The 57,671-nt window shown below is 40.0% G+C and carries 56 protein-coding genes (2 of these 56 running past the window's edge); 32 read left to right on the top strand and 24 right to left on the bottom strand.

Features of this window, described 5'->3' with window-relative positions; translation table 11 throughout:
* Both O0931_RS15565 and O0931_RS15560 read right to left on the bottom strand, forming a co-directional pair.
* Positions 1-218 carry the 5' portion of a QcrA and Rieske domain-containing protein gene (locus O0931_RS15565; RefSeq protein WP_056095200.1) on the bottom strand. It extends 229 nt beyond the left edge of the window, so 218 of the gene's 447 nt are visible here — the first part of the coding sequence; its start codon is at positions 216-218; its stop codon lies beyond the left edge, outside the window.
* A gap of 2 nt (positions 219-220) precedes the next feature.
* Positions 221-1,423 (bottom strand): di-heme oxidoredictase family protein, encoded by a 1,203-nt coding sequence (locus O0931_RS15560; protein ID WP_056095197.1) that lies wholly within the window; start codon positions 1,421-1,423, stop codon positions 221-223.
* Between the two features lie 1,036 nt (positions 1,424-2,459).
* Between O0931_RS15560 and O0931_RS15555 the strand changes: the two genes are divergently transcribed.
* Entirely contained in the window at positions 2,460-2,870 is a 411-nt protein-coding gene (locus tag O0931_RS15555) for a response regulator (RefSeq protein ID WP_056095195.1), read from the top strand.
* Between the two features lie 438 nt (positions 2,871-3,308).
* Positions 3,309-6,287: a type ISP restriction/modification enzyme gene (locus O0931_RS15550; RefSeq protein WP_056095192.1), complete on the top strand. Its 2,979-nt coding sequence runs from the start codon at positions 3,309-3,311 to the stop codon at positions 6,285-6,287.
* Between the two features lie 57 nt (positions 6,288-6,344).
* Here O0931_RS15550 and O0931_RS15545 read toward each other — a convergent pair whose 3' ends face one another.
* The 5 genes from O0931_RS15545 to O0931_RS15525 all read right to left on the bottom strand — a co-directional run bounded on the left by O0931_RS15545 (position 6,345) and on the right by O0931_RS15525 (position 11,323).
* Positions 6,345-8,771, bottom strand: a complete 2,427-nt coding sequence (locus tag O0931_RS15545) for an AAA family ATPase (protein ID WP_056095188.1) — start codon at positions 8,769-8,771, stop codon at positions 6,345-6,347.
* Entirely contained in the window at positions 8,755-8,943 is a 189-nt protein-coding gene (locus O0931_RS15540; RefSeq protein WP_056095184.1) for a hypothetical protein, read from the bottom strand. Before O0931_RS15540 ends, O0931_RS15545 begins: the two co-directional genes overlap by 17 nt.
* A 5-nt stretch (positions 8,944-8,948) precedes the next feature.
* Positions 8,949-9,413, bottom strand: coding sequence for a hypothetical protein (locus O0931_RS15535; protein WP_056095182.1), 465 nt, complete (start codon positions 9,411-9,413; stop codon positions 8,949-8,951).
* A 65-nt stretch (positions 9,414-9,478) separates the two neighbouring features.
* Entirely contained in the window at positions 9,479-10,198 is a 720-nt protein-coding gene (locus tag O0931_RS15530; protein ID WP_056095179.1) for an FRG domain-containing protein, read from the bottom strand.
* A gap of 33 nt (positions 10,199-10,231) precedes the next feature.
* Positions 10,232-11,323, bottom strand: coding sequence for a hypothetical protein (locus O0931_RS15525; protein ID WP_056095176.1), 1,092 nt, complete (start codon positions 11,321-11,323; stop codon positions 10,232-10,234).
* Between the two features lie 532 nt (positions 11,324-11,855).
* Here O0931_RS15525 and O0931_RS15520 point away from each other — a divergent pair.
* A complete protein-coding gene (locus O0931_RS15520) occupies positions 11,856-12,662 on the top strand; it encodes a phospholipase D-like domain-containing protein (protein WP_056095173.1) in 807 nt (268 codons plus the stop codon).
* Positions 12,663-13,019: 357 nt separating this feature from the next.
* Here the strand turns inward: O0931_RS15520 and O0931_RS15515 are convergent, their stop codons facing one another.
* Entirely contained in the window at positions 13,020-13,190 is a 171-nt protein-coding gene (locus tag O0931_RS15515; RefSeq protein WP_157263924.1) for a hypothetical protein, read from the bottom strand.
* A 410-nt stretch (positions 13,191-13,600) separates the two neighbouring features.
* Between O0931_RS15515 and O0931_RS15510 the strand changes: the two genes are divergently transcribed.
* Complete coding sequence (locus tag O0931_RS15510) at positions 13,601-15,661, top strand: DUF262 domain-containing protein (RefSeq protein WP_056095166.1); 2,061 nt, start codon at positions 13,601-13,603, stop codon at positions 15,659-15,661.
* 125 nt (positions 15,662-15,786) lie between these two features.
* Here the strand turns inward: O0931_RS15510 and O0931_RS15505 are convergent, their stop codons facing one another.
* The 7 genes from O0931_RS15505 to O0931_RS15475 all read right to left on the bottom strand — a co-directional run bounded on the left by O0931_RS15505 (position 15,787) and on the right by O0931_RS15475 (position 26,996).
* The gene (locus O0931_RS15505; RefSeq protein ID WP_056095163.1) at positions 15,787-17,472 is read right to left on the bottom strand and encodes a hypothetical protein; all 1,686 of its coding nucleotides are present in this window, start codon (positions 17,470-17,472) and stop codon (positions 15,787-15,789) included.
* A 345-nt stretch (positions 17,473-17,817) separates the two neighbouring features.
* Positions 17,818-19,818, bottom strand: coding sequence for an AAA family ATPase (locus tag O0931_RS15500; RefSeq protein WP_056095160.1), 2,001 nt, complete (start codon positions 19,816-19,818; stop codon positions 17,818-17,820).
* Positions 19,796-20,401, bottom strand: coding sequence for a hypothetical protein (locus O0931_RS15495; RefSeq protein ID WP_056095155.1), 606 nt, complete (start codon positions 20,399-20,401; stop codon positions 19,796-19,798). Before O0931_RS15495 ends, O0931_RS15500 begins: the two co-directional genes overlap by 23 nt.
* Positions 20,388-21,353, bottom strand: coding sequence for a PDDEXK family nuclease (locus O0931_RS15490; RefSeq protein ID WP_115404617.1), 966 nt, complete (start codon positions 21,351-21,353; stop codon positions 20,388-20,390). Before O0931_RS15490 ends, O0931_RS15495 begins: the two co-directional genes overlap by 14 nt.
* 148 nt (positions 21,354-21,501) lie before the next feature.
* Positions 21,502-24,732 (bottom strand): error-prone DNA polymerase, encoded by a 3,231-nt coding sequence (locus O0931_RS15485; protein ID WP_056095149.1) that lies wholly within the window; start codon positions 24,730-24,732, stop codon positions 21,502-21,504.
* Between the two features lie 12 nt (positions 24,733-24,744).
* Positions 24,745-26,253, bottom strand: a complete 1,509-nt coding sequence (locus O0931_RS15480; protein ID WP_056095147.1) for a Y-family DNA polymerase — start codon at positions 26,251-26,253, stop codon at positions 24,745-24,747.
* A gap of 5 nt (positions 26,254-26,258) precedes the next feature.
* Positions 26,259-26,996: an ImuA family protein gene (locus O0931_RS15475; protein ID WP_056095144.1), complete on the bottom strand. Its 738-nt coding sequence runs from the start codon at positions 26,994-26,996 to the stop codon at positions 26,259-26,261.
* 252 nt (positions 26,997-27,248) lie between these two features.
* On the opposite strand from O0931_RS15475, the gene O0931_RS15470 reads away from it, so the two are divergent.
* The 8 genes from O0931_RS15470 to xth all read left to right on the top strand — a co-directional run bounded on the left by O0931_RS15470 (position 27,249) and on the right by xth (position 31,422).
* Entirely contained in the window at positions 27,249-27,881 is a 633-nt protein-coding gene (locus O0931_RS15470) for a hypothetical protein (RefSeq protein ID WP_056095141.1), read from the top strand.
* 37 nt (positions 27,882-27,918) lie between these two features.
* On the top strand, positions 27,919-28,155 hold the full coding sequence (locus O0931_RS15465) for a hypothetical protein (protein WP_147273668.1): 237 nt from the start codon (positions 27,919-27,921) through the stop codon (positions 28,153-28,155).
* A gap of 2 nt (positions 28,156-28,157) precedes the next feature.
* A complete protein-coding gene (locus O0931_RS15460; RefSeq protein ID WP_269416451.1) occupies positions 28,158-28,979 on the top strand; it encodes an SOS response-associated peptidase in 822 nt (273 codons plus the stop codon).
* A gap of 98 nt (positions 28,980-29,077) precedes the next feature.
* Entirely contained in the window at positions 29,078-29,269 is a 192-nt protein-coding gene (locus O0931_RS15455; RefSeq protein WP_056095135.1) for a DUF3606 domain-containing protein, read from the top strand.
* Positions 29,256-29,564, top strand: a complete 309-nt coding sequence (locus O0931_RS15450; RefSeq protein WP_056095133.1) for a hypothetical protein — start codon at positions 29,256-29,258, stop codon at positions 29,562-29,564. The genes O0931_RS15455 and O0931_RS15450 overlap by 14 nt, the downstream gene beginning before the upstream one ends.
* Before the next feature lie 13 nt (positions 29,565-29,577).
* On the top strand, positions 29,578-29,871 hold the full coding sequence (locus O0931_RS15445; RefSeq protein ID WP_056095131.1) for a DUF3606 domain-containing protein: 294 nt from the start codon (positions 29,578-29,580) through the stop codon (positions 29,869-29,871).
* A gap of 4 nt (positions 29,872-29,875) precedes the next feature.
* Entirely contained in the window at positions 29,876-30,649 is a 774-nt protein-coding gene (locus O0931_RS15440; protein WP_056095127.1) for a DNA-formamidopyrimidine glycosylase family protein, read from the top strand.
* Positions 30,646-31,422 (top strand): exodeoxyribonuclease III, encoded by a 777-nt coding sequence (gene xth / locus O0931_RS15435; RefSeq protein ID WP_056095123.1) that lies wholly within the window; start codon positions 30,646-30,648, stop codon positions 31,420-31,422. Before O0931_RS15440 ends, xth begins: the two co-directional genes overlap by 4 nt.
* Positions 31,423-31,439: 17 nt before the next feature.
* Here xth and O0931_RS15430 read toward each other — a convergent pair whose 3' ends face one another.
* The 3 genes from O0931_RS15430 to O0931_RS15420 all read right to left on the bottom strand — a co-directional run bounded on the left by O0931_RS15430 (position 31,440) and on the right by O0931_RS15420 (position 33,951).
* Positions 31,440-32,528 (bottom strand): sensor histidine kinase, encoded by a 1,089-nt coding sequence (locus O0931_RS15430; protein ID WP_056095120.1) that lies wholly within the window; start codon positions 32,526-32,528, stop codon positions 31,440-31,442.
* A 253-nt stretch (positions 32,529-32,781) separates the two neighbouring features.
* On the bottom strand, positions 32,782-33,519 hold the full coding sequence (locus O0931_RS15425) for a LytR/AlgR family response regulator transcription factor (RefSeq protein ID WP_056095117.1): 738 nt from the start codon (positions 33,517-33,519) through the stop codon (positions 32,782-32,784).
* A 57-nt stretch (positions 33,520-33,576) separates the two neighbouring features.
* On the bottom strand, positions 33,577-33,951 hold the full coding sequence (locus tag O0931_RS15420) for a helix-turn-helix domain-containing protein (protein ID WP_115404615.1): 375 nt from the start codon (positions 33,949-33,951) through the stop codon (positions 33,577-33,579).
* 643 nt (positions 33,952-34,594) lie between these two features.
* On the opposite strand from O0931_RS15420, the gene O0931_RS15415 reads away from it, so the two are divergent.
* Genes O0931_RS15415 through O0931_RS15405 form a run of 3 tightly spaced genes read left to right on the top strand, consistent with a single transcriptional unit; the run spans position 34,595 to position 39,966 of the window.
* Positions 34,595-35,341: a TlpA family protein disulfide reductase gene (locus O0931_RS15415; RefSeq protein ID WP_056095111.1), complete on the top strand. Its 747-nt coding sequence runs from the start codon at positions 34,595-34,597 to the stop codon at positions 35,339-35,341.
* A 58-nt stretch (positions 35,342-35,399) separates the two neighbouring features.
* Positions 35,400-38,573: a SusC/RagA family TonB-linked outer membrane protein gene (locus O0931_RS15410; RefSeq protein ID WP_056095109.1), complete on the top strand. Its 3,174-nt coding sequence runs from the start codon at positions 35,400-35,402 to the stop codon at positions 38,571-38,573.
* 4 nt (positions 38,574-38,577) lie between these two features.
* The gene (locus O0931_RS15405) at positions 38,578-39,966 is read left to right on the top strand and encodes a RagB/SusD family nutrient uptake outer membrane protein (protein WP_115404613.1); all 1,389 of its coding nucleotides are present in this window, start codon (positions 38,578-38,580) and stop codon (positions 39,964-39,966) included.
* Between the two features lie 44 nt (positions 39,967-40,010).
* On the opposite strand, the gene O0931_RS15400 is transcribed toward O0931_RS15405, so the two are convergent.
* The 5 genes from O0931_RS15400 to O0931_RS15380 all read right to left on the bottom strand — a co-directional run bounded on the left by O0931_RS15400 (position 40,011) and on the right by O0931_RS15380 (position 43,442).
* Complete coding sequence (locus tag O0931_RS15400; protein WP_056095103.1) at positions 40,011-40,388, bottom strand: hypothetical protein; 378 nt, start codon at positions 40,386-40,388, stop codon at positions 40,011-40,013.
* A 102-nt stretch (positions 40,389-40,490) separates the two neighbouring features.
* A complete protein-coding gene (locus tag O0931_RS15395; protein ID WP_056095101.1) occupies positions 40,491-40,967 on the bottom strand; it encodes a MauE/DoxX family redox-associated membrane protein in 477 nt (158 codons plus the stop codon).
* A gap of 158 nt (positions 40,968-41,125) precedes the next feature.
* Positions 41,126-41,692, bottom strand: a complete 567-nt coding sequence (locus O0931_RS15390) for a Crp/Fnr family transcriptional regulator (protein ID WP_056095098.1) — start codon at positions 41,690-41,692, stop codon at positions 41,126-41,128.
* A 33-nt stretch (positions 41,693-41,725) separates the two neighbouring features.
* The gene (locus tag O0931_RS15385) at positions 41,726-42,193 is read right to left on the bottom strand and encodes a cyclic nucleotide-binding domain-containing protein (protein WP_056095096.1); all 468 of its coding nucleotides are present in this window, start codon (positions 42,191-42,193) and stop codon (positions 41,726-41,728) included.
* A gap of 109 nt (positions 42,194-42,302) precedes the next feature.
* Positions 42,303-43,442 (bottom strand): hypothetical protein, encoded by a 1,140-nt coding sequence (locus O0931_RS15380; protein ID WP_056095094.1) that lies wholly within the window; start codon positions 43,440-43,442, stop codon positions 42,303-42,305.
* A gap of 295 nt (positions 43,443-43,737) precedes the next feature.
* On the opposite strand from O0931_RS15380, the gene O0931_RS15375 reads away from it, so the two are divergent.
* A complete protein-coding gene (locus O0931_RS15375; RefSeq protein ID WP_056095091.1) occupies positions 43,738-44,580 on the top strand; it encodes an RteC domain-containing protein in 843 nt (280 codons plus the stop codon).
* A gap of 567 nt (positions 44,581-45,147) precedes the next feature.
* Positions 45,148-46,119 carry a toprim domain-containing protein gene (locus O0931_RS15370; protein WP_082489583.1) on the top strand — a complete coding sequence of 324 codons (972 nt, stop codon included), beginning with the start codon at positions 45,148-45,150 and terminating at the stop codon, positions 46,117-46,119.
* Between the two features lie 129 nt (positions 46,120-46,248).
* On the opposite strand, the gene O0931_RS20180 is transcribed toward O0931_RS15370, so the two are convergent.
* Positions 46,249-46,455: a DUF6965 family protein gene (locus O0931_RS20180; RefSeq protein ID WP_056095085.1), complete on the bottom strand. Its 207-nt coding sequence runs from the start codon at positions 46,453-46,455 to the stop codon at positions 46,249-46,251.
* A gap of 258 nt (positions 46,456-46,713) precedes the next feature.
* Between O0931_RS20180 and O0931_RS15365 the strand changes: the two genes are divergently transcribed.
* The 15 genes from O0931_RS15365 to O0931_RS15295 all read left to right on the top strand — a co-directional run.
* Complete coding sequence (locus O0931_RS15365; protein WP_056095082.1) at positions 46,714-47,121, top strand: plasmid mobilization protein; 408 nt, start codon at positions 46,714-46,716, stop codon at positions 47,119-47,121.
* 3 nt (positions 47,122-47,124) lie between these two features.
* Complete coding sequence (locus O0931_RS15360) at positions 47,125-48,315, top strand: relaxase/mobilization nuclease domain-containing protein (RefSeq protein ID WP_056095080.1); 1,191 nt, start codon at positions 47,125-47,127, stop codon at positions 48,313-48,315.
* A 12-nt stretch (positions 48,316-48,327) separates the two neighbouring features.
* The gene (locus O0931_RS15355) at positions 48,328-48,963 is read left to right on the top strand and encodes a ParA family protein (RefSeq protein WP_115404612.1); all 636 of its coding nucleotides are present in this window, start codon (positions 48,328-48,330) and stop codon (positions 48,961-48,963) included.
* On the top strand, positions 48,960-49,340 hold the full coding sequence (locus tag O0931_RS15350) for a hypothetical protein (protein WP_056095077.1): 381 nt from the start codon (positions 48,960-48,962) through the stop codon (positions 49,338-49,340). Before O0931_RS15355 ends, O0931_RS15350 begins: the two co-directional genes overlap by 4 nt.
* Positions 49,327-49,659, top strand: coding sequence for a hypothetical protein (locus O0931_RS15345; RefSeq protein ID WP_269416450.1), 333 nt, complete (start codon positions 49,327-49,329; stop codon positions 49,657-49,659). The genes O0931_RS15350 and O0931_RS15345 overlap by 14 nt, the downstream gene beginning before the upstream one ends.
* A gap of 5 nt (positions 49,660-49,664) precedes the next feature.
* Positions 49,665-49,976, top strand: coding sequence for a DUF4134 family protein (locus tag O0931_RS15340; protein ID WP_056095073.1), 312 nt, complete (start codon positions 49,665-49,667; stop codon positions 49,974-49,976).
* 33 nt (positions 49,977-50,009) lie between these two features.
* On the top strand, positions 50,010-50,321 hold the full coding sequence (locus O0931_RS15335) for a DUF4134 domain-containing protein (protein ID WP_056095071.1): 312 nt from the start codon (positions 50,010-50,012) through the stop codon (positions 50,319-50,321).
* Positions 50,322-50,599: 278 nt separating this feature from the next.
* Positions 50,600-53,038, top strand: a complete 2,439-nt coding sequence (locus O0931_RS15330; protein WP_056095063.1) for a TraG family conjugative transposon ATPase — start codon at positions 50,600-50,602, stop codon at positions 53,036-53,038.
* A gap of 11 nt (positions 53,039-53,049) precedes the next feature.
* Positions 53,050-53,712: a hypothetical protein gene (locus tag O0931_RS15325; protein WP_056095060.1), complete on the top strand. Its 663-nt coding sequence runs from the start codon at positions 53,050-53,052 to the stop codon at positions 53,710-53,712.
* Complete coding sequence (locus O0931_RS15320) at positions 53,709-54,365, top strand: hypothetical protein (RefSeq protein ID WP_056095057.1); 657 nt, start codon at positions 53,709-53,711, stop codon at positions 54,363-54,365. Before O0931_RS15325 ends, O0931_RS15320 begins: the two co-directional genes overlap by 4 nt.
* A gap of 4 nt (positions 54,366-54,369) precedes the next feature.
* Entirely contained in the window at positions 54,370-55,035 is a 666-nt protein-coding gene (locus O0931_RS15315) for a hypothetical protein (protein ID WP_056095054.1), read from the top strand.
* Entirely contained in the window at positions 55,032-55,805 is a 774-nt protein-coding gene (locus tag O0931_RS15310) for a hypothetical protein (RefSeq protein WP_056095051.1), read from the top strand. Before O0931_RS15315 ends, O0931_RS15310 begins: the two co-directional genes overlap by 4 nt.
* A 3-nt stretch (positions 55,806-55,808) precedes the next feature.
* Positions 55,809-56,936: a TraJ family protein gene (locus O0931_RS15305; protein ID WP_056095048.1), complete on the top strand. Its 1,128-nt coding sequence runs from the start codon at positions 55,809-55,811 to the stop codon at positions 56,934-56,936.
* Positions 56,937-56,940: 4 nt separating this feature from the next.
* Complete coding sequence (gene traK / locus O0931_RS15300) at positions 56,941-57,564, top strand: conjugative transposon protein TraK (RefSeq protein WP_056095045.1); 624 nt, start codon at positions 56,941-56,943, stop codon at positions 57,562-57,564.
* Positions 57,561-57,671, top strand: partial view of a hypothetical protein gene (locus O0931_RS15295; RefSeq protein ID WP_269416449.1) — the 5' end (the start) only. It continues 276 nt past the right edge of the window; the window shows 111 of its 387 coding nt (coding positions 1-111); the start codon lies at positions 57,561-57,563; its stop codon lies off the right edge, out of view. Before traK ends, O0931_RS15295 begins: the two co-directional genes overlap by 4 nt.

The raw sequence follows: 57,671 nt of genomic DNA, 5'->3' as shown, positions 1-57,671 counted from the left end.
GGATATCGGAGCAGGTCATTGCTGACTACAATGTATCTTTTGAACTGGACATTTTTTTCCTGTCTGATTTCAAAGTCCTTCATTTCTACGACCAGGTTATCCCCTGCAATCTCGCCCGTCGCCGGCACCAGGCTGCTGCATCCACTGATCAACGTGGTGATCCCAAGGCCTCCAAGGCAGGCCATTCCACAGCCTTTTATAAAATCTTTTCTTTTCATTTCTATAGTGATTCTAAAAATCTCAGCATGGCATTTCTTTCTGCCCCAGACAGCTGGTTGAACCTGTTGCGGCTTGCAGATGCCTCTCCTCCATGAAGGGTTACCGCCTCTTCGATGCTTTTTGCCCTTCCGTCATGCAGCAGATGATAAGATCCACCCTGTGAATTCATCGAAAGTCCCAGTCCCCATAGGGGCGGGGTCCTCCATTCGAAGGTCTTAGCCGATCCTTCCGTATAACCATCGTCCAGCCCAGGTCCCATATCGTGAAGCAGCAGGTCGGTATAGGGATGGAATTCTTTGTTGGATAGAGCAACCACTGGGGAAAAAACTGTTTTTAGGGTAGGCTTGTGACAGCCTGAACAGTTGATCTTTTCGAACAGTTTCCTGCCGGTTTCAACTTCGGCATTTCCGGCATCGCGCTGTATGGGCGCTTTTAGCGTCTGTAGATAAAACACCACGTTATTCACTGTAAGTGTGGAAATTTCAGGATCAATCACCATCCGCGTATAGGCATCCACAGGATCAAAGCTTGAAGTTATCCCGATATCCTGGTTGTAGGCATTAACAGTCTGGTGGAGCAGGTTATATGCTGCCGCCTTTTTTCCAAAACGATGGATATATTTTCCCTTCAGTGCAATAGCGTTGTTAAAGGCCTGAACATATGACGGAAGCACTGCGTAATTTGGGACACCAGAAATGCCGTCATTATCCAGATCCTGGGGGTCAGCCATAGCTAGTATATCTGCATCAGCTACCAGTTCGAGAAAGCCAAGGCCGGTATTGGCAGGCGGTGTAAATTTTGAAAAGCTGGCGTCTGCTGGGATTTGCTCAGGTTTGTACCCGGGAATAGCCCTGTTCTGCAGTTGTGGGCCTCCCTGGTCCAAAAATTTATTGCCTGTCTCATCGGTCTGCCCGAAACGGACCAGCGTAGTAAAGGGATGGCCTTTGCCGTCTCCAGCATGGCAGCTTCCGCAGCTGGTTGCAACAAAGCCAGGACCAAGGCCATTCGCAGGAGTAAATATCTCATTGTTAAAGGCCGCATCTCCCAAAGCGAAACGTCTGAGCTGGTCATAGCTGAGTCCTTCCACCGGGCCATCAAGAATTTCATCCTCTTTTGGAGAAGAAGGGATTATCTTCTCACAGGACACCATTATAGCAACTAGGCTCATAAGTGAAAGCAGGACAATGGGTAATCTTTTCTGCATGTTATCTGATTTTTTGTAAATCTAATAATAAAAACAGAAAAGACTAAAAATAAATTTAGGTTTATCTAAAATATATTTTAGGGCTGCCGTTTTTTTTTGTTTCGTTCTGTAACTGTCCCACGCTTAAGTGTTTAAGCGATGATCATTTCAACCGAACCGGATTAAAGAACATTATATTTTCGCAGTACTTTTACGCCTGGTGCAGAATGCTTCGAATCGTTTCGTTTTGGAAATTAGAAACCGATTTCCATCTGACCGTGTTGGGTGAAAGCGCTATACGAGAAAGGCATTTCTAAAAGATAAAATAGTATTTGTAATTGAAAGCGAAAACGAGGGCTTTTTATTTAATCTGGGAGAAAGGTAACTGGTGCAAAACGGAAAAAAGTTCCAGTCATTTTCTTGTGAACAATTCACGATAGCCGCCATACCGTGGGATTAGCATTTTTCAGAAAAATAGTAATTGAACTAAATGAAACTAGCGTTCACTAAGGCAAGATGTGCAATGAGTTTAGAAATAGACACGGGGACTGAACGGTGTCCATATCCCCGATATCTAAATTAACGCTCTCAAGGCTAAGATAGCATTCCATTATATGGAATCAAAATCCTCATCACCAATGTTATCTCACTTTTTAATTGGTCGACTTCGAAACCTTATCAAAAAGGTGAGACTTACAAACTTTAGAAGCAGGCTTCTTAAAAGTTTCCTTAACTAAAGACTTCTGGTTGAAGATTGGCGTGTAACATCAATATTTTCTTGGCAGGTGGGGGTATTGGAATAGCTATTTTTATCAGAAGTGGTAATAATTTATCCTGATTTTAGTAAAAAGGTTAGACGCAGAGACCGCAGGCGATAATTGTATTTCCTTAACTGCAGAGAACACCAATACTTTTGACGAAAATATTCTGAGAGAAGCTTTGCGCTAGCCAAAATATATTCTTGAGCCAATAAAAGCTTTCTTTTCAACCCTATAATTTTATTTTTGTATATTGAGAAAAGCTTTCCGAGGAAATATAGTGGTAGGAAAATAATGTTATGAGTGCAAATAAAATAACTCTCGCCTATGCGGAAGATGAGCGCTGGTTTCGGGAACCAATGGTAGAAATGTTGGTCGAAAGTGGCTTTGATGTCATTGGCGCTTTTAGTGATGGCAGAGAGCTTCTTACTTTCTCAGAAAATTGCTCGACTTTGCCTGATTTGTTTTTAACGGACCTGCGCATGCCCAAATTGAATGGTCTTGAGTTGACAAAAGAAATTTTGAAGAAATGGCCCCACGCGAAAGTGATTGTCCTAACTTCAGAGATAGAAAACTTTTACATAGAGGAGGCAAAGAAAGCTGGCGCTGTATGCTTTTTACATAAAATTATCGACTACAAGAATATCAAACACGCCCTCTTGGAGGTTCACCAAACTGGAGCGACGACCTTCGGGAAACTGAATTTGTAATACCTGGCCCGATTTCCTGTAAGCAGAGGGTTTTAAGGATGAAGGCTTTCTAAATAAGTTATGCACTCTAATTCGGTTAATTTGCGGTGACATTTGCACAGAAATTGCACAAGTTGTTTTTCGGTTCCCAATGTGCACAACTAATATTTGATACCGTTGCACGAATTTTACTTAGTTTTAAGCGTTTTAATTACAAGGGGTTCGAGAGAAATTCCTATTTTCACGAAAGGGTCTATTAAAAACGGTTTATGTTGATGATGTTATAGGGATATTGAAATATTCTATCATCAGCTTTGAAGCTATAACAAAATAGCGCATTACAATTTAAGTTTAATTTAATACAAAGTGAAACTTAGGGCTGGCAAATGAATTAATATACATACATAAATTGCAAATGCTAGCGACAACAAGTATCTTTCACTCATATTTATAATCTCAATGAGCCTGTTCGCTATTCACAATTATCAAAAAGAAGTAGAAGATATCATTCACTTTGGTGGGACAAAAAAAGAGACTGCTATAAGGAGTGCTTTCCATAATCTATTAAATGAATACGCACAAGGAAAGGGTCTAAAGGTAGTAACGGAAGTGAGTATTCAGGCGAATAATAGCAATAAAAAGGTTACGCCAGATGGTACTTTAAAAGACTCGTTGCGACAAGACTGGGGGTATTGGGAAAGTAAAGATGAAAGTGACGATATAAACGAAGAAGTACAGAAAAAGTTCAGTAAAGGATACCCTACTCAAAATATACTTTTCGAAGATAGCAAGACGGCAATTCTTTTTCATAACGGGCTAGAAACAAGTCGCGTATCAATGAAAGATGCAAATGCTCTTCACAACCTTTTAACTGATTTTATAAATTATGAAAGGCCAGAGGTTAAGCATTTTCGTCAAGCAATTGAACTTTTTAAATTGGATATTCCTAAAGTTACCGCGACAATTAGAGAAATTATTGAGAAAGCAGAAAAATCTAATAAAGAGTTTAAAAAATACAGCAAAAAATTCTTAAAAATATGTCACGATAGTATAAATCCCAATGTGACGTCCGACGATGTGCGAGAGATGATTATCCAGCATATTTTAACTGAGGATGTCTTTAATACAATATTTGATGAGAATCAATTTCATCGAGAAAATAATATTGCCCGTGAATTAGAAAAGGTAATTCATACCTTTTTTATCGGTACCGTCAGAAAAACGGCACTATCAAGCGTTCAACATTATTATCAAGCGATTAATGCTGCCGCGGCTGGAATCGCTGATCATCATGAGAAGCAAAAATTTTTAAAGGTAATTTACGAAACCTTTTATAAAAGCTATAATCCAAAAGCTGCTGATCGCTTAGGGGTAGTATATACTCCAAACGAAATCGTTAATTTTATGATTAAGGGTTCAGATTTTTTATTACATCAGCATTTTAATAAATTTTTATCCGACCAAGGTGTTGAAATTCTGGACCCCGCTACTGGAACAGGAACATTTATTACCGATATAATAGATTATATTCCTAAAGATAAATTAGAGTTTAAATATAAAAATGAGCTACACGCAAATGAAGTCGCAATATTGCCTTATTACATTAGTAATTTAAATATTGAGTTTACCTATAACCAAAAAATGGGTAAATATGAAGAATTTACTAATCTATGCTTTGTAGATACTCTTGATAATTTGGGATTTACTTTTATGGGGAAGCAAACAAATCTATTTGCTCCATTTTCCCAAGAAAATAGCCTTCGTATCATCAAACAAAATACTAGAAAGATTTCGGTGATAATTGGTAATCCTCCATATAATGCAAATCAAGTTAATGAGAATGAGAACAATAAGAATAGGGAATACCCAGAAATCGATAAAAGGATAAAAGATACTTTCATAAAATATAGTAAAGCTCAAAAAACAAAAGTTTATGATATGTATTCCCGCTTTTATAGATGGGCTTTCGATAGAATTCAAGATAAGGGAATTATTGCATTTGTTACAAATCGGAGTTTTATTGATAGTAAAACCTTTGATGGTTTTCGTAAAGTTATTCAAACAGAATTTGACCAGGCTTATATTATAGATACCATAAGTGATGTCAGAGCCAATCCTAAAATCGCTGGTACAACTCACAACGTTTTTGGAATTCAGACTGGTGTTGCAGTTATGTTTTTGATCAAAAAACAAAACCGAGTTAAGGGTGCACAATGCAGTATTTTTTATACCGCACTCGATGATAACTGGAAAAAAGAGCAAAAACTTCAATGGTTTACAGAAAATTCCATTTCCTCGGCCTCATTCACTCATATTCATCCAGATAAAAATAGCAACTGGCTGAACAACACAGATAATGACTTTGATAAATTGCTTCCGATGTACATTAAAGGTGGTAGTAAGTCGATTTTTAATTTGGCTTCCAATGGAATTTCTACTAATAGAGATGAGTGGGTTTATGATTTCAATGAGAAAAATCTAAAATCTAAAATCAAGTATTTTATTAAGATCTATAACAATTGTGTTAACGCAGGCAATTTTGAAAAATATGCAAAAGAAATCAAGTGGAGTCGTGATTTAAAAAATAAATTAACGCGAAAAATATTTGCTGTCGAGAAATCCGTTTCTTTTGTTAAATGTAACTATAGACCTTACACCAAAAAAATATTGGCTTTAAATTCGGTTTTGAATGATGTGATAAGCCATAATCAAAATTTCTTTAGTAGTAACAATAATATCGCAATTTGTATTAACGGGAACGGATCTGACTTTCGATTTCTTATAGTTGATACTTATCCCGATCTTCACTACACTGGAGATACAAAATGTTTTCCGCTTTATCGTTATGATGAAAAAGGCCGCATTGATAATATTTCAGATTGGGCATTAACTAAATTTATTACTCATTATAAGTTGAAATCTATTTCAAAAGAAGAAATCTTTGAATACATCTATGGGATACTTCACTTTCCTATTTATCTCTCTAAATATGAACTAAACCTTCAACGTGACTTTCCTAAGATTCCATTATATGAGGATTTTTATAAGTGGCAATCATGGGGTAAAACATTAATATCCATCCAATTAAATTATGAAAATGCCAAATTATATCCGCTAGCGGAGGTTCAAACTGGTAATAAAACTAATCCCAGAACAAAACTTAAGGCAGATAAGATATCGGGAATAATAACAATCGATGAGAACACCGAGCTCCGTGGTATACCCAATAGTGCTTGGGAATACAAAATTGGTAATCGTAGTGCGCTGGAATGGGTCTTAGATCAATACAAAACAAAGAGTCCTAAAGATGAAAGCCTTACAGCTAAATTTAATTTGTATGAGTTTTCCTCTTATAAAACTGAGGTAATAACTTTACTAAAAAAAGTTTGTTCAACAAGTGTCGATACAATGGATATTATATTTAAAATGAGCATTTAACCGTAGGATTGTCTTATCTAATTTTATATTATTGATTTAAATAATGATTTAATTGAATTAATTCTTCCAATCATATTTGGTGGTATCACAACCGCAGCGAATGTTTTTGGCAACTGTGTCGTAATTTCGTAGCGACACATCCGGTTTTTTACATTCTTTGTTTTGGCAATGAAAAAGCTTTTCAAAGGCGATGATGTCGGCCCAAAAAGCCTTTAGGTCCCCGAGTTTCGGATCGAAAGGATTATCGTGAGAAAGCAGATTACCGAACACAGAAGAACTGGACAACTTATCTATAATCGGAAGGTTAACTTTTAATTCCGCACTAGCTTTATTAATCTTTGATTTAAGCTCGTTGATCATTTCATCCGGCATCCGTTTTTCATTCACCTCGTTATACTTGAAACTCAGCTTTACTTCCAAGTTCAAACAGATCTTCTTCAGAATATGCTCTAAATATTTCCTTATAGGATTGCCTAATAATGTGACATTGCCATTAGCTAAGTTATATTCAATTATCTCTTTCAGATCATCTGGCGATTCACTCAAATGTGTTCCTTTGATCTCTGTCCATTTGATTTCGTTAATCAGCCAGCCTTTTTTCTTAGCAATCTGACGGACATATTGGAACCATTGTTCTTCATGGGTAAGCAGGACAATCTGATATTCCGAAAATTTATCGAATAAAAGGTCAGCAAATTTTTTCCGGTGATTGGTATCAAAGCTGGAAATTATATCATCCAGTATCAAAAACTTGTTTTCCTTGTTAAACGCGACTACCGAAGCCAAAAAGAATGAAATGCCAAAACAGTTCAGGTGAGATTCACTAAAATATTTTTGAGGTGGTGATACCCATTCACCCTTGTATTTATATTCAATGGTTATGCCGTTAAGCTCGTCATCCTCGCCAATGGTGACGATACGGATTTTCTCAAAAAGTTCACCAGGGTTCATGTACTGGTAATAATCATTGATGGTACCCGAAAAGGTATCAATAAAATTCTGTAGACCTTCTTTTTGTTTTTTTACAAACTCGTTAAAGATGATCTCAAGCGAGTTTTTTTGTTTTTCAAGTTTCTCCCGGTCTTCTTCGAAATTTTTGATTTTCATAAAAGCATCTTTGGCAGCTGATATATTAGCATATAGCACCGTCGTGTTATCACTTGCAATGGCTGTTTTTATCTTTGAGATCCGGGCAGCTATGTCGACGTTTTCAAGAAAATCCGCAGCGTGAAGTTTCAGGGAAGATGCATCACTTAACCTATTACCAGAGGTAACCTTTTCCAATGCAGCTTTCTGATACAGTCCAATCTTGACTTTCAATCCAGCAACAGCCTTACTGATTTTTGAATTGGCCAGATCTTTATACAACAGGTCGGTTGCCAAAGCATCGAGCCTTTTTATACGTTCCGCAGCAATGGCCACCATGCTTGTTTTTGAACTGTCGAAAACCGCTTTCTTTTTAGCGGCTTCTCCTATTTCCTGAAGACGCACATTTATTTCTGCCTGTAAGTCGGTCAGATTTTTTGGTTGTAAGCAAAGCGGACAGCTTTCGTCCTTATGGAATTTTTTGACGATGACATCATTCCCAACCTTTAAGAGTTCGGCAAGATAGGTCTGCATGATAGATCCTACATCATCGGCAATTTTATTAAATTCTACATGGTATTTAGTGTATTCCGTATCGATGAAATCAACTTCCTTTTCGAGGTCTGTTAGTGAGGCCTGACAAGTTTCCAGAAACCTCAGCTCGTTTACGAATTTGGAGGATGCAGGTGTTTTCAATTTAGCCAAGACATTATCTATATCGGCCATTGACCCAACGGTGAAGCCCAAACATAATGGAGCAATGGTTTCATTGATTTTCTCAAAAAGATTAGCCTCTTGGCTAAAAGCCGCCCCTATTTTCTCAATTAAGGTAGTTTTTTGAGTATTGATTTGGTTCTCAAAGTTTTGGTTTTTGATTTCAGCTTTGATAAAGTTGAAAGACTTCTTTAGTACTTCTTTTGCTTTTGTCACTTCGGAAAAACCGATAATATCCGACAGGTTTTTTAGCTTGTCGCTCTTTGTTTGGTCAACAAAATCGCGCAGGAACTGGTAGCGCAGTAACAAGTTTTCCTTTCGTGACCGTTCAAGGTATTCTGCAAAATCGGTTGTATCATTTGAAAATTCAGTAACTAATTTTCCTTTTTTATAATAGAGCTTTCTTTCGGCATTAATGACCGGTTTACTATAGTTGATCTTGATCGACGATTCTTTTTCCCCAGACAGGTAAGCGTTTCTAAGCGCATCTTTCAAATCTATTTCCTGGCTACCCAGGTGCGATACCGCATCAGTGTAATACCATTCCAGTGCATCCGATATACTGCTTTTACCAGTGCCATTATCCCCGTATAAAAGGATGGATTTTTCACCAAGATTTAAGGCGAACTGTTCCTGGACACCCCTTAACCCGGAAATATGAAGTTGCTTAATTTTGATTGGCATCTTGCTCTCTTAAAGTGTGTAATTCATTTTTCACGTTTGTGTCGGTAAGCTTGCCCTGGTCATATAGGGTTGCCAGGGACCGTGCAAGCACTTTGTCCACGTTTGGAATGTTCTCGATCTCTTTGAAAAAGTCGTCCAAAATTTCTTTGCCGGATTTTACGTCGTTACTCATAGCTGTTATTTAAAATAGTTCCAGTCGATCTTGAAATGGGTTGCGATATTGTTACTCATCACATCCAGACCTGTCTTATTATTGCAAATCGGATATATGCCAAAATGCTCCACAAAATTTAAAATGAAATAGCTTTCCAAATCCTCAACGCGAAAAGCCCAGATACTTTTAAGCATTTCGAAATTGATGTAGGTAAACCAAAGCGGTTCAACTTTTCTGTAACTCACCAAACCGACGTTTTTTGATTTACCGCCAAAGTGACCATTCAGCCTGCTTCCTATACTGTTGGTTTTCTTTTCGCTCATGCCAATGTAAAGCAGCCTGGAAGGATCAAAGGGATATTGAATCTGAATAGAAGAACTAAAAATAAAGTACAGGCCTGTAATGCCGTTCAATGAAAGGATATTACCCGCGTCAAAAGTTTTAGGGCTATCAAAATAAATATTGACGGTTGGGGTTGTCTCGCTCATTTTAGGGTAAAGGTCTAATAATATAAAAGGTCATCAGCGTTTCTAAAGGTACTAAAATTTTAAATCTAACACTGTTTGTAATGGTGTGCACCAAGTATCTCGTTAATCCTTATACCGTTGGCGTAACCGTCGAGGTCAGGGAACAGCATATCTTCCCTGATGCCCATTTTAAATAGTTGTCCTTGGATATGCGCTGCCGCAGATTGGTCAAATTCTATCCGTTCTATTTCATCTGGCAGGGTTTTGTCTTTCACAAAAGTCAGCTCTTCATTCGGGCTTGGCTGAATAGTAAATAAACCCGCCTGTCCTGTAATTCTTGTGGCAATGTGTGGTGGTTGGAAGACACCAACTGTTGGATATTGAAAAGGGTTTTCATGCCCTTTGGTATCAATGTAATTGCAAAAATGCAGTACGCTTACACAGCCACCATTCGGAGAACAGGGTTCAATAGCGTAATTGACTATCCTTGGCTTTGTTGCAAAATATAAGGCGACCAGAGGACTGGAAGTCCAATCCAAAAGGCGGGTAGGCAAGCCATGGTGTTGTGCAACCGCCAGCCAGTCCCAGTCATTTTTGAGCTGACTTACAACCGTTGAATGTGCCCTACGCTTAAACTGCTCAAAAAGTTCTATTTCGTCTCTGTCTGAATAATGCGGATTACGGCCGACAGATGGAATAAGTTTATGCTGCGCATTGCTTACCCCTCTAAAAACGTGGTGCCCACAAGAATAGGTGCCTGAAATTAAGCTTATATATTCTTCAAGGCTTTCGATTTTGCTTGTCATTGAGATTTGTATAAAGTGTTTTAGTGTGAATAGTTATTGTTCTCCTCTGGACCTTAATTCTTCAAGCCATTCGCTATCTAAATTAACAACTGTAAAAGGCAAGCCATAGCTGCTGGCTCGTTGCGAGAAAATAAAGATCCTGGAAAAAAACGCACCTTTCATTGTATATCCAGCATATTTATCATAGTTAAAATCACGCCATTGGTATAGCAAGCCTATCGGGACATTGAATTCAAGTTCGATTGGACGCGATACCTGACTGCGGTAATTGTTAATTGCCAATGTCCATTTGGTCACGTCATCAGCATAATAATGTAACCTCGCTTCCATATTACCCCCCTGGCCTTGCTCCCGAAAGAGATTGCCAACACCTCTTTCATTAGCAAACAAAAAAAGCAGGTCCCCGGTCTCCAATAGCCCAACAACGCAATTATTGATTACCTCCTCAAAATCCCTTAAAATCTGACCCGATATATTATCAGTAAGAAGATATTCAAACAAATCATCGTATAAACTGGAAGTTTTTGAATCGGGGGTTTTATCTTTCAGAAATTTATATAAAAGCCCCCTGGTTTCTACGGACATGTCGTGAAGGTAGGTGTCGTTTATCCTATGGAATAGGTCACAAGTGGAGTTTTTTAAAAACCAACGCATCGATAAAAGCGGAATTTTATTGTTTGCGGCAAATTCAAAAGCTGGCCGGCTAAACTCCTCCACTGAAGCAATGCCGACCTGGTAATGGTATCTTTTTCTGCTTGAAATGGCATAGGTGTCACGCCTGTTGTTTTTTCTTCGCTGAATCGTCTCATCGGTTACGATTTCAAATTCGTTTATGTCGTACCGAAGACCAAGGCCGTTTCTAACTACATCAAGCCCAATCCTCCTATCGTAACTCTTGCATTCAAACAAGAGCCTAGATGGGTAAGAAAATGGCATCTGTATGGGAGGTTCCATTAAAACGTCAGCGTCATGCGCCGCACCCTTGCCATTTATGAAAAACAGCCCTGATCCATCTTGCCGGTAGATGTAATGTCCATCTGGTATAACGGATGCAAAACCGCAGTTTATCATCAAATTTCTTACGATGTATTCTAGTAATGTTCCTTTTAATTGTCCCGCCGTCATACTAATACTTAAAAACAATGAATATACCCTTTTTTGGTTATTTATAGTCACAATAACACTTAGACAATGAATGAGATAATCGTATGAGCGTTATCACCGTTACCAGAGATTTCGGCAAGATTGATAAAGCGATTCCATAGTGAGTTGACCAGCCCAAGTAATGACCTTCACTTCTTAAATGCCTTAGCAATTGATATATTTAGGTGGTCAATTTTGAACGATACAAATTGACTCAAAAATCCTATAATGACCTTGGTCACCCCAAGCGAAATCTTTAATTAGATTAGTCTTTTATTTATTCCGCCAGATGCACGTAGTCTAATTCCGTATTGTTCTGTCGATTTATTGGAGCTATTTGTTTTTCTATATAAAAGTGGAAAAATGGCTAGATTTTTTTTAAATCGGGATATAATCTAACCACAAATATTGTAATTGGTTAAAATTAATAAGTTAGCATAAATACCCATAAGCTGGATGGAATAATAATGATAATAATTTCTAGATTAGCCGTAATCAATTGGACAACTCCACAATGAAATTATCACCCCTGACACTAGACAGACTTAAGACCTATATTTCTGGCGATAAAGAATCGTTCCCTAAATTGTCAGGGCCGGAAATACTCACGCTTTTCCATAGTGTTGGCTTTAAGGATGTTTATGAATGGGGGAACGGGGGGATGCCAAATGCTCTTTCCAGAAATGCGTATGTTGTAGAAAAGCTTAAAGAGATTAATGGCACTAAGGAAATGCAAGCCTTGCTCGAAACAGTTGTGTCTAAAGTCCATTTTCTTGAATCTGGTCTAGACCTTAATGCGGCAGTAAAGACAATAAATGTTGTTATCAAAGAAGATGGATATGAGTTTGTAGATGCTGGAAATGGTGGCTATAAGATAAGCGGTGCGCTTATACAAGATCCTATAAAAATTGAAGCATATTTTGAGGAAAACAGAGGAATTATTATAGATGAGATCAGGAAAGCCAAGTTTTTGATCTGGGTAGCCGTCGCGTGGCTAACAGATTTGGATTTATTAAGGGAATTACACGCAAAGAAAATTGCTGGTGTCAATATCCAGATTGTAGCAATGGACGATGATATTAATGCAAAGCTAAAGTCAAAAGTTCTACAGCACTTTGAAGCTTATTACAAATTACCTCAAGGCACATACAAAAACCTGATGCATCATAAATTCTGTATCATTGATTTGAAGACTGTTGTTCATGGCTCTTACAATTGGACTGTAAAGGCCCAGTATAACAAAGAAACGGTCACTGTGAACCATAGTCACGAATTTGCAGCAGGTTTTGCTGAGACTTTTATCAAACTTAAACTTGCTTGACACTATTTAAGGGTATTGCATTCTCAGTAATATTTATATTTGATGCCATCCAAATACGATTGCGCCAAATATTTATCTGCTTTAGACATCCCCGCTTTTTTATAAATTTTAGTATAAGACCGAAAAGATGGAACGGAAGTAATTATCAGCTGCCTCCATCATTAGATCTTGGACAGTTCTGCCTGAAGTGGGATGCCCATAGCATCGACTGGGAGGAATTGATTGAAAAGCAAGCGCGGCCTTCAAGATTATGTACAATATAAATTACAAGCTTTGGAAGGTAACCAATACCCCGAAGGCCAAATCTAGCATAGCAAAGTGACACGAATAAATTTTCGTCCATTAGATTGCATCCTGTTACCTGAATTTTTTATGGCGTTTCAATACCCTTCCCTTGCTGTCAAATTCTTCTGTTTCCTCCAAAGGCCTCTTCCTTAATATAAACTTATAGATAAGTGTGAGCGCAATACCGACATTTGCAGACCCGCCGATGACGGCAACTAATTTGATGATTTGGTTATAGTCCATAGCTATCGCAATTTTTTATTGCGCCCCCTTTTAGGGGCGTTGGACCGCCCTATTATACAAATAATCTTTGATATTCCAAAGGACAGGCAAATCTGGGCTTTGAAATCGCCATATCTGCATACACCAAACTTTTGAAGCGGTTGAGTTTCTGCTTCGCAAGTTTTGCACATCATGCCTTTTCTGATTAAAATTTCTATTCTGATATTCATAAAAAACAAATTGGGCCAGCGACTATTGCAGTGCCAATTGTTAAAGGTAAAACACCCATTCCAATCGATAAACGACAAGTGATTTTCGACTTTTCCTCTATGCAAAAATAGGTGTGATATCATCTGTACTTTAGCCGAAGCTTTGCCGTTTTACACCCTTCCAAAGCACCGAGAGAAAAAAACACCAAATGATTTACGGCCATGGAAACTAAAATATTCAATGGCTATCAGTCTCATTTTTTGTGCAAAAAACGCTTGTTTGCCATTGACTGCAAGACTAGAAAAGGTTACCTTGTGGCCTCTAAATTTCAATTTAAAAGCACGATGAAAGCTATTAACCTCTCAGATCTATTCGGTCAAAAAATTTATAGGATTCCCGACTACCAGCGCGGTTATGCCTGGGGACATAAACAGCTTCGGGAGCTTTGGGAGGATATACTGGAGATTTCTGAAATTAATGGATGCTTGCGACCGCATTATACTGGAACCATTTACGTAGAGGCTGCTCAACCAGAGGAAATCGAAAGATGGCTTACGGGCTTCACTTTCTATAACGTAGTAGATGGACAGCAACGGTTGACCACCATTAGCATTTTGCTTCAAGTACTTTTAAAATATGCAGGGGAAGGATATTGTAATGAAACAAGGGAAGACCTAGAAAAAGCATACATATTCAGATCAAACAGAAGTGGTGCCAGTAGGATTTACCGTTTCTGTTATTTCCAATCAGACAAGAACTATGCCTATCTTCTGAATAAAATATTCGAGCATTCCGGTACTGTGTTTGATGAAAGTCAATTTAACTTGTACAGCAAAAATCTATCCCAGGCCAAGGATTTTTTTGAGCAAAGAATCAAACCGCTTACCAGTCAAGATCGGGAAATTATCTTTTTGAAGGTAACTACAGCCTTAAAATTTGATTTTCGTGAAATTGAGCAGGATCTTGACGTTCAGGCCGTTTTCGAAACGATGAACAACAGGGGGAAGCCTTTATCCACGCTCGAAAAACTAAAGAACCGCCTAATGCACCTGACCGAAAAACTGGGATTGGCGGATGAAGACCGCAAGTCGCTAAGGAATGACGTGAACAGATCCTGGGGCATCATATACAACTGGCTGGCTAAAAATCCAGAACAGATTCTCGATGAGGACATCTTTCTATCTGCACATCTATCATTGGTCCGGACACCTAAGGATGCTGTTTTTTCTGAAAAACTTGCCGAGGAAAAAGTCTTTGAAATATTCTCCAACCGTGCCGAACAATATGACTCGGGAGAGGAAAATACCAAGGAAAGTCCAGTCAGTTATGAAAAAATTCAAGACTATATCTTGAAGCTTTCTGCATTTGCCCCAAAATGGTACGAAATCCATAACTCTAGTCATCCGATGATAAATAAGGTACTACTTTTAAATGGTGGAAAGGAAATGAAGATTTTTCTCACTCAACTAAAATCATTTGAATGGGAACCAGGGAAACTGGATCAGGCATTGGACAAGCTCGAGCGCATCATGTTCCGTAATCGGATTCAGGGGCTTGGGGTAATTGATGAGCGTTCCTTTGCTACCTGGGCAAGGGATATCTATAATGGCAACCTATCAGCAGTGCTTGTCATGGCCCGTTTGAATGAGCAATTGGACATTCCAGTTTTAACGGCGAATATGGTGAACTACTTTAATGGGTTATATGGCTACGAGCGCGGACCGAAGGGTTTCCACCGCTGGGGTGCACTTAAATATTTTCTGTTCGAATATGAGGAACACCTTAAATATCATTATAAAGAGACTAATGACAAGGTAGATCTTTCGGATTTTGATTCAACAACCATTGAACATATTATTCCCCAGGAATATGAAGCCAACTGGCAACAGCAGGTAAGTTCGGTTTTTGAAAACCTGACCGAAGAGCATGCCTATCATGGAACAAAGGTATTGCTGCATACCCTAGGTAATCTTACTATTCTTAAAAACGGGAAAAACTCATCTCTTGGTAACAGGAGCTGGTCAGATAAAAGGGAACGTTTCAAAACCGGATCATATAATGAAATCGATGTAGCCATAAGTGAAGGCTGGGATAGGGAAACTATTAGTAAAAGGGGAAAGGATATGTTAACATTTATGACCACAAAGATCAAGGGCCTTATCCTTCAAAGCTCCGATATCGAAAACATCCTATTCTCGAACCCTTCAATCTGCAGCGCAATCAGGGATGGCAAAAAGTATGAGCCGCCAGTTAGAAGAGAAGATGCCATCAACCAAGATTAAGCCTATGCCAAACCGCTTCATTAAGTTAATGGCGGCTATAAGCGTTATTTGCAAAGTATAGATTTGAGCATAACCATTGGCAGCTAACGTTTTTATACCGTTTGACCTCGAATGCCCAGTGCATTTTAAACACCCTGTGTCTCCAAATCAAAGCACTTTTCTATCTCGTCTACAGTCGCCTTATATGGGCTTGGGAAATTCTTTTTCATTTCCATGTAGCCAAACAGTGACCTTTTGGATAGAAGATAGGTTATTGGGCCTCCTTTCTCATCATAGAGTTTTTCAAGCCCCTTTCTGCTGCGATGATAACCGCTCAACCATTCGGCAAAAAGCGCAGGTTTACGCCTGAGCGGCCCAAAGTACTTGATCAGAAAATCAATATGGACGACTGTTAGCGGCTTGATGGTCTGGAAATTACCCTTCAGATTCTTGCTCTTTTGTTGAAAACCTTCATTAAGATAGTGATTCACCCCCGCGATATTCATATGGTGCTCTGAGCAGATGATTACAGGATATATGTTCATTTTTTCCGAACGCGTGATGCCAAGCTTGTTCCGAAGGTCGCTATTCGGTTCTGAAAGATGTCCAAGCTGTCTAATAATCTGACCTACCCCTTTATCCTTATTGCCATTTATCTTATCTGAAAGGAAACGCTTGTCCAAAAATTCTTTGGTAAATTCCTTATAGTCCAAATTTTCGAAGGTGTTGGGATGTAGATCGTTCATCTTCACCTCAAACACGAAAACATCACAGCTCGAAGCACGGACGATAAAATCTTGATACTTCTCAGTGGAGATAAGCTGTTGACTCCTTTTATGAAATATTTCACCGAGCAGACTACCGACAAGGTATTTTTCAAAGAATTCCAGCGCGATATAGGCTTTAAAATTTGCGTAGGTTTTAAACTTGCTCTTCAGTTTCTCAGAGCTATGGTGATACAAAGAGTACAGGAAACCATTTTCTAGTGCATACTGGAAAAAATTGTAGTCGAGGACGAGAATTTTTTTCGGACTTAGGAATAAAAATGGCTTGGTGACTACATCCATATTAAGTGAAACCTTTTCCTTACCAGCTAATTCCATAGGTTCTGCCCCAAATTCCCTCATCAATTTTTCCGGCCAAAAATGAGAAAGGTCTAACATGTGGTTGCCCCAGTTTTGAGGATGGATAGCCGAGCCAAGTACGGCAAGGAAAAACTTAGCAAAAGTCCCGGGGTTTTCAATCTTCATCTTCTCGCAATACATGTCCGCTTCTTCTTTAAGCAGTTCATCGCTATCAAGAAATTTGCTCATGAAGAGAAACTTGGTAAAGGTATCAATTTTCATCACCCCTTTTGCCCTCAGATACCCCTGCTGCATTGTTTCCATGGTGAATAAACCTTCAAGCGATTCAAAAACAATTCCCTTCGGCCTGCCATAATAAAGATCATTATAGATTAACATAGTCTTGAAAAGGTTTCGAGCAAACTCCAAAGGTTCGATAGGAGTCAGTGTCTCGATCATCTTAAAATTCTTGAGTAGGTCCATAATCAGCAAACCAATCGGACCTTCGGCAAACCATCTTTTTTCATCGGTAAATAGGGGGCGGAATTCCGTCACTCGCTCAAAACCAGGGACGTCGCAAAAGACTGCTTCTCTGAGTATCTCTGGATCGATCATCTGGTTGTCCATTTGCTGAAATAGCATGGCATTAATCTTCGAGAGCCTTATCAACAACGTATCCGTAGGATAGCCCGATACAAAAGTAAGTGTGTCTTTTGGGATTGGCTCAAGATACACCTCGGTGTAACCTGTTACATGGAGAAATTGCATACAGTTGGTTTTTTTACTGGTGTCTCAAATTTCCATTTTCGATGTGGATATTAAAAATCTCCGAAATTTGATAACGCTTCTTATAATTTGTGAAGAGGATGGAAACTTCGGTATCATTGATTCGAAATCAGCCACTAACCAGGCGATTCCGCAGCGAATTAAACATCCAAGAATTTGGGGCCTTAATCTCTCATCAATGAATATGTTTTGGTGGTCAATTTGAGCGGAACTTATTGACTCAAATTTTCGTAACAACCTAATCAGACTAAGCGAAATCATCAATTTGTCATCGTTGGTGAAATTAAGCTACTTAAAAGTTTACTTCCATAAAAATTCAAGGTATTTTTAAATCGGTTTTAATAGGTAATCTGTTTTAGAATGCATCTCGTACACTATGTATTCACTCAATTTCAGTTTATCTTCAGGTAATTCACTATATGTCGTTAAAATTATCTGACCAGAATTAACCGGCAGATCGGCCATAACTTTTATACAATCTATCAGGGAATCGTTATCTAAGTTTTGCTGTTTGGGCTCATCAAGTACTAATATGTCTGGAAAAATAATCTTCCCTTTAGTTTTCAATTCAATAGATGTTTGTAATAGTGCTAAGTAATAACTTAGGATGATTCTAATGTTATCACTTGAACTACTGATGTTATAAATGTCGTAATTGTCTAGATATGGTGTATAGTTATCCGATGCATCAAGTCTAATCGCAGCTATTAGTTCACGATTCTTCTTAAAAAGGCCTAAGCTTTTTACGTTTTCCTGCAGAAATGTTTTTATTGTATCGATGGTTTTCTGGTCATCCGCGGTTTGCTTATAAGCGTCCACTTCCGCTTTTAGTTTATCTAAAGCAGCCTGATCGGTTTTGATTTTCTGTCGCAATGATGTAAGTCCATTCCATCGCTCACTTACGCGTTTGAAACGTTCGAGGTCTTTATATAATGAATCGGCATTCAATATTCTTTGCCTTAAAATCGCAAAGTCACTACCAGCAAAAGTCGTAATTTGATGATCTAATTCTTTCTCCAAACCAGAAATTTCATCTTTTAGATTATTCCTTTGTTCAAAAACCTTGCGTCTATCCAACAATCGCTTTTCAATGACTTTTTTAAACGTAGCTTCCTCATCTTCCAAAAACTTCAGATTTTGATCAGGGGTTGACAATTTCTTTCTCAAATCACTATGACATAATTTGCATTCGTCATCCTCAGTAGACAACAATTTAGCTTCGCAAACCGGACATGTGGTTATATTTATTTCCGTTTCAGCCTCCTTAATCTTTTTAAGCTGTTTATTTTTATATTTATTCAGCTGTATCCGCTCCAAATATTTCTCATATTCATTTATTTCTAGACTTATTTTTTCTAGCCTCTCGTTAGCTTTCCTCAACTGATAGTTCGCAACCTTTATTTTCTCGCGAAGATTTATTTTGGAATCTTCAAAGTCTGTAACTGGATTTGCCGCACTTTCTACCAAATTTGCCTCGACTTTATAACGCTCGTCAAGGTAGTTAATGTAGTCGCTTATACTGGCTTTACCAATAGAGTCGGTATTGACTATAAGTACATCTTCCGACTTCTCACCATCAGATATAACAAACAGGTTTTCCTCTTTTCCAGATAACTCTTCAATTATTTTTTTAAGCTCTAAATCAAGTTCCTTCAAACGTATCTCACTGATGTGAATTTTAAAACGATCCATTCCAAAAAGAAATTCAAATGCTACCTTTTTGATGTCTTTGATATTATACCTTAAGACCTGACGGGCTTGAATCTGAGACCATCCCGCCCTTTGTTCAACAAAAAATAAAGGCAAGATATTCTCGAAATATAATTTGGATAGTTTACGATCATAGGTTGGTAATTCAACTTGGCGCAGACCCAAAAAACTAAAAAGAAATGTTTGAAAGCCGTTCTCAGAAAAAACACCTTCACCGACAACTATTAGCCTTTCCGATTCTGGGTTGGTATAGAATTGGTCAGCAGGACAAGATTTTATTGCAGCTATTGTATTATCTCCGCCAGCTATGTATCGAAAAATCGTTACTACATCCTCACCATTGGAGATTTCCAATAACAAATAAGATCTCGCAACCCTTTTATTATCTATTTCTTTATAGAATTCCGGTTTGAAAGGGTTTTGTATCGATTTAAAAACACCTAAACCTTTTTCGGCTCCCAACCCATAGACTATACCTGTTACAATACTTGTCTTCCCGACTGAGTTAGGTCCAAAAATAATATTTAGACCATCCCGAAAAGGAATTTCAGCACCATATTTTTTACCATCATCAGTTTGGATATGGTAGATTAGTTTATTTATTATCAAACGTGGCATTCTGTTTCCAATAGGAATTAGGTATTACTTCAGTTATTATTTTAATTAGTTTTTCTTCAACTATGCTTGTACCAAAAAGATCAAGAAAATTATGTTCACGAGGAAATGCATCCTTTATTTTTTCAAAATATGTTTTACCAGTATCGGTTAGAAATAATCTGATATTTTTTTGATCCTTATCAGATTTATAGGCCAAAAGATTTCTGGTATATAAATACATAAACATATCATTGAACCTGATGTCCCATGGCACACTTTTATATTGGACAATATTGAAGTCAATTTCCACTTGTTGTGTTGTCTCGAATTTCTTAATCTTATCAACAATATTTTTTTTGCCGTTGAAGTATTCCAAAATGAATTTAGACTGGAAGGCTTCATTTCTTAGAAGAAAATCAACACATGCAATAACGTTTTTACTTAATCCATTTTTCGTGTTAAGTATACCAAGAATTACCGCAATTCTTGCGGCCCGGAACTCCATACGGTCTTCTGGTTGGACAAAGAGCGGTCTATCCAGGTTGATGCTTGGTGTTAAGCCTTTCTCGGTAATATTTTGTATTAAGTGATTAATCAGTTCCATTTTTCCTCCAATCTAATGGGCATTGTGCTGCTAACTCAAATACAATTCCGCATAATAATTTTTCTTTATCTCCCTTTAGTTCATTTTCTCCATAAAAGGTTAATATTTCCTTTTCCGCTTCATTAAAAAAGTCACTGAAGAACTTTTGGGGAGTGTAGGAATCGTCCATCTTAAAGTTATGCGTAAGTCGCGATGCCTTTAGTCTCATATTTTCCTCCCAATTTAAAATATTGGTTCTAAGCTCCGAATGTACATCAACTAAACTTTCGAGATATACTTTATAGTCAGCTCTTGCTTTGTGATAGATAATCCGATACTGATCATCTGACTTGCATATTGCGTTTAATTTGATATCAAGTGATGTCACCATTTCTTCATCACCGTTAATGGGTGAAGTGGCATCAGGGATCTTTATTAGATTTGCATGTCTAAGCAGATCTTTTTTGCTAATCAACAAATTGACAAGTACTTTGAGCCGCTGAAGCTCCTTTTCCTCGTCCAAAACAAGTAAACAGGGCTCGTCGTATATTTTTTGATATAGTTTTTTATCCAATGCAAACATCTTTTCAACATCCTTATCGGGTGTCCAAAAGTCAACAGGGAATTTAAATGCTTTTGTTTGTTTTGCTTGTATGTTATGATCAATATTGCTTAGGTTTTTCAACGGAGAAAGTGCAATAAATGCTGTTGCATCGTGGTTTGAAGAGTCAAGCTGTACCTGTTTACTGAAAATCTCTGACCATTCCAGCTTGGCGGAAGCATAGTATTTACATTCGATAAAAAATTCTCGCTCCAATTCATTCTCATCTAAAAACAAAACACTGATATCAAAACCATTTTGAGTGCCGGCTGTCTGTTTTCTTACCTGAATGACTAAAAAGCCCATATCTTGAAACAACTTTTTGAAGAAAGGCGCCACAAGTTTTTCGAAATCTTCACCAGTAATTGGCATTTTTTTGAGTTAGTCGTTAATTAAGTTGCGTGTCCAAGCAAAAGTTCCTTTCCTTAGAATTCTCAATATTAACAAATTATCTCATTAAAACTTACAGATTGCATTTTAACCCTGCTTTTACCTACTGTTTTCTTTTGACAATAAACAATTATTTAAAATTCCTGCCCTCATGGAACACTTTTTTCGTGGCATCCTCGCGAACCTGAGCACGTTTATTCTGTGAAGGATAGGACGATTTTTTTTCATCTCCACCGGCTAAGGTCAACACTGGAAGCTCATCAACCTCCCGTTGCACCAACTTGCCGAGCATCTTTGTAAAATCAAAACATTTACTCACGATCACGTGCACCACCTGTCCCTCGCGCTGCAACCTGCCTTCCACCATGAGAAGCCTCGAATGCAGAATTTCTTTTCTATAGGTTTCAAAAAGCTTTTCAAAAACAACCAGATTGGAATAGCCTGTTTCATCTTCAATAGTAATAAAACATACCCCGCCTGCCGTTCCGGGACGCTGGCGTACCAATACCAGTCCTGCTACTTTCACCAGCTGACCATCTGTCGAACCATTATTAATGCGATGGCATGTTCTGATGTTGAGCATTTCGAGCTGAGTCCGCACAAAACTCACCGGATGTGCTTTTAGAGAAAGTCCTGTAGTGGCATAATCTTGAACGACATGCTCTCCCTTGCCCATTAACGGAAGTTCAACCTGTGTTTCCAATATGCTTTCAGACGGTTGCCCCTTGAATAGTTCCTCCGGCATATCTTTTAGGGCAGAAACTTCCCAAAGTGCTTTTCGCCTATCTATTCCCATCGAATGAAATGCATCTGCATCGGCCAATCGCTCCAAGGTGGCAATCGATATTCCCGAATCCCTGATTGCGGTAATACTTTGATAACCACTTCCGCGACCATTGACCAAAATGTCCATGTCATCTCCTCTAATGCCATTGATCTGCCTGAACCCTAACCGAAGCGTAAAATACTTACCTGATTTTTCCTCAAGTTTATTGTCCCAAAAGGAATGGTTGACGTCAACTTCGCGAACTTGAACCGAATGCTTCCGCGCATCAATAACAATTTGTGCCGGCTGGTAAAAGCCCATCGGCATACTATTTAGCAATGCGGCAGCGAAAACGTCAGGATAGTAGTGTTTAAGCCAACAGGATACATAAACGAGGAGGGCAAAACTGGCAGCATGGCTTTCGGGAAATCCATAGCTCCCAAACCCTTCCAGCTGCCTGAATATCCTTTTTGCAAATTCCTCTGTATATCCCTTGTTCATCATTCCGTCGATGAGTTTTTGCTCATACTGGTTCACCATTCCTTTAAACTTGAATGTTGCCATGCTGCGACGAAGGCCATCAGCTTCAGCAGGGGTAAAGCCTGCCGCTACTATAGCAATTTTCATCGCCTGTTCCTGAAACAGCGGAACGCCTAACGTGCGTCCAAGAATTTTTTTCAGTTCCGGCGAGGGGTAGACAACAGGTTCTTCGCCGCTGCGCCTGCGCAAATATGGATGAACCATATCTCCCTGAATGGGTCCCGGGCGAACGATCGCGACCTCTATCACCAGATCATAAAATTCTCTTGGCTTAAGCCTAGGGAGCATGGACATCTGCGCCCGGCTTTCGATCTGGAATACGCCCAGGGTATCGGCGAGGCAGATCATATCATAAACCTCTGGATCATCTTGGGGAATGTTGGCCAGTGTATATTGCACGCCGTAATGATCCCGGCAGAGATCAAAAGCCTTTCTGATGCAGGTAAGCATCCCAAGCGCCAGCACATCCACCTTTAAAAAACCCAGCGCATCGATATCATCTTTATTCCATTCGATATTGGTGCGGTCTTCCATCCGGGCATTTAGGATAGGGCAGAGGTCTGTAAGCTTCCCTTGCGTAACTACAAATCCTCCTGTATGCTGACCGAGCTGCCGCGGAAAGCCCATCATTTGGGAAGTAAGCTCAAGTGTTTTCTTAAGGTGCGGATCATTTGGATTTAGACCTTGCTCGGTAACGCGCTTGCCCTCGAACCATTCATCTGTAAACTCCCATATTGAAGTTGACAGGCGATTGATTGTATCAACAGATAGCCCCATTGCCTTGCCTACATCCCGGATGGCTCCTTTCTGGTGTTGCTGTGTGACGGTTGCAACGATTGCCGCACGGTCACGTCCATACTTGGTATAGATATACTGGATGATTTCTTCCCTGCGCTCATGCTCGAAGTCGACATCAATATCGGGAGGCTCGTTTCTGGCGGGTGAGATGAAGCGCTCAAATAGCAAATCAAACTTCATCGGATTAACAGAGGTAATACCCAGCACGAAGCAAATTGCAGAATTAGCTGCCGAGCCCCGACCCTGGCAGAGAATCCCGCGGGATCTGGCCTCACGAACAATATCCTCAACAAAAAGGAAGTAATTGGCATAATCCATCTGCCTCACAAAAGCCATCTCATGATGGATCATGTTAACAACCTTTTCCGGGATCTTCTCGCCATAAAATTCATGAGCACCTTTCCAGGTTAAAAATTCGAGCTCCTCCATCGGACTGCGTCCGCTTGGATTGATTTCTTCGGGGTAGACATATTTGAGCTCATCAAGAGAAAAATTGCAGGCTTCGGAAATGACCATCGTGTTTTGAATTGCGCTTGGATATTTTCTGAAAAGTCTGTCCATCTCAGCCACCTCTTTCATGTACCGCTCAGCATTTTGATGCAAACGAAACCCTGCTTCCTGAATGGTGCATTTCTCTCTTACACAGGTCAGTACATCCTGAAGTTCTCTTCGTGAAGGATTGTGATAATGGATGTCGCCTGTTGCAACGACCGGTATTTCGTAAAATTTGGAAAGCTGTGAAGTTCTAAATATCAGCTTATCGTCGTTTCCCAAATAAGATCTTGTTGCAGCAAGGTAAAGCTGACCACCTAGAGCGTCGCGATATTCTGCAACTGAGGCGATAAAGCTAGCCTCATATTCAAAGCGACGGTTCAAAGCGCCAGGCATTACAAGGGCAAAAAGAATCCCTTTGCTATGGGCGTAAACATCGGCACGGGAAATATGGCAGCTGCCCTTTTCTGCTCTCATATTGCCCAATGTCAATAGTGCGGACAACCTGCCATAAGCTTCCCTATCCGTCGGATAGGCGAGCAGGCTCCCTCCATCCAGCAGATCCAGCCTGCAGGCGGGAATTAGTTTTATGTTTTTCTCACGGCAGGCAGCATGCGCACGTACAATTCCGGCAAGGGTATTCCTGTCGGTTATGGCTATTTTTTTATAACCGAAGATTTCGGCCTGTTCAACCAGTTCGTGCGCATGCGAAGCGCCACGCAAAAAGCTGAAGTTTGAGGTAATCTGTAATTCACTGTAAGCCATAACCCATCTCCTTTAAGCAAAAAATCCATGAATAAACCACTTGTGTTGTTGTTCCCCACCATAGTGTCCGGAACGGAAAAGCCAGTAGCGGCATCCTTCTTCATCTTCCACCTGATAATAATCCCTATGCTCTCCCTTATCCATCCACCATTCGCGCTCAATCCGCTCGGGACCGTCTGCCTTTGAAACCAGGTGGCGGACGCCTTTATAAATAAAAAACTTTGGCGGATGATCCGGAATAAGCGCCATTACCTCAATAGGGGCGGGAACCTTAAGCATTTCGGTCGGCCGGGGCTTATCCGTTCGCCATGGATTTGAGGCCTTTTCTGTTACCGAAGCTGCCTTTGATATTGCACGTTCCGGCCAGTATCTGGTTGCAGGCAAAAAACGATGGATTGCTTGCGCACCAACCTTTCCGGCAACACGGTCCAGAAACCTGATCACACTATTATCATTCAGGCCGGGCTTGGATGACCACATTTCTTCCTGGGGCACATCGACATCCTCCACCTTTGGCGCATCAAGAACAAATAGTTCAATTCCCAGGGCTGGTCGGATCTGATCGATCTTTAACTGAAAAAGTTTGAATAAATGACTCACACTATGCGAAGCGCCACTGGTTCCAATGGAAACCTGCACAATTTTTCCATCGATACGGTATCCTGTCAACATTCCTGTTCGCAATCCCTTACCTTCAGATTGCATCCTGTTACACAGATTTTCAAGCATCTTTTGAATCGCGATCTCAATTGCAGTTTTGGTTTTGATCGGTTCCATGCAGGCTAGCCTTTCGCTAAATGCTACGGGAACCTTTAATGGAATAAGCGCTTCTGCTTCAGTTCCAATAGCCTGAGCCAGCCGCAATAAAAAATCTTCCCCGAATCGCCTTCGGAGCACCGATCTGGGCATCCCTATAAAGCTTTTTATCTGATAGAATCCCAGTTTACGAAGTTTCGCAAGAACTGTATCTTCCAGTCTTAACGCCTCAGGAGACAGACTGAGCAGAGCATCTACATGTTCGCCGGAAGGAATCAATGGCGTAACTTTACCAAACCGGGACACCGCCCATGCAGCGCCGGGTGTATCGGCAATCGCTAAGCGTACGGTATATCCCTTACTTTTAAGCCTGTTTACAATTTCTTTCAGGTATTCTCGCTCTCCACCCCAAAGATGCGGACAGCCTGAAACGTCAAGTAACAGTCCGTCCATTCCGAATTCGTCAATGGATACAGAGGGCGAATAGCGCACACACCATTCGCCTAGTCCCCTTAGCAGGTTTTTCGGGCGGCCTGGCTTGTCGTCCAGAACCTCGAGCCCGGGACATATGGCCTTCGCATCCGCTGCACGCATGCCGACCTCAACTCCAAAGCTAAATGCCAATGGATTTACTGCGGTTATCATCATCCGCCCATGGTCGGGCGCAGCGAAAACAAAAGGCACCTCGGCTAGTTCAGGGCGGCGGATAAGCTGCCAGTCAGCCAGTAATTGGCGGAACCATATCGAAACAAAACGCCTTTGCATAATAGCTATCCAATTTGTCTGCCCTCCAGATCAGACCAAATCGGTTGATTACCTGTTTTCTTAATTTCTTCAAATTTTTCGCCTGCCCATTCCAGTATAAAGCTTCCCGGATTTCCATTACGGACTTTTAGCAGCTCAACCTGCCAGCGCGGGAATCCGATCCCGGGCAAGCCGTCCTGCGTAACTGAAGGAAGTGGGCTGACTTTCCATCTTGCTGTTGCCACGGTGCTCGCCTTTTTATTTCCGTCCTTGCGCAGGATAAATCCCGTAACACCACTGGTCTCAACCGCCAGCTGCAGCCTGCGGGATTCTATAAGACTCACATTGTTAAGTTCTGCCACAACCGCCGCAAGCCCCTCACATTTGATGGCCTCCTCTGTAATCCATAGCACATCCTTTTCGCTCTGAACATCCATAAAAATAATGCGCTCAGGCTCTACGTTAAATAAGCTCAAAGAAGCGGGGAAGAGATTCCGGGTCGTGCTTACCCACACACAGGCCGCACCATTTTCCATAAGGACGGAAAGTAGCCCGGCGATAAAGCCGTCACTGGCCGCCGAATGCTCCGGCTGAATTGTGATAAATTCATGAATTGCCTTTTTGGGAAAAACACCACCAGGAAATGAATTTTCAATCTCTCCCAGTCCGATGCGTTCGGCATTGCCTGTGCAATGGGGTTTAAACCCCTGCCATAACAGGATATCCTGTTGCAATTTCTGAAGTAATTCTTTTTTGGCATTCATGACTTACTGAATTAAATACTATTATATTTAGTATTATAAAATTATACAACAAACATAAAGCTAAAAATGTTAGTAAAAAATGAATTGTGGAAAACATTCCCGTTTTGGTGGAAAGTTTGCATTCCTTACTGTGATGACTATCCTTGATAAAATAGATCTTAAAATCTTATTTATGGATAATAATTCTTAATCGATTTTATCCCATCTTCCTGATTTTCAAAACCTATCTGCTCAAATAACTGTTGTTACAAAATGGAAAGAAAAGAAGTAACCAGCCTATTTAGCGAGGTAGAAAAAAGTGTCATTAGCTGGGCAAAAGCACACCGCAGTGAACTGATCATTGGCGGTATTTTCGGATTTTCCTTAACTACGGCTTATCTAATTTTCTCAAAAAAACATTTTAAATTGGCTAAGCCGTTAAAACCATTGGAGCCCGGACTGAATATGGAAAGATATATTTTTGAAATCCCCACCGACAGCGGGATAAAAGAGGCTGTCGTAGAAACTTCAGGCGAATGCTACGGGGTGACGCTTGATGGCAAATACATCGGAAGCATGTGGCGTGATGAAAACCTTGGTCTTCAATGGGACACACTTGATGAAGAACTAGCGCCTCATATCTGGGATATCGCATCCAAGCTCTCAGAGGCTTTTTCCAGACAAGGATATCCCTCACTATTAAAGGGAGCCTATCCCGAAATTGAGTCTACCCAGTGGAAGAGCAGTGAAACCCTTGAGGTGGTTATTTCAAAGGAAACAGATATGGAAGTCTTCACTACGTTCTTAAAAGATGAGGTCTTAAACCTGGTTGATTTCGAGGAGCACCTGGACTTGATTGTCAAGAAAGCAGATGATCCGTATTTTGTAATTATAGGCATCAACTAACTATTTCCTATTTGGTTCAAGATTTTGTATTTTTAAGATGATGAAAATAGAAGAGGCTTTTGAGATTGTCCTGCCCGATATTAAGATGATCGTTACCTCACATCTGATCGGAGGCAGTGAAATATATAGGATCGAGTTCTCGGATGGAAGACCACCACTAAACGTAACCGAAGCGAATGGTTACAGGCCATTCTGGACATCTGTTCCGCAGGGAAGACAGATAGAGGCAGAATTTTTTGGTAAAAAGATTGCTGAACATTTGAAAAATAAATAATTATGTGTTACTACAATGGTCAACGCGTTTCAAGAGCAGAGTTTATTTCACTCCTTCAACTTGAAAAGGCGGTAAAAAATTATCAGTTTCTCGACAGGGCTGTTCATAACGGTTTTGCCTATTCACCCGTTGCGGTATTAAAAAGAGATGCAGAGCAGACAAACTTTGATATCGTGCAGATGGAATGGGGTTTTTTGCCTCCCTACCTTAAAAACCGCGAGGCTGCAAAGAATTTTCGCAACGGATATAAAGATGCTGCCGGTAAATGGCATATCGGATATACAACACTCAATGCAAAGGCCGAAAATCTTTTTTCAAATGAAAAGGGCGGTCCCTCGATTTATGCAAAGGCAGCCCGCGAGCGAAGATGCCTGGTGCTGTCAACGGGATTTTACGAGTGGCGCCATGTATTTCCGAAGAACAAAAAAACAGGAGAGCCTTTGAAAACTGCCGTTAAGTATCCTTACTACATTTCTGTTAAGGACGAGGAATACTTCTACATGGCGGCAATTTATCAGGAGTGGACCGATCAGGAAACCGGGGAAATTGTTGAGACAGTCGCTGTCACTACCGCGCCGGCCAATCCGCTTATGGAACAGGTCCATAATTCCAAAAAACGTATGCCTACAATTTTAAATGATGAGCTGGCCTATGAATGGATGTTCGGGGATTTAAGCGATGGGCGAATCACCGAGATTGCATCCAGTCAGTTTCCTGCCAAACAAATGGATGCCTGCACGATTGCGAAAGAGTTCTTGTCGACACTTGAACCATCAACGCCCTTTATTTATGAAGACCTGCCCGCTATCGAGTACTCGATTTAACACGGCTGGATGCTTCCATAAAGCACTTTTTAGGGGTGATTGTTTAGATTTTAAAACCATTTTCAGTTGAGATCAGTTATATCATAAAAACTAATATTATGAGCGATAACAAACAGAAACAGGATGGCAGAGAAGATTCAAAAGTTGATCTGAACGATGCAAGCGAAGTTGCTTATGCAGCAAAACAGGCTGGGGTAACTTCTGCTCAATACAAGGAACTGGCTAAAGCGTCGGGAAGTTCTTCCAGGGCGAAAATTGCCGAATATATTAAGTCAAATGCCAAGGCGTAAGTCGGTAGATGTCTCACTTGATGGGCTTGCCGGAAAACTTGGAGCAGTGATTTTTAGTGAATCTCCGGGTTTTCTCTGTGTGCTCCCTCAGGATATCCATGAATCGATACTTGGAAGAGGGAATTCTGTTGCTGAAGCTGTAAACAACTGGGATGAAAAACTCAAGGCTCATCTCCGCAACAGTACCACCGGGGATCCTGTAGTGGATTATGTTCAAAAAATTCTGAGCAGTACAACGCCTGATCATGTTCAGTCCTTTTATGATCAATTTTACCCGGTTAGAAAAAAACAGTAATCTAAATATAGTTATGGATAATCAGCAAAACAGTCAGCCAAAGTTTGGAAATGAAGTGGAAAAGGACATCAATTCCCAACAATTCGTCACTTCTGATGATTGCCTCGACAGACATGAAACTGAAAGCGATCTTGATTCCCTGGAACCACAGGAGTTTGGGACAAATGACGGCGAGCTAAATGTAGATGATCCTAGGGAACTCCGCTATTGGGCTGAACAGTTTCAGATTAGTACGGGTGAGCTAAAATCCGCAGCACTGTTGCGGGGAAATTCTATCCTCGAAATAAAAAAATACATATCCGCTTAAATCTATGGCAGAATTACCAGATTTAACCGTATTTGCTCAGATACTAACCCGAAAGTTCAAAGGGCAGATTTTGGAAACGCTGGAAATTACGGAATCCAAAAAAATTAATGTCTCGGCCAAGGAAATGAAAAAAGCTTTGGAAGGAAGAGAACTTTTGGATGTCCGGCGTTCCGGAAAGACGCTTCAACTTATTTTTTCGGGTTGCCAGGTTCTTGGTCTTCACTTAATGCTCAGGGGAGAACTGATCTCTATTGATCAGGATGAGCCGCCACGCTTCCAGATTTTAGGGTTTCATTTTGAAGGGGGCGATGCATTTGCATTGATCGATCTTCAAAAGCAAGCAACGCCCACATTGAATCCTGAACCTATCGACGTCCCGGATGCGCTGGAAATGGAGGAGGAATATTTTTTTGATTTGCTGGCTAAAAAGAGAACATCGATAAAAACTTTGCTCATGGATCAGCATCTTGTTCGCGGTATTGGCAATTCCTATTCGGATGAGATACTTTATCATGCCGGGATTTCTCCCTTTTCAGTCGCCAAAGCTATCCCGGATAAAGCGGCAAAGAGATTATACAAAAGCATAAAATCTGTGTTAGCTGAGGCGATTTTAAAAATCGCAGAAGCAAACGGTGACGAACTCAAAGGTGAGCTGCGCGATTTTATGATGGTACATGGTGCCGAATTAAAAAAGACACCAAAGGGCGAGGAGATTTTGTCTGAGAAAATCGGTGGGCGCAAAGCTTACTTTACGCAATCTCAGGAACTTTTTGAATGATTCTATCAACCTACAACATTAACGGGGTCAATGGAAGGATCGAAATTTTGCTTAAATGGTTGAAAGAGCGGTCACCGGACGTTGTATGTCTGCAGGAAATAAAATGTCAGGACAAAGATTTTCCGGCGAAGAAATTAAAGGAAGCAGGTTATTTCGCCATCTGGCAAGGTCAGAAAAGCTGGAACGGTGTTGCAATCTTATCTAAGACGGAAATCAAAGAAACGAAACGCGGACTTCCTGGCGATCCTGCCGACGACCATAGCAGATACATCGAAGCATTTATTGGTGGACTGATCATAGGCTGCATTTATCTTCCAAACGGAAATCCGGCACCAGGTCCAAAATTTGAATATAAACTTAAATGGCTCAAAAGGCTTACCGCCCATTCGAAAAAGCTGCTTTCGTTTGGCATCCCAACAATTTTGATCGGTGACTATAATGTTATACCGACTGACCTTGACCTTTATAATCCCGATAGATTTAGGGATAATGCGCTTTTCTTTCCCGAATCCAAAAAAGCATACAAGAAGCTTTTGGCTCTGGGCTGGACAGATGCAATAAGAACCCTGTATCCCGATGAAATTATATATACCTTTTATGATTATCTTCGGAATGCATTTGGAAGGAATGCCGGTTTGAGATTGGACCATTTCCTGCTGTCTCCGGATTTGTCAGACAAGCTGATTGACGGTGGAGTCGACAAACATGTGCGGGGCTGGCAGGGAGCCAGTGACCATTGCCCTGTTTGGATCGAAATTCAACCAACAAAATAATACATTATATCAATGACTTACAGAGCTGGATAAATTTTTAAAATTAAATTGACATCAAAATAGTTACTATCCCTTTTTCCGTAAGACAATGAAAATTTATCGCCATAAGCCAAACCTAATCGCTTTTCAATATTCTCCATTCCTTTATTGAAGCCTGAATGGTGGATCCTGGTGTTGATCAAATTAGAAGTACTTATTGACAATTCGTTTTTACTCAATTTAATATCTAATAATCCAGGTTGGTTTGGCTTTTGTAAATTTCCATGCTTAAGCATGTTTTCTAACAATGTGATTACGACCAATGGTATAAAGCGAAAATTTTTAACCTCTTCAGGAAAAGAAAGATTGATATACTGTTCTTTGTCTTTCCTTATTTTATTAAGGGATATGAGGTTATCAATCTGATGCAGTTCCTCCTCCAGCTTGGGAAATTCTTCGGGGGATTCCTTCGTCTCAAGACTAAACCGCATCAATTCAGCCAGATTAAGAACTGCTTCTCCGGCGTCCTCGTTAAATTTTCGAACGCTATCATACAAAAAGCTCAATGTGTTGAATAACAGATGTGGATTGATTTGGGCTCGCAAATATTCATACTTCGCAACATGCAATTCATTTTGCATCTCTTTATTTTTCAAATCGTTTAAATATTCCATTCTTTCTGAATGTTCTCTTTTTAAACGTTCCTCTTTGAAACGCAAAAATAAAAAGTAAAAGCAGGAAAGAACGATAAAAAACAAACCTCTCCAGAGCGATTGAAAAAAACTTTTATGGTTAGTAATAATTGTTGGGATGTTAAATCCTTTATGGGTTCCTTCCAGTACGTAATTAAGATAAGACCTGAAAAAAATATATAAGCCGATTTGAATTATCATGAAGATAATTACCCTTGTCCAGGGTTTAGGCTTCGTAAAACTCTTCTTAAGCACAAAATGCGCATTCGTATAAAATAGAATAATATTAAGAATATAATGGAGGGCATAATTAAAAGCTTTTCCAAAAAAGCCCATTGAAAGTCCGATTAGTCCGATCTCTAATGTTATGAATATTGCCCATCCAATTAGGTGCAAGCGCTGCACTTTTCCCCATTCGAAAATTTTCTTAGTCATGCTATAATTGCTCTTGGTGTAACCTCATTTTATCGCGGTGTAAAAACTTTTTTTACGCTAAATAATGGCTCTAGTTTCAAAATAAAAACATGAAACAGAACCCTAAAAAACTGGTCAAAAAAACAGTATTTGTTTTTAGATCGCAGCAAACAATTCGAAAGTCCGAAACTGATCCGACTACTTCCAGTATCATCATTATTTCCAATGAAACGTTGATTAGCCATCGTTGAATGTTGGTTCAACATTTGAATCCTTAAGACTTCCGGCCGGATCTTAATGTTTTATTTTCAGAAAATTCAATAAAACCTTGCTTGTAGTTGTTGCCCATCGGAATGATGTGTGCTCCAAGCTTTAATGTGTTCCCAGCTATTTTTTCAACCCTTTCTTCATTTACGAAGTAACTGCGGTGGACTCTGTAGAACAATGTGCCCCAAAACTCCTTTTCAACTTCCTTCATTGTCAAATAGACTGTATAATCTTCATCTTCAGTGACAATTTTCATGTAGTTTTTCAAGCTTTCGAAAAATAATATTTTGGATTTCCTTATCTTCAATTTCTGTCCCCTTTCGCCGATGCTGACATAGAAATATTTTTTTTGGGCAATCCGTATCCCTTCAATTCTTTTTCTTTCTGCATCTAAAATGTCCCAAACGGTTTTAATGAATTTCGGTTTTGAGATCGGCTTAACCAGATACCGAGATGCATTTACTTCGAAAGCTTCTATGGCATATTTTGTAAATGCAGTGGTAAATACAATAAATCGAGCTCGATTGACTAATTTTTTTGCGAGCTCAATGCCGGTAATTTCTGGCATGTCTATATCCAAAAAAATAAAGTCTATTTTGTCTCTGATACTGATTCCTGATAGTGCAATAAGAGGATCAAAAAAAGTCTTGACTAATTTTAGGTTGGGATTCGTCTCAATGTAATCTGAGAGAATCGAGATTGAATGTTTTTCATCGTCGATTACGACGCAACGAAGTTGTTCCATATGTCAAAGTTTAGGGTAATCTCAAAAATGATCCCTCAATTACTTTGCATATCCAAATTAACTTTTTTCTTTTGGTTCGATTTTAATCACCTCAGTGGTTTTCTTTTGAGACAAAGAACCATCTTTGTTAATTTTGTTTGTTCTCCTTAAAGTTACTATGACCATGTCATATTTTGGCTGCTCCAAGGGGAGGATATCTTGTATAGTGCAATTGAGAGCGCTTGCTAACAAGTTTATATGTCTAATGCTATATTTGGCACGTTCTGTAAAAGTTTCTACTTTTGAAATAAACCCATCAGCTAATTTCATCTTCTGAGTTAACTGAAGTTGAGTCATTTTACTGGCAATTCTCAAGGCCTTAACTCTTTCAATCAACATAAAATCTAATTGAGAGATTTCAACAAAAATTAACTCGTCTTCAGGTGCTACCATTTACATGTGCAAGTGACTGATTTTGATGATTTAAGTCAACTCCACTTGTGGATTTGGTTAATATTTTGTATCTTAGCTTTAATAAAATTAACGATATAGAAAAACGATAGAATATAACTTCCATTAATTTGGATTGAGTAATTACTGAAAGAACTTGTGGTGAAAAGTAGGACGTTCGAACACGAGAGGTAGGTAAAACTCAATTCCTATGCTATCTTTGTATAGCATACGGATTTGGGTCGCCTGCTTTATTTGAGTTCGGCCGCTGCGAGGCGGTGGTGGTCCTACACCTTCACTTCAAATAAAGCGTAAAGGCGGCCCTTTTCCGTTTGACTTTCGGTTAACACAGATTAGCCATGAAAGCATTTGAAATCATCATTTCTTCAAATTTCAGCAGAACATGCTATTTTCTGGCCTACTTTTTAGGTCCTCAAATCTCTGTTTTTTATACTCTCGGATGGACATTTATCATCCTAATTAGCCTGGTTATCTGTTCTCCTGAATAAGATGCCAGGCTAAGGCAGGTCAACCCTACGGTTAATGATAGAAAATAGGTTCTTTAATAATGCGCCTGCCTTAGTTCTCTTCAATATTTGAGATTCCTCATTTAATTTTCCGATCAACTAACTTAAACCAACAAACAATGAAAAAAACGATATTCTCTATCGCTAGGGCACTGCCATGCCTTTTTTTTGGAATCGACCTTATAAAGAAACCCAAGAGATGTGTTCCACCTTCTTATGGGAATTTAAGCTTAAGCTGTTTTCAATTGGATGGCCAGACAACAAGGAATGTTGCTAAATTGGCTAATAGAGAGATAAATCTAGAAAGACTACTTAGAAAGAAAATCATTCGGTTAACTACGGTTTTATTTTTCTTCTCAACTACTCTATTCGCACAGGCAAAGGCAACGAGCCGCCAACTCGCAATCAACGATAAAGTACCTAATCTTACCCTTTCGCAAATCCTAAATTTTAACCAAAAAAGCGCTGAATTTTCGAGCTTTAGAAATAAAGCACTCGTCCTCGATTTTTGGGCGACATACTGCTCGCCGTGCATAGCCGAATTTCCGAAAATGGATGCTATGCAAAAAAAATATGGTAAAAATATCCAGTTTTTACTGATGAATACTTATGCAAGTGATACTGTAGAAGTTCTAGAAAAATTTTTGGCAGCGCAAAAGGCAAAAATTAAAGATTTCGCATTACCCATAATTCTCAATAGCGCTGAAATAAAGAACGTTTTTCCAGTCAATACAATGCCGCACTATATCTGGATTGGTGCCGATGGACGTATTAAAGCGATTACGCGCGCGGATCAACTTACAGAAGAAAACGTCTCGCGGCTTATCGCAGGCTTAAGTCTTAACCTTAAAACTAAAAAAGATTAATATGATGGCAAATCATTTCAACACTAGAAAAATGAAGTGGAATTTTCTACTGTTTTGTATGGCTCTGATAATCATTATCCTCTCTGCAATAACAGCTTTTGCTCAGGAAGCAAATGTGTTAAAAGGGAAGGTTACTGACTTTGATGGAAATGTAATCCCGGCCAGCGTTCGCTCCAGAAAGAATATGACAATAGTTGATGAGGCTGGAAATTTTACTTTAGGAAAAGTAAACCCTGGAGATACAATTCGTATTACTGCAACTGGATATAAAACAATTTTCAGGATTTATTCAATAAATGAAAAATTCATTTCAGTTAAAATGACCGATGATTCCCAGCAGTTAGAGGAGGTCACCGTTCAGACAGGTTACCAAACATTGAAACCCAATGAAGTTAATGGAACAATATCCTCTATTAGTGAGAAAGCTCTAGGAGAACGTACAGGGTCGAATATTTTAGAAAGGATAATTGGTCAAAGTAGCGGATTAATGCTCCAGGTAGGAAAGAGTAATAACAATCCGCAAAATAAGACCAACATTTCTATACGTGGTCTTGGAACAATCAATGGTCCGTTAGATCCGCTAATCGTGTTAGATGGTTTTATATATGAGGGAGATATATCTAACATTAATCCCAATGATGTAGAAAATGTATCTGTATTAAAAGATGCAGCAGCTGCATCGATTTGGGGTGCAAGGGCTGGTAATGGCGTAATTGTGATTACAACCAAGAGAGGCAGACAAAACCAACCTATGCAAATTGCCTTTGGTGCAAATGTATTGGTACAGGATTTACCAAGATTTAATTCTATCAGGCAGATGAATAGTAGCGATTATATCGCTTTTGAAAAACAACTTTTCGAATCGGGCTACTTTAATGATCGGATATCTACCACACCATGGTTGGCATTAACCCCTGTTGTAGAAGTTCTTCTAGCAAGAAGAAACGGGCAGATCTCTCAGTCAACGGCTGATGCTAGAATAAATTTATTAGCGGGAAATAATACACAACAATCCTATCTGGACAATTTCTACACTCGTGGGATTCTCCAACAGTATAGTTTAAATCTTAAAGGGGGGAGTGAGCGGAATACCTATTTACTTTCTGCAGCATACGATCAGAATAGAGGGGAAGTTTACAATACCTCAGGTAAATTAAACCTGCATTTTGCCAATGATTTTAAGGTGCTTGAAAAATTAAATCTAAGTACTAATGTTTATTATACAAATTTTACTGGAAAGACCGGCCGTCCTGCGAATGGTTATCTGAGCGCTGGGGGAAGGTATCCGCCATACCTGGATTTTGCACAGGCTGGAGGACTTGCTACAGAATTTCGGTCAGCATATACTGATACACTGGCAAAAGGTAGACTTTTAGACTGGAAATTTTATCCCACAGAAGATTATAAACATGACTATACCGATTCCCGTTCTCAGGACTTATTTGCTAACGTCGGATTTAGGTATCAAATCGTCAAAGGGTTAAACCTGCAGGTAAATTACCAATATCAACGGCAGAGCTCAGATATTGAACGAACATCCGATGAACAAAGTTATGCGGCCAGAAATCTGATCAATTCGTTTAGTCAGGTAAATGCCTCTACGGGAATAGTTACTTATCCGGTTCCAAGAGGAGGGATACTGAATTCTTCTTCTTCGGTAGTCAACTCACAAACAGGAAGAGCGCAATTCAACTACAACAACGTTTTTGGCTTGCATAGCATCAATGCAATTTTCGGTGCTGAGGCAAGGAGTGCGAATACTTCTTCTCGTGGAAGCAGAAGATTAGGCTATCAATCCGACCCACTATATTTTACTCCAGTTGACGAGGTAGGGCTTTACCGCCAATACTTAACTGGATTTAGCAGCCAGATCGGAAGTGTCAATACTTTAACTCAGACTGCATACCGTTTTATAAGCATGTATGCCAATTTCGCATATTCCTTCAAAGGACGTTACCTGTTGTCAGGAAGCATACGACGTGACGGATCAAATATTTTTGGCGCTGATATAAATGATAAATGGAAGCCCTTATGGTCGTCAGGTATTGGATGGAAGATTTCAGATGAATCCTTTTATAATTTAAGATGGCTGCCCGTTCTGCGGTTAACCACTACATTTGGCTACAGTGGTAATGTAGACCTAACGAAAACTGCGTCCCCAATTGCCACTTATGGCACGAATGCTTTGACGGGATTTCCAATCACGAGGATAAATGCAATAAATAACCCCGATTTGAAATGGGAACAGCTTTCGCAGGTTGATATGAAACTGGATTTTGAACTTCCCAAGCAAATTCTGACCGGATCATTTTCTTATTACGTCAAAACAGGAACGGATTTGTATGGTATAACGGGCTATGACTATACCAGTTGGGGTGCACGTGATGTAATCACAAAGAATGTTGCTAATATGAGGGGAGAGGGTATTGATCTCGATCTTCACAGCAAAAATCTTAAAACTGGCAATTTTAGTTGGGGAACTGACCTGTATTTTAGTTATAACACCAGTAAAACCACAAAATATAAAAGCAGAGACAATTCATCAGCTTTTTACAATTTACTTACCGCAGGGAATGCTATTACTCCAATCGAAGGCTATCCACTATATGCGGTTGCAGCTTATAAATGGGGAGGGCTGGACAGCAAGGGGAATCCACAGGGATATTTGAATGGTAAACTCAGTACTGATTACGAGTCTATCGCAGATGAATCTTTTAATACGGGGAATAATGTCACCTTTCTGGGTTCTGCCAGTCCGACGTATTTCGGTTCTTTGATCAATACTTTGTCATTTAGGGGTTTCAGTTTGTCGGTTAATATCAATTACAAATTAGGTTATAAGGTCAGAAAACCGGCACTGGCATATTCAACGCTAATAGAAACTGGGCAGGGAAATTATGAATATGAGTCTCGCTGGCAGAAGCCTGGTGATGAAAACGTAACTAATGTTCCCTCGTTCATCTACCCTGCACCAAGTGTTCGGGATGCATTTTACAGTAAATCTGAAATTAATGTGATGTCGGGAGACCACATTCGCCTTGATTATATTCGATTTGGTTACACATTAAATACAGTTCAGTGGAAATTTCCATTTCGGAATCTTGAAGTATACGCAGGTTTACAAAATGTCGGATTACTCTGGAAAGCGAATCATTTCGGTTATGATCCGGATTATTCAAACATATTACCTCCTTCCCGCCAGTTATCATTTGGTATAAAGGGGGCATTCTAAAACCATGATAGAAATAGTAATTATGAAGAAAAATAATATTGCAATAAGTATTGTACTTTGTACTGCAATGCTACTTACCTTGAGTTGTAAAAAGTACCTTGAGGTTAAATCAAATGCCAAATTGGTAATTCCACATACTTTATCTGACGTACAAGGACTTTTGGACGATGCCAATCTTATGAACCTGAGGTTAACTCCGTCATTTGGCGAAGCATCAAGTGATGATTTTTTCCTGACAGTCAACAGTTACAATGCGCTAAGTGTAAGGGCTCAAGAAGCTTATACCTGGAAGCCTACTCCTTATCGACATGCCAATGATTGGAGTCTGGCGTATACGTCTGTTTTTAATAGTAATCTTTGCCTGGAGTTATTAGAAAGCATAGACAGAACGCCAGCGAACAGTTCTCAATGGGACAATGCCAAGGGAAGCGCCTTATTCTACAGGTCCTTTTATTTTTTGATGTTGACCAATCAACATGGACTTGCCTTTGATGAAAAAAATTCTGGCAATGATTTAGGTATTGCACTTAGAACATCATCTAACTTTAATGTCCCCTCGGTACGTTCTTCGGTAAGCGATTGTTACCAAAAAATAATTGAAGATGCAACTTTAGCATTAACCTTACTGCCCGACTACCCTCAGCATGTGATGCGACCCTCAAAAGGAGCCGCAGCAGCGCTGTTGTCAAGATGTTTTCTGTACCGTCATGAATATGAAACGTCATTGAAATATACACTGGAAGCACTCAAATTCAACAGCAAGCTAATGGATTACAATGGCGATAGTGATCTCCTGGCGCTAAGTAGCACAGTACCAATCAAAAAGTTTAATAAGGAGACGATTTGGTATGCAGAACTTTCCAGTAATTTTGGAGTCAATAATACTACAAATTCTAGAGTCGATACTGCCTTGTATGCCAGTTATAACATTAACGATTTAAGAAGAACTGCATTTTTCCGGGCTTCTGCGCCATACCAGCAGTTCAAGGGGAATTACACCGCAAGTGGAACGATTTACTTTTCAGGCCTTGCAACAGATGAACTTTATCTTAACAGCGCCGAATGTAAAGCCTGGCTCAATGACCTGTCTGGGGCTATGGAAACATTGAATATTTTATTAAAGTCCCGTTGGAGAAATACAGTGCCCTTTTCGCCTGTAACTGCAACCGATAAGTCTGATGCTATTAGAAAAATCCGTGAAGAAAGAAGGAAGGAGTTGTTGATGAGAGGTCTTCGTTTTGCTGACCTTAAAAGGTACAACAAAGAAGGAGCAAATATAATTCTAAGACGGGTTCTCGGAAGTCAAGTCTTCACCCTTGCGCCAGATTCACGATATTATGCTTTGCCGTTGCCCACTGATATTATTGAATCTTCAGGCATGCCACAAAACTAAACTATAAGGGGGAGTTCATTTCCCCCTCATATTTTACCCTTAGGTTATTGGGCAGTTTTGTTTTCGATGTCCATGTCTCCATCATCACTGGATACTACATAAGCACGTGTTGATGTGTGGGGACTTGCGATTAAGTTAAGTGAAGGGTCTAGCGTAGGGGTGCCACTTGTATTCACAAAGCTTGCATCTACTCGTATAAGACAGGCTTCTTGTTGAATTTCATCACAGCCCGCTGCGTTAGGACTATAAGTCCAGTTAGATTCTTTTTCAACCTCAGTTCGGGACTTATCGCTACCGGTATACTGAAACGTATATTGTACCCTTTTGCTATCTGCCTTGAATGCAGAACCACCAAATACTAATACTAATCCTAAAGCGGCGGCCATTAGGCCTTTGCTTACATTTTTTATTGCTGTATACATAATTTAAGGATGCTTTTTACTTCGAAAAAACAAGCGAAAAAGTTAGTTTAAGATTTGGGCACCATGCCCTGTTGAATGCATTAAATTTTGGAATTATATTTTTCACTCTTTGCCGCTTAACCTCCTTTCCTTTTTGGTAACTCTAATAAGACAACCCATATTTATAAAAAACAAAAGCATGTTGAAGTAGAGATGGCTTTTCCAGCTCATCTTAGAAATGAAGCCACCGCAGCTGCATGGGGCATTAGGAAAAACATGGGTTAGGATCAATGTGATATATATGGTAAATCCCAATATCAGGGACAAGGAAAGCCACAGTCCCCATTTGTGTTTATTAAAAATCAGCAGCGTAGCAGCGGTCAGCTCAAGAACCGGGACCAGATATGTCAGTACGCGTTGTATTTCTTCAGAAAAGGGTTGATCCTTCATCTGGAGCTGATAAAGTTTTAGATCTGCGAGCTTTGCAAAAACTGCATAACACCATAGCAATGTCAGCAGGAATATTCCAACGGTATTTAGATTTGATACCAAGCTTTTATAGCTTATATGCGTCCGTTTATGTGAATAAATATTTTCCATGTTTTGTTTATTAAAAACCCATCTGATTGTGGATTAAAGTTCGAAACAACAGAAATAATATTAACTACCCGAATTCGGCAATTTTTACTCTTTTTGCACCCCTTGGGAAAAGAAATAATCGTACACCTATTTGTGTAATAATGCGATTCCCTACCGTGTCATCTGCGGTATTTCCTTTTTATTTTGAAGAGGTATTTTGATTCAATTGCGAGAAGGGAAGCCAGAATCTTATGAATGGGAAGATTAATTAATTCTGGATACCTGTCTTGAAAATAGAGAAATCTTGTTTCCGCATGTCTGATCCTCAGCATTTGTTCTCTTTGCGTAATTTCACGGTAATGTTCCTCATAGATTTCCAGAAGAATCATTAGAAATTGGGGATTTGCTTTGGCAAGTTCACTCCATTGGGATAGACTTATTGAATAGCCGGAACTGTCTTTTAAAAAATTTACGTACTCATTTGTGTGAGTGAAGGAAAAAAACGACGTAGTCGGAAAAATAAACCCACTCTGTAATATCCAGGAAGTATTTTCCTGCCCCTCGAAAATAAAATACCCTCTTGCAAGGCCCTCTTCGATAAAATACAGTTCTGGGTATGAATGATCTGGTGTGCTAATAAGTAAGCCCTTGTTGAAAGTTTTCTGAACAGAGATTTCCGCCAGTTGGCTTACAAAAGGTTCGCTTGCATTTTGAAGACTTTGCAGTTTTTCGATGAGTCGTTTCATTTAAATATGATTTAGGGTAAACTTTAAGGTGTGTCATATATGTTCTTGCCTATCAGGAATTTTATTGTTGCCGAATAGAAGTTCCAACTGTATGTTTAAATGCCAGGCTGTATAGGATAGATTCAAGAGGTACGCATCAGGGAATAATTTCAGAAGGTTCGAATAATGCTTTTCGCTAAACGCTATCAAATAAGAATCCTCTAAAAACTCTACATAAAGTTCAAATCTCGACCTTGGCATAACGTTTGGGAAATGATAAAGGAATTCCTCAGCATTGTAGGTTCGGATAACAATTTCTTCGTCATTATCCTTATCGATTGCCATTAGCCGTAATGACCCGCTTTCAATCAAGGGATAAAAATTATAATCTTCTCTAGTCAAGAACACTGTCTGGCCAGCCTTGTATGCAGTTTTTTTTGCTATGGTTGAGATGTATGCTTTGAGTCCAGGCGAGAGTGAGTGAAATGCGTTTAGTTTCTGTGAATAGTTTTCTACGTCCATATCTTTTTAGGGATAAAGAACGGCTATTTGAAAACTTTGTCAAGTTGCAGAAATTTTATGGTCTTGCAACCCCTCATCAAATTGCAAGATTCGCAGTATTCTCACAATTTCAATATCTTTCCTGAGCTAATGCTAGCATTTCACTGAGCTTTGCGATCACTTTCTTAATATCTTCACTAGCATGATTATAGTGGGCATTTCTAGCACTTTTTTCAGATATTGAATCGCGTTCCACCGTGCTAAAGTGCCTTGCAATATACTGGTGCGCGAATTTTGCCCTTTGCCATATTATTATCCCGGTCTCCATCTGAAGATGGACAAAAAAGGCCAGCTGTTTAACGGAAAAGGAAACTTTATAGTTGGCGTTCATGATTCCCGCTTCCTCAACTTCATGATTCACGAATTCCATAGCCCGGAGTAAAAGGAGTTCTTCTCGAAGGAATTTTTTTATAGTGCGCTGAATATCGGGTTTCCTTGTAAACTGGAGCATTTGGGTTTCTCTGTATAACACTCTTATCTCTTTCCGATAGGAACAGACTGCAGAAATTTTTTCCCCTAAAGTTGTCTTATGCTCAATCTCTTTTGAAATATGCCATTTGGCATAAAAAAATAAGTCAGGATGATTTATTCCAAGCCCCATGAAAATTTTTATAATGCTAAACTCATCAATCAAATCAAGCAACATAAGATCTTGATGGATTTTATCGCAGGATTCTTTCCAAAAATTAAGATCTTTAAAACTGACTATCTGACTTATATCCAAAACCGATCTTGTGACCTGCATCAGTTTAGGATCCAATTTCTTCTTTTCAAATTCTCCAACGATTAAGTTCAAATCATTCTCAATTTCGGAAATTTCTGACTCAATCATTTTTATAGGTATCCTGCCTTTATAATTGAATATTTCCGGAAAGATTTGTTTCATCCAGATTAGTAATTCTTCCATTATGTCCAGCAGTGCTTTCAGAGTGCTTATGATAATCGTGTGGTCCGGATCTTTTTCCCTTTGCGTTTTTTCTCTACTGGTCTTATCCATTAAAAGGGTTAAGTTCTGTTGGTGAAAATTTAAATATGCTTTTGACTTTTTATGATTATTTAGTTCAACGGCCATATCCCTGAAGGCTCTGGTCAGTCTGGAATGTTCTCGTTCAAGATTTTTTTTTGACTCCACTGCAAAATTTTTTGCAAAACTTTTTTTCGTTTGCAGGCTTGTGAGATGTTCCTCAAAAAAAATAAATTGGTAATTCATAGCTGATTTTTAGCACAATTTATGACTGAATTTACCTGTCAAAAAGATTTTTACACCGAGGCCTTGGGTGGTTACACGAATAGTTTGATTAGGCTGACAAACATATTCTCAAAAGTAAAAACCGACGTATATTGTCTTTAGAATTTATCTGCAAATAATGAATTCAAAGGGGGTTGATCAATTATGCAACTGATAGTTAACTTGATTCTATGCCTGCAATAATTCAATTTGCAGCAACGCAGGCTGAATTTTAGCTGCCTAAAATAAACCTATTTTTCATCTAAATCCTTTGTGTATGTTAATCCCCCAATCTGAACAGCTGTACCTGGAAATGACCTCTAAGCTTCATGCTGGAAAAAATGAACTTATAAGTGATCTGCTTAGGTTATCCTCCTCCCTTGAAATGATAGAAAGCGGCACAATCCGTTTAAATTCCCTAGCAAACCGATTAGGTTTTTCCTCGGAAGCAGAAGAGATATTTTTCTTTAAACAGATCAAGCCCAAGTTTTACAGTTGGAAAATTTTTATTGTAGAACAGTTCAATATTGTCTCGAATATTCCAGTAGATACAGACGAGGCAATCCGAAATTATTACATAAGGGAAATAGATTTCTTAAGAAGATATTTCGAACAAAATCAATTTCTTTACCAATATTATCTCAATGACCAGAGCGCACTAGATGAAGAATACTTTTTAAGGCGTAATAGGCAGAACATACTTCCCGCAGTGAATTTTAGTGAATTCGAGACAAAGGGAGATTATACCTTTGCTAAATTCCGTGCGTATGAACATTTGCGGGAGTTTTTATTGACACGCATCAGACTTTTATACAGCGACCCAGAATCCTCAATATTTCAATTGTTGTCAAAAAACTCAAACCTGAGATGGACAGACGATAAAGTGAAGCTTGTAGAACTTGCCTATGGCATATATTTTATGGGGTCATTGAATAATGGAAAAGCAGATATTTCTCAGGTCGTTGATATTCTTGAAAAGAGCTTAAATGTAGATCTGGGTGTCGCTTATCGCAAGTTCATTGATATCTCTAGAAGGAAAAGCAAGGGATATACTGTTTATTTAGACAGTATGAGAAATGCCATAAACGATCACATTGCCAGAAAACTTAAGTTTAATTGATAATCAACCAAATTGCCAATTTCACTTTGTATAATTTTTCTCATATCGCAGGATATCCTCAAAATAATCCAGATTAAAAAAATTACACACCTAAATAAAAGTGTTATAGTTTTTGTAAATAAAATGCTAGTGATTTAATGAAATTCTCTTCTGTTTAATAAAAATGGATCAGTAATCAACTAAACTGATGAATGTAAAATTTATAACAAATCTGATCTCCAATAAATAACTTTCAGATCAAGGCAAAAATAGCCTTATAAAAATCGTTCACACTATTTTCATAGTGTCAATAACACGTCTTGCACATACTGAATTTTGAGCCAACAAAAGAGTTGGTCTTTGACATTCAGGAATGAAACATTACCCTTTAAATTGAAGGGAATTTTGCGAAGCTTTGAGATGACGTCAAAAAGGTGAAAGCGCATTGGCAGACGATAAGTCCGGTTTGTAGAAATCGACGCGAGTAGTTCCGAAATTACAATATATAGAGGCCCTTCTTTTTGGGTTCTATTTTATAGGGGCGATAAGCCCCTTTTTTGTTTCTGAAAATTCTAAAACTAAATCGGTATGTCAGCTTTTTTAAACGTTAATGAGATCAAGGAGAAAGTGTCGCTCCTCGATCTTTTGAAGAACTTGGGGTTTAGTCCCCAGAAAGTATCGGGGGGAGAGTATTTTTTTCTAAGTATGTTGCGTGAAGAATATACGGCCTCACTTTGTGTAAATGATAATCTGGGGGTCTGGTTTGACCATGGCGGTGCAGGAGTATCGGGAATAAAAAGCGGAAGCATAATCGATTTTGGCCTTGCATATTGGTATCCCTCAAGCTTTCCTGAGGTTCTTAAAAAAATCGTAGAGTATGCAAAAATAAACCTTGAGAGAACCGCGGATGTGCCTGTTGATAATTCCCGAAGGCCCTTGCCCTTCAAAGTTCCAAGATATGAAGTAGAAGTAGTAAATGAATCAATCGGCAACGATGTCATCAGCTCATATCTTAAAGGCAGGGGAGTGCAAAGCGTTGCAGGTGGTTATTTATATGAACTTTATTATTCGGTCATGGACAGCAGCAATAAGCGCAGGAATTACTTTGCTTCTGCATGGCCAAATGAGAATGGTGGCTGGGAGGTACGCAACAAATATTTTAAGGGTTGCCTGGGGCACAAGGGAATGAGTTTTTTGCAGGGGGCTGTTGACAGGCTAGGTGTCTTTGAAGGTTACTTTGATTTTCTGAGCTGGAAAGTCGAACATCCACAGGATCCTGCATCCATATTGGTGTTAAATTCCCTTTCGTTTCTACAGGCTGCCAAGGGTAGGTCAAACCAGTTTGGTTCTATTGAACTTTATTTTGACCATGATAAAGCAGGAAAATCTGCTGCGCAGGAATTTATCCGAGATGTACATGGAAGTATAGACTGTTCGTTCAAATATGCAGGGTTTAAGGATTATAATGAAAAGCTTGTGGCTGATCTAAGGCAAATTGAAAAATCTATTGTTAAGCCTATGCCTTTTAGTGTAGAGAATGGTTTTGGTATAACACGTTGATATATGAATATATAACTATGTAAATATTGAGCTATATAGATATAATTATCTATATATGCTTAAATATCAATATGTCTCTATCGGTATATGTGGATATTCTTATATAGAAATATGTGGATATATGTTTAGCTAGTTAAACTCAATGATAAGTTTCATCATTTTTAGTCTTACTAATAGTGGCTTATTGATTTTACTTTCCGGATTAGCTCTAAGTGGCCCGAAATGGCTCTCTAGAAATAAATCAAAGTCAGTTACTTTTGTTGCCTCATTTAAAAACACCGGCATTTCCGGTCTCCGGCAATTCTTGAAAAACTCTTCTAATTCCTGCAGCTCCATCTGGCAAAGATAGCTTTAGGCTTTCTGTTTTGCCGGAATACTTTTTAACAAAATCCTAATAAACCAAGCTTAAGTTTTTTGGTTTTTATCCTTTCGTTATAGTTGGTGTATTTTGGTTTTTTAGCCTGCAAGTTGTGTTTTTGTTGCTCAAAAACCCTATAACTTGCCCGCTTTTTTTCGCCTTGGGGGCGTAGCGGGATGGAAAAAACGTCGCAACTAGTTTTTTCTTCTTCGGAGGATGTCCCTTAATTGTTGAATATGACCAAGAAAAAGAATGGGAGGCCTTTAAAATTAGATGGTAAAAGAACCAGGTTCATTAAGGCCAGATTTACCGAGGAAGAATATGCTTTACTCCGAAACCTTTGGCTTTCCCTTGGATTGAAAGAAAGTGATTTCTTGCGGCAAAGGCTTTTAATCTCCTCTGCGGTTTCAAATAAAATCAATGCTGTCGAAGTTTTAAAACACCTGAACCAGATCGGTGCAGAGATCGGTAGGTCAGGAAACAACATTAACCAGCTTGCCCGGCATGCGAACTTTTTAAATAAACGAGGAATGCTCTCTGCTGAAATTGTACTTCAGTTCAACACGATTTTTACTGATTACATTTCAATATTTAGAGGAATGGAGAGAGCAACCAGGGAATTACTCAGATTATTAAAGGCTTAGTTTATGATTGTGAAAATTCTTTGGAAATCAAAGACTTTTAGGGCAGTTAGGTACAATACCAATAAAGTTGAAAAAAATAAGGGAGAACTGGTAAAGGTATCCGGTTTTGGGGCGCTGCAAGGGCTATCTGAGATCAGGCCTGGAGATTATATAAACTACCTCTCATCCCTAGCGAGCAGAAACCGCAGGGTTGTATATCCGCAATTTCATGCAATGATATCTTCAAAGGGCAGAAGCTTGGACAAGGGGGAACTAGTTACACTGGCCGAAGGCTGGCTAGAGGGCATGGGTTATGGAAATCAGCCGTATCTTCTCATTTTCCACAAGGACACGCAGAATAATCACATCCATATGGTATCTTCAAGAATAGACCTGGAAGGGAAAAAGATTTCCGACAGCTTTGAGAAGATCAGGGCTTATAAGGTACTGAATAAACTTATCGGTAATGATGAGAAACATGCTGCTGAAAAAGCTTTGACGAGGGCACTTCAATACAGCTTCTCCAATAAGGCGCAGTTTATGATGTTGCTTGAAAGACAGGGATATGCATTAAAAGTTCTGGAGGATACGCTTGATCTGTCAAAGTATGGTGAAAAAGTAGGCAGTATAAACTTAACCAGAATAGAACAAAAAATTGCCCGGTTTTCACCTGATCAGAAAAGAAAGGAACAGTTAAAACAGATTTTTGCAAAGTATAGGCCAATTACCGATTCCAGAATTCAAGCGATCAGGGAAGATCTTCCAGGTGGCGAGAAAGGAAAAGTAATATTCTATAACTCTGAGTTAAGCGAAAAATTATCTTCTTCATTCGGCCTTCAGTTTGTATTTCATTTTAAAGGTGACAAGCCGCCATATGGCTATACCATTTTAGACCATTCCACCAAGGAAGTTTTTAAAGGTGGCGATATTATGTCCATAACTAAATTTATGGAGACTTTACGCCAAACCGAAGAAGTAAAAACGTCAATACCCATTTCGGAGGGTATTTATGAAAATCAGTTTTCTCCAAAGGAAGAGATGCTCCTTGAAAATCCATCAGAGTCAATATTTCCTGCTGACGAGGTTGAAATGCATGATTGTATATCCATTGGCGAATTCTCTTTGGATATAGATATCTCTGATGATATTGATGATGAGCAGATCCTCGGACGGAATAGGCGCAGGCAAAAAAAAGCAAGAACCAATACACGTTAAATTTTTATGCTTATGGTTATATTAATTGGAAATCAGAAAGGGGGAGCAGGTAAAAGTACACTCTGCCTGTTACTGGCCTATTTCCTCTCAATGCTTAAAAAAAAGAAGGTTACCGTTCTGGATATGGACTACCAGGCTTCGATTTCAGGCAAGTTTGAAAAGGCAAAAATTCTTGAGAACGATCCCCTCTACGAGGTTATTCCCTCTGATCTTAAGTACTTCCCGGCTCTGCTGGAACTGCTTAACCAAAATAGGGATGAGTTTGTGCTCATTGATCTTCCGGGTAAAATGGACGATGATCTATTGATTCCCATTATCAGTTCCGCGGAACTCATTATCTGCCCGTTTAATTATGATGAATTTTCTGTAGACAGTACAGTGCTCTTTTCGCTTGTATGTCGGGAGATCAATAATTTATCACCCATGGTGTATGTGCCAAATAGGATTAAAACAACCGTAAAGTATGAAACCAGGGAAGAGGTAGACAAGGTACTATCCAGATTTGGAAAGATTTCTCCCGGTATTTCTGACCGCATCGATTTTCAGCGGGTAGGAACCATCCATGTCCCGGCCTCTTTAATTCAAGTTTTTATGCCGGCAATGGACTTTATCTATGGCAGCTTTATGAAGAGAGGTATATCATCATGAGCGAAATCAAGTCCCTTGCCGATCAATTGAAATCAAGGATCCAAGAGGAAAAGGGATTGCCGGAAAAATCCCAGGCCAGTCATGGGGCTGAAAAGATTGGTGTAAAAAAAACTGAATCCAAAGAAACGGTCGTGAATACCAAGCGGCTAGCTAGCTTTCTCTCATCCCTGCGGGACTTTAATATGGATGGGCAGGAGAAAATCCTTATCCGCATTGATAAGCGCACAATGAATAAGCTTAGGCAACTAAAGATTACTTCGAATATTGATATGACCAGGGTAATCGTTTTTTCCCTCCACCAGTTTTTAAAAGGCCATCCCTGGTTAAACGAATATATTTCTCAAACTTTAAAAAATATGACCCATGAGCTGGACTAATTTCTTGACCATAATCTTTATTGTATATATGGTTTATTATTTACTGAACTTATTTTTTGATCTTTTTCTATCTCAAAGAGTTGGTGTGAATGAAACTCCGGAAGACGAGCTTTTCTTTGCACAAACATTTACCCCTGAGCTGATTACCCTGGAAGAGAAAGCTGAGGAGGCTGGGCCTACGGATTCAGAAAAAAAGGAGAAACCAGCCCCTTATTTGCCAACAGGTCCAATTAGCTCAAGTGGAGGCATTGGACTAAAACAGCTTTTTTCCCTTGCGAAAGACAACCTCATCGAACATACGCGGGCAATACCTTACTAAACTCCATGAGGTTTTCTTTATTCTTTTTAAGGGCAGCGTCAGCTTCTTTTTTTTTGCTCTCTACTTTTTCCGCTAATGCTCAACCAGGAATCTCAGAGTTTTATTCCGCCTCGGCAGAGGTGAAAGGCTGGTATTTTTCGCTCTCGGATCTGGTACTGGTTATTGGCGCAATCGCAGGAATCCTAGGTGGACTTAGGGTTTATGCCAATTGGCAGATGGGCAAGCACCACATCGATGCGCAGGTTATGGGATGGTTCTTTTCATGCCTCTTTTTATCTCTCATCGGTGTATTCCTCCGCGGTCTTTTCGGACTGTAAATACAATTTTATTCAATTTAAATCAATTTTTTTATGACAAGAAAAAGCAAAAGACTTTTGTCATTGGCCGCGCTATTGGGTTTAGTGCAGGCAGTTTCCGCCCAGACTGGGGGAGGAACAACAGGAATCAATGCGGCGACTTCCTCGCTGACCTCTTATGTAGATCCAGTTTCTACACTCACCCTTGCGATTGGTGCCGTGGTAGGTATTATCGGCGGGGTACGTGTCTACATCAAATGGAATTCCGGAGATCAGGACATCAACAAAGAAATTATGGGCTGGGGAGGTTCCTGCCTTTTTCTGGTTCTGGTATCGGTAGTGATCAAGGCTTTCTTTGGCGTATAGCATGAGGATGTATCCAGTTTACAAGGGGCTTCAAAAGCCCCTTGTTTATCGCGGTTTCAAAGGGAAGTTTATTGCTTATGGAATTTCTTCCTTAGGTCTTGGGCTGGTCACAGGAGGCCTAGCCGGTGCGCTCCTCAATATGTATATCGGTGGCCTCTTAACCATTCTTTCAATAGCCGGTGGGCTCCTCTACACATATTCCAAGCAGGCATTCGGTCTTCATGATAAGACCAGATCCAGGGAGATATTCATTCATCGTATTTATTTAAGGCGAGGTTATGGGAAAACAGGAATTTAAACTGCCATATGCCGGAATAGAAGAGATAGGCGGACTTTCCGTTCTTTATGGTGAGTCAGGCGATTTTTCAGTAATTCTTTCTATCGAAAATCCGGTGCTTATTTATTCCGCTGATCCGGCAGGCTACCAGGCCTTTCATCTTCTGCTTCTCAATGTGATCAAGATATTGAGTGAAGGGTATATCATTCAGAAACAGGATGTGTTCTCTAAAAGAACTTATCAGGCGAAAGTGCAAAGTGAACCCCTTCAGCAAAAATACGATGAGCATTTTTCAGGGAGGGAATATATTGAGCACTCTAGTTATCTGGTTATAACCCGTCAGGTCAAACGAAGGGCAATGTACGTTTATGACAGGAAAGCCCTTTTGGATTTTGTATCCAATATTGCCAAGGTCTGTGAACTATTGAAAGGAGCATCGGTATCACCAAAAGTACTGCCCCAGGGTGAGATAGAACGCTATATTTCGCGGATGCTTGCCATGGATTTCTCCTCAGACCATTTTTCGCTCAATAACTTAAGGGCCGGGGATACTGAAATAGGTATTGGGAAAAAGGTGATCCGCTGCATGAGCCTGGTCAATATCGATTCCATTGACATGCCTGAATCCATTGGGCCATATTTAATGGCGAACGACGGGAAAGGACTACAGGAATTTCCGATGGACAACCTTTCTTTCCTGTCATCAGTTCCGGGTATTGAAAGTCTTGTTTATAACCAATTAATTGAAATTCCTTCCCAGGGCATTACCCTGAACAAACTGCAGCTGAAACGCAAGCGGCATTCCGGAGTTCCTGATCCAGCCAATCAGATGTGTGTGGAGGATATTGATAAGTTGCTCATAGATGTGGCAAGGGAAAACCAGTTGCTCGTCAATGCGCACTATTCTTTATTGGTCTGCTGCGAACTTCCACTTCTGGATACCAGCTGTAACTTTATTGAAGCTTCCCTATTTCAGCAGGGGATTATCCCCTCCAAGAATGCCTATAACCAGATGGAACTCTTTAGGAGTGCCTTGCCTGGAAATGCAGTGGAACTGAAAAAATACGACTGGTTCCTCACCACTTCGGATGCGGCCCTTTGCCTGTTCTACAAGGAACGGCTGATGCGGGATGAGCCCTCCAAGTTTCTCATGCGCTTTACCGATAGGAGAGGAATCCCTGTAGGCATAGATCCAGCAGATCTTCCTATGGAATCTGGCAGGATTACCAACCGTTCAAAATTTGTTCTGGGCAGCTCTGGTACTGGTAAATCCTTTTTTATGAACAGCCTGCTTGAACAGTATATGCTTTATAATTACGACATCGTGATCGTTGATGTAGGACATTCCTATTCCGGGCTATGCAATTATTTTGGAGGAAAGTATTACACCTATACCGAGGAGAATCCGATCACGATGAATCCCTTTCTTATTTCTGAAGCAGAATATAACATCGAAAAGAAGGATTTCCTCAAAACACTTATCGGACTTCTTTTAAAGGGTGCAGAGGGAAGCGTATCGCAGATTGAGGATACGGTTTTCTCAAATGTACTCTCGGCCTACTATTCAGACTTCTTTTTAGGAGAGGCTGATTATGCGCTGTGTTTTGATTCTTTCTACCATTATTCGATCGTTAAGATTTCGGAGATCAAGGAAAATGAGAAGATCAGTTTCGATCTTGATGAGTACCGTTATGTACTTAAAAAATTCTGTCTTGGCGGAGAGTACGGTAGGCTGCTCAACGAAAGCGCTGATCTCTCAGATTTTACAGAGCGTTTTATTGTCTACGAAATTGATTCAATCAAGGAAAATAGGGTTCTTTTTCCAATCGTGACGCTGGTGATTATGGATTTGGTACTGCAGAAAATGAGGCACCGTACAGGCCAGCGAAAAGCGATGATTTTGGAAGAAGCGTGGAAGGCAATCGCATCTCCGCTAATGGCTAACTACATTCTTTACCTCTATAAAACGATGAGGAAATTCTGGGGAGAGCCAATTGTGGTGACGCAGGAACTGGGCGATATTATCGGAAATGCTGTAATAAAGGATTCCATTCTGGCCAGTTCCGACACCATCTGCCTGCTCGATCAATCCAAGTTCAGGGGGAATTATGCAGAGGTAGCAAAGCTCCTGGCGCTCAGTGAGGTAGAGCAGCGAAAGATATTTACCATCAATGCGCTTGAAAATAAGGCCGGACGCGGGAAATTCAAGGAGGTTTACATTAAGCGCGGAAGTATAGGGGAGGTCTATGGCGTTGAAGTGTCGCTTTTTCAGTATTTAACCTTCACAACCGAAAAACCCGAAAAGACTGCTGTCGAATCTTATGTCAAGCGTTACGGTTCTTATCCTCTGGGACTGGAACATTTCGTTGCCGATATGAAAATGAGCGCAATCTCTCTTCCCGAATTTGTCAAGAAAGTCAATTCATCCATCACAAGTTAAATTCTATTTTTATGCGAAAAATATTCATCTATTTTTTATTTGGAATCTTCGTGCAATCGGCCTCCGCACAAATATACGTTGACCCAACAACCGCTGCGGCCACGGCTGCCCATGCAGGGGTGATGAACAGCGGTCTGTCCCGAACCAGCGACAACCTTACTCTTGTGCAAAGGGCACAGCTCGCGGTAACTGGTCAGCTTGGAATTGTAAATGACCTTCAATCCACTATTTACAGAGGCTTATCTGAGGTTTCAGGAGTAATGAGGTCTCTGCTTTCTGTTAAGGATATTTATGCGATTTCTCAGGATATTGTCATTGATGTGAATAAGGCGATTAATCTAGCCTCTGGTGACCCGGTATTACTGCTGTTTGCCGAAGGAGGTGCTAGGGAGTTCAAAACCCGTTCGATCAACCTTGCTACCGAGGTTAGCTCTTTTGTATTAAAAGACGGGAGGGACGCGCTGATGGATTCCGGTGAACGGGCAAAGCTTCTCAATAGGATCGTCACAGAACTTACCATCCTCCGCGGAGTGGCCTATGGCATGTACCGTACGATGTACTGGGCAAAGCAGCGCGGAATCTTAAATTCCCTAAACCCTTATGCAGGATATATCAATATTGATAAACGCATAGCGGACGATATTATCAGGAATGCCAAGATGCTCAAGCAATGAAAAGCGCAGCATTTTTCACGGCTATGATTTTCATATCAATAGCTGCTCATGCGCAGTTGAATGTCGGGCTTTTGCACCAGCTTGTGGGTAATAGCAAAACAGAACACGGAAAACAGTCTGATGCGAGGGACAGGCAGGCGGGATCCACTGCAAATGAGGAGGCAAACAAAACCCTGATGGTAAGATTAAAGAATAAATACAGGGATATCCAGTCCCGGTTCAAGACTTTGGGACTTGCCATTGATGCGGTGCAGATCGGAATCGAAGCCTATCCATTGATTGCTGATATTACCGAAAGCCAGGGGATGATTTTTGATTTATGCAAGGACGATTCTATACTTTCCGTTCTGGCCATACAGGCAGAGCTGGATATGGGGGATCGGGCACATGCACTGCTGAATTTTTTGTACGGACTTGCTCTTTCTATGCAGGACATCAACCAGATGAAGCAGAGCGACCGCAAAATGCTTTTTTCCCATGTGCTCACTGAACTCCGCCTGATAGCCGGGGCATCCAGAGGACTGGCGGTAACCCTTCAATATTCTTCAAGAAAAAAGGTCTTCAATCAGCTAAACCCTTTCTCAGAATTTATCAATACCGATAAAAAATTGGTAGATGAAATCCTGCGAAAAAAAGATATCCTAAAAAACTGATGTTATGAAATTGCTTATTTTAATTTTTTTAATGCTGATTGGTCATTATTGTAGTAAAGCTCAAAGGCTAGTTTTTGACCGCGGGCATTTTAATATCGTAAATGAAAATGGAGCAGTACGTCTGGCAGCTGAAAATACGTATAACAGTTATTTAAATACGATCAACAACCGCCTTTCGGATATTAATCTCAATCTGGGCGCGGTCGTTATGGTTCAGTCATTAATCCTGTCTTCCTTAAGAGAAGTTGATCAGGGGCTCAAAACAGCAATCGCGGTCAGACAGATCGGCTCACTGGTTGCCGAGATTTCATCGGAAAGTGCCGGGATGATTGATATCGCCAAATCAGATCCCCATCTGCTGCTTTTTGCAGAAGACGTTTCCCGCCAGGTAAAAGATAGGGGGATAAACCTATTTTCAGAAGTCTCTGCTTTTGTATTGAAGGAAGGCGAAAACGTCCTCATGGATTTCGAAAAGCGCGATGCGCTGCTTAAGAAAATTGCCCTAGAGCTCCGCGTCATCCGTGCCCTGGTATTCAGCATGAAAAAATCCATGTACTGGACAAAAATGAATGGAGTCTTCCGTTCGCTTAATCCCTATCAGGGCTTTATCAATCAGGATCTGCGTCTCGGGAGTGATATTTTATTCAAATCAAAACTTTTAAAACCATGAAAAAACCTTTTTTGCTTCTTTTCCTCTGTTTGCTCTCAACGCTCCTCTGGTCACAGAAGAAAATTACCGACAAACACATTACCTACCAGCAGGAACGAATGGTCTTCAAGCAATGGGATGCGGATAAGTTTACGCCCAAACCAGGATTTTTAGGGCTCAACCCTGATTACTGGATTACTTGGGCGCTTCACCCCAATTATCCCAAAACGGATCTAAGACCCCTTGGCCCGCTCGGTCCACAAACGCAACGGCTGATGTTGGCAGCAGCCATGCAGAACACAGATAATCTCTACAAACTGCATGCGGATACCCTTCGCAATACTGCGCTGAGCGAGGCCTCCAATTATTCTTCGGCACTTTCTTTTGCCGATCCCCTTTGGCTAATGTACTATCGCAACGAGTTTGAAGGATTATTAAATCAGGCAGATGCCGATATGCTTGCAGGCCTTTCGCTTGCAGAACAGAAATACATAATATCTGTGGGTCTGTTTGACTGGTACAGGGAGGAAAGCAGTGCACTTCTTGAAAGGCTGGAAATCGCGAGGTCGACTACCTTAGACCGGGGATCAAGGATAATGGCCTACCACAGGATGCTATCTGAATTCAGAAAACTCTCGGCAAGCTGGGAAACCAAGAAATCCAGGGCAAAAACCTATCTCTCTATCCGCTCATCTGTCCAGAAGTTACGGGCCGGTGAAGTTCAAAGACCAGCATCCCCAAAGAGCGATATCCAGATTGCCAATGATATTCTTAAAAAATCAAAACTATAAGCAATGGATATTTTAAATGTTATAACCGGCACAGCCGGTTTTTTTGTGCAGGCAGTGCCCGATTCGTTCAAGGACACTTTTAATTTTCTTCAGGGCAACGGCGTGTATGAAGAGGGGATGATGCATTTTCTGCATGAGATGAAAAGTACGATCTGGACTCATTATGATGCCTTTATTGCAGATGCGCAGGCACTGGCGGCAATTTTTATGCTCATCTTTTTTGCTATCAAAAGCTATGAAATGATCTCCGGGGATAAACAGCTTGAAATTATGCCGCTGCTCCGTCCTTTCGGTCTGACCATGGTGATTCTATGGTGGAGCATCTTTACCCGGGTCCTTGCGTATCCAACCGATGTTGTAGAACAGAAGACCTCAGCAATGTTCGATGGCAGCCAGGCAGAGATCAATGATCTCAGGCTACAGCGGGCGAAGCTCATGGTAGAGGTTTCTGATCAGCTCTATAAAATTCAGGCCGAGACGCAGACAGCAAAAACAGAAGCGGATACCTGGTATGAAAATGCATGGGAATCTGTTAAGTCTTCGGTAAAGGAAGGGTTTTCCGAAGTCTGGAACCCGATAGTGGAAATGAGAAACCGGCTGGAGGTTGGTCTGCAACTTTTGGCTACCTCTCTTTTGGAAACACTCGCTATATGGATACTCAGGGTCTGCACCTACATTATTTTTATCATTCAGATCATCTTTTCCACGATACTGATTATTTTAGGCCCCTTTTCAGTAGCCGTCTCTATTCTGCCAGCTTTCAGGGATTCCTTTTCGACATGGGTCGCCAGGTTCATTTCCGTAAACCTTTATTCAGGGATTGCATATCTGGTGATGTATGTAGCGTCCCTTTTCCAGCATTATGCACTTGAGGCGGAAATTACCCGTTATCAGGAGCTTGTTGGGACTGGCGGGGCAAGCCTTGAAAAGCTCGGCTGGTTTGCCAGCAATGGAGTTCTCTCCTTTGGAATGGTAATCGTAACCTTTATCATCGGTGCACTAACCATGCTTACCGTGCCGAGCATTTCAACATGGATAGTATCCACATCGGGTGTATCTTCTGCCGCAAGTTCTATGGGAAGAGGTGCATCAAGCATGACCAGGGTTGCTGGACAGATAATGGGAGGATAGAGAGATGATGATAAAAAGTATCGAATCCAAAATCCGTCTAGCCACATTCCTTTCGCTGGGAAGTTTTTTGCTCTGTCTATCGGTAGTCGCTGTTGTTTCTTTTTTTGCCTATGGATATGTTAGGGATTCTCGTAAAAGTATTTATATTCTTGACCCCTCGGGAACACCAATCCTGGCAAAACAGACCGATGTGCAGCTAAACAGAGCAGCAGAATATCGCGCACATATTGCAAAATTCCATTCTCTTTTCTTTTCGCTGGTACCAGATGATAAGTTCATAGAATATCAGATGAAACAGGCCATGTACCTTATTGATGAAAGTGGTGCCCTTCAGTATAATAATCTGAAGGAAAAAGGTTTTTTCACCTCTATTCTCTCCTCCTCTGCTGTACTCACGCTCCGTACCGATTCTATTTTTTTAGATGAAAAAAGAATGTATTTCCGGTATTATGGTACACAGAAAATAGACAGGAGAAGTTCAAGCGTCACCCGCTCGCTTATCACGGAGGGAAGCCTGGTCGATCTTGAAACAAGATCTGACAATAATCCCCACGCGGTCTTAATTACCAGATGGAAGACATTAGAGAACAGGGATATTTCAACTATAGATAAAAATGCATTCCAATGAAAAAGACAACTGTGTTTTCAGAACTCAGAAATGAGTTCTCTGATCTGATCGAACGCCCCCTGGCCTCCATATCAGGTTTTTTCAAAAAATATCCGAAGGTTATCTTC

The organism is Pedobacter rhodius, from assembly GCF_027213645.1.
In the GTDB taxonomy this organism is placed as follows: Bacteria; Bacteroidota; Bacteroidia; order Sphingobacteriales; family Sphingobacteriaceae; genus Pedobacter; species Pedobacter rhodius.
Note: the sequence above shows the minus strand (reverse complement) of the source record. Positions and strands in the feature narration are given on the sequence as shown.

What these genes read in the sequence shown, in the direction of transcription:
- O0931_RS15485 (WP_056095149.1), bottom strand. Translation starts at nt 24,732, where the DNA reads ATGGCTTACAGTGAATTACAGATTACCTCAAACTTCAGCTTTTTGCGT.
- O0931_RS15530 (WP_056095179.1), bottom strand. Translation starts at nt 10,198, where the DNA reads ATGACAAGCAAAATCGAAAGCCTTGAAGAATATATAAGCTTAATTTCA.
- O0931_RS15320 (WP_056095057.1), top strand. Translation starts at nt 53,709, where the DNA reads ATGAAAAGCGCAGCATTTTTCACGGCTATGATTTTCATATCAATAGCT.
- O0931_RS15455 (WP_056095135.1), top strand. Translation starts at nt 29,078, where the DNA reads ATGAGCGATAACAAACAGAAACAGGATGGCAGAGAAGATTCAAAAGTT.
- O0931_RS15350 (WP_056095077.1), top strand. Translation starts at nt 48,960, where the DNA reads ATGAGCGAAATCAAGTCCCTTGCCGATCAATTGAAATCAAGGATCCAA.
- traK (WP_056095045.1), top strand. Translation starts at nt 56,941, where the DNA reads ATGATGATAAAAAGTATCGAATCCAAAATCCGTCTAGCCACATTCCTT.
- O0931_RS15505 (WP_056095163.1), bottom strand. Translation starts at nt 17,472, where the DNA reads ATGCAATTTCTCCATGTAACAGGTTACACCGAGGTGTATCTTGAGCCA.
- O0931_RS15395 (WP_056095101.1), bottom strand. Translation starts at nt 40,967, where the DNA reads ATGGAAAATATTTATTCACATAAACGGACGCATATAAGCTATAAAAGC.
- O0931_RS15375 (WP_056095091.1), top strand. Translation starts at nt 43,738, where the DNA reads ATGTTAATCCCCCAATCTGAACAGCTGTACCTGGAAATGACCTCTAAG.
- O0931_RS15345 (WP_269416450.1), top strand. Translation starts at nt 49,327, where the DNA reads ATGAGCTGGACTAATTTCTTGACCATAATCTTTATTGTATATATGGTT.
- O0931_RS15515 (WP_157263924.1), bottom strand. Translation starts at nt 13,190, where the DNA reads ATGGACTATAACCAAATCATCAAATTAGTTGCCGTCATCGGCGGGTCT.
- O0931_RS15550 (WP_056095192.1), top strand. Translation starts at nt 3,309, where the DNA reads ATGAGCCTGTTCGCTATTCACAATTATCAAAAAGAAGTAGAAGATATC.
- O0931_RS15535 (WP_056095182.1), bottom strand. Translation starts at nt 9,413, where the DNA reads ATGAGCGAGACAACCCCAACCGTCAATATTTATTTTGATAGCCCTAAA.
- O0931_RS15560 (WP_056095197.1), bottom strand. Translation starts at nt 1,423, where the DNA reads ATGCAGAAAAGATTACCCATTGTCCTGCTTTCACTTATGAGCCTAGTT.
- O0931_RS15425 (WP_056095117.1), bottom strand. Translation starts at nt 33,519, where the DNA reads ATGGAACAACTTCGTTGCGTCGTAATCGACGATGAAAAACATTCAATC.
- O0931_RS15475 (WP_056095144.1), bottom strand. Translation starts at nt 26,996, where the DNA reads ATGAATGCCAAAAAAGAATTACTTCAGAAATTGCAACAGGATATCCTG.
- xth (WP_056095123.1), top strand. Translation starts at nt 30,646, where the DNA reads ATGATTCTATCAACCTACAACATTAACGGGGTCAATGGAAGGATCGAA.
- O0931_RS15335 (WP_056095071.1), top strand. Translation starts at nt 50,010, where the DNA reads ATGACAAGAAAAAGCAAAAGACTTTTGTCATTGGCCGCGCTATTGGGT.
- O0931_RS15340 (WP_056095073.1), top strand. Translation starts at nt 49,665, where the DNA reads ATGAGGTTTTCTTTATTCTTTTTAAGGGCAGCGTCAGCTTCTTTTTTT.
- O0931_RS15305 (WP_056095048.1), top strand. Translation starts at nt 55,809, where the DNA reads ATGGATATTTTAAATGTTATAACCGGCACAGCCGGTTTTTTTGTGCAG.
- O0931_RS15460 (WP_269416451.1), top strand. Translation starts at nt 28,158, where the DNA reads ATGTGTTACTACAATGGTCAACGCGTTTCAAGAGCAGAGTTTATTTCA.
- O0931_RS15325 (WP_056095060.1), top strand. Translation starts at nt 53,050, where the DNA reads ATGCGAAAAATATTCATCTATTTTTTATTTGGAATCTTCGTGCAATCG.
- O0931_RS15315 (WP_056095054.1), top strand. Translation starts at nt 54,370, where the DNA reads ATGAAATTGCTTATTTTAATTTTTTTAATGCTGATTGGTCATTATTGT.
- O0931_RS15450 (WP_056095133.1), top strand. Translation starts at nt 29,256, where the DNA reads ATGCCAAGGCGTAAGTCGGTAGATGTCTCACTTGATGGGCTTGCCGGA.
- O0931_RS20180 (WP_056095085.1), bottom strand. Translation starts at nt 46,455, where the DNA reads ATGGAGCTGCAGGAATTAGAAGAGTTTTTCAAGAATTGCCGGAGACCG.
- O0931_RS15420 (WP_115404615.1), bottom strand. Translation starts at nt 33,951, where the DNA reads ATGGTAGCACCTGAAGACGAGTTAATTTTTGTTGAAATCTCTCAATTA.
- O0931_RS15400 (WP_056095103.1), bottom strand. Translation starts at nt 40,388, where the DNA reads ATGTATACAGCAATAAAAAATGTAAGCAAAGGCCTAATGGCCGCCGCT.
- O0931_RS15440 (WP_056095127.1), top strand. Translation starts at nt 29,876, where the DNA reads ATGGCAGAATTACCAGATTTAACCGTATTTGCTCAGATACTAACCCGA.
- O0931_RS15495 (WP_056095155.1), bottom strand. Translation starts at nt 20,401, where the DNA reads ATGGAACTGATTAATCACTTAATACAAAATATTACCGAGAAAGGCTTA.
- O0931_RS15510 (WP_056095166.1), top strand. Translation starts at nt 13,601, where the DNA reads ATGGAAACTAAAATATTCAATGGCTATCAGTCTCATTTTTTGTGCAAA.
- O0931_RS15415 (WP_056095111.1), top strand. Translation starts at nt 34,595, where the DNA reads ATGAAAAAAACGATATTCTCTATCGCTAGGGCACTGCCATGCCTTTTT.
- O0931_RS15470 (WP_056095141.1), top strand. Translation starts at nt 27,249, where the DNA reads ATGGAAAGAAAAGAAGTAACCAGCCTATTTAGCGAGGTAGAAAAAAGT.
- O0931_RS15445 (WP_056095131.1), top strand. Translation starts at nt 29,578, where the DNA reads ATGGATAATCAGCAAAACAGTCAGCCAAAGTTTGGAAATGAAGTGGAA.
- O0931_RS15520 (WP_056095173.1), top strand. Translation starts at nt 11,856, where the DNA reads ATGAAATTATCACCCCTGACACTAGACAGACTTAAGACCTATATTTCT.
- O0931_RS15370 (WP_082489583.1), top strand. Translation starts at nt 45,148, where the DNA reads ATGTCAGCTTTTTTAAACGTTAATGAGATCAAGGAGAAAGTGTCGCTC.
- O0931_RS15555 (WP_056095195.1), top strand. Translation starts at nt 2,460, where the DNA reads ATGAGTGCAAATAAAATAACTCTCGCCTATGCGGAAGATGAGCGCTGG.
- O0931_RS15465 (WP_147273668.1), top strand. Translation starts at nt 27,919, where the DNA reads ATGATGAAAATAGAAGAGGCTTTTGAGATTGTCCTGCCCGATATTAAG.
- O0931_RS15525 (WP_056095176.1), bottom strand. Translation starts at nt 11,323, where the DNA reads ATGACGGCGGGACAATTAAAAGGAACATTACTAGAATACATCGTAAGA.
- O0931_RS15480 (WP_056095147.1), bottom strand. Translation starts at nt 26,253, where the DNA reads ATGCAAAGGCGTTTTGTTTCGATATGGTTCCGCCAATTACTGGCTGAC.
- O0931_RS15365 (WP_056095082.1), top strand. Translation starts at nt 46,714, where the DNA reads ATGACCAAGAAAAAGAATGGGAGGCCTTTAAAATTAGATGGTAAAAGA.
- O0931_RS15355 (WP_115404612.1), top strand. Translation starts at nt 48,328, where the DNA reads ATGGTTATATTAATTGGAAATCAGAAAGGGGGAGCAGGTAAAAGTACA.
- O0931_RS15410 (WP_056095109.1), top strand. Translation starts at nt 35,400, where the DNA reads ATGGCTCTGATAATCATTATCCTCTCTGCAATAACAGCTTTTGCTCAG.
- O0931_RS15490 (WP_115404617.1), bottom strand. Translation starts at nt 21,353, where the DNA reads ATGCCAATTACTGGTGAAGATTTCGAAAAACTTGTGGCGCCTTTCTTC.
- O0931_RS15540 (WP_056095184.1), bottom strand. Translation starts at nt 8,943, where the DNA reads ATGAGTAACGACGTAAAATCCGGCAAAGAAATTTTGGACGACTTTTTC.
- O0931_RS15330 (WP_056095063.1), top strand. Translation starts at nt 50,600, where the DNA reads ATGGGAAAACAGGAATTTAAACTGCCATATGCCGGAATAGAAGAGATA.
- O0931_RS15310 (WP_056095051.1), top strand. Translation starts at nt 55,032, where the DNA reads ATGAAAAAACCTTTTTTGCTTCTTTTCCTCTGTTTGCTCTCAACGCTC.
- O0931_RS15390 (WP_056095098.1), bottom strand. Translation starts at nt 41,692, where the DNA reads ATGAAACGACTCATCGAAAAACTGCAAAGTCTTCAAAATGCAAGCGAA.
- O0931_RS15405 (WP_115404613.1), top strand. Translation starts at nt 38,578, where the DNA reads ATGATAGAAATAGTAATTATGAAGAAAAATAATATTGCAATAAGTATT.
- O0931_RS15385 (WP_056095096.1), bottom strand. Translation starts at nt 42,193, where the DNA reads ATGGACGTAGAAAACTATTCACAGAAACTAAACGCATTTCACTCACTC.
- O0931_RS15545 (WP_056095188.1), bottom strand. Translation starts at nt 8,771, where the DNA reads ATGCCAATCAAAATTAAGCAACTTCATATTTCCGGGTTAAGGGGTGTC.
- O0931_RS15500 (WP_056095160.1), bottom strand. Translation starts at nt 19,818, where the DNA reads ATGCCACGTTTGATAATAAATAAACTAATCTACCATATCCAAACTGAT.
- O0931_RS15380 (WP_056095094.1), bottom strand. Translation starts at nt 43,442, where the DNA reads ATGAATTACCAATTTATTTTTTTTGAGGAACATCTCACAAGCCTGCAA.
- O0931_RS15360 (WP_056095080.1), top strand. Translation starts at nt 47,125, where the DNA reads ATGATTGTGAAAATTCTTTGGAAATCAAAGACTTTTAGGGCAGTTAGG.
- O0931_RS15430 (WP_056095120.1), bottom strand. Translation starts at nt 32,528, where the DNA reads ATGACTAAGAAAATTTTCGAATGGGGAAAAGTGCAGCGCTTGCACCTA.